This window comes from Caballeronia eucalypticola, assembly GCF_047608185.1.
Classification (GTDB): domain Bacteria; phylum Pseudomonadota; class Gammaproteobacteria; order Burkholderiales; family Burkholderiaceae; genus Caballeronia.
This window is the reverse complement of sequence record NZ_JBLKRU010000031.1, coordinates 1-57,019: the sequence shown is the minus strand read 5'-3', so window position 1 is coordinate 57,019 and position 57,019 is coordinate 1. Positions and strand designations below refer to the sequence as shown.

The following is a 57,019-nucleotide window of genomic DNA, read 5'->3' as shown; positions in this document are numbered from 1 at the left end:
CGACTGCAAGTTGCGGATTGACGCGCAGATCGATGACTTCGATCGAATACTGGCCGGCCAGGTGCGTGGCGCAGAGCGCACGCAGGTTGCGGATCGCGGCCATCGATTTCGGCGTTTCCCCCGCTACATACAAGCGCAGCGAATATGCGGCCGGGACAGCCGAAGCAGCCGAAACGGGCAGGTCGGCGGCGAGGGGCAATTCCGCCATGTCCGCTTCGTTTTGCGCTGGCGTGGACGAATCGTGTTCGATCATTCTTTGGATCGCCGCAGTTGCGCCATCCGGGTACGGTCGGCTTCATGAAGGCGCTTATGCTCTTCGCTTTGTTCGATGAGCGCATCGAGGTCCGACGCTTCAGCATCGAGCGCCGACTGTAGTTCGGCGACCTGCTGCTCGACCGCTTTGCGGCGCCGCGCGAGGTCGCGTTTCTTCTGCATCACGAGTTCGTTGCGCGCGGCGTATTCGTCGCGTTCCTGCGCCTCCTGCGCCAGCCGCGCGGTCCCGGTGAGCACGCCGCCTGCGCCTATGTACGCGGGCACCATGGCGATTCCTCCATTGCTGATCTGATATTCGCGGACCTGGTTCGAGTGATCCATGCCGCGCGATTTCAGCACGTAGACAAGCCGGTTGCGCTCGCCGTTCGTTTCAATATGCGAGAGCGAAATCCAGGTATCCATGAGTGACGAGATGCTGCGGTCATTTATGCTGGACGCCTGGTCGATGCTGCTAAGACTTGTAAAAACTGCCGTAATGCCGCGCGATTTGAGGAGGTCGACGAGCCGCAACAGCGTGGCGTGCACTTCGGACTCCACGCCGCGCAGTGAGGAGATTGGATCGATCACCACAGCGGTCGGCTTGAACAGGTCAATGTCGCGGACCATCCGCGCCAAGTGCATTTCCAGCCCGAAGAAACTGGGCCGTGCTGATTCGATACTGAGCACGCTCCCCAAATGGTGCGCAAGATCCACGCCCACTGAGCGCATGTTGCGCAAAATCTGCTCGGGCGACTCTTCGAAGGCGAACCACAGCGTGCGTTCGCCAAGGTTGCACCGGGCCTCAACAAATTTAGCGGCAAAGGTCGTTTTGCCCGTTCCCGCGAGGCCCGACACGAGCACGCTGGAGCCGACGAAATATCCGCCCACGCCCAACATGGCGTCGAGATCGGCAATGCCGGTGGAGATGACTTCGCTCGACGTCAGATGCGCCAGGCCCGCTGATGTAACGGGGAGGACGCTGATGCCGGTGGTATCGATGAGGAACGGGTATTCGTTGGTCCCATGCGCCGAGCCCCGATATTTAACGATCCTCATGCGGCGCGTCGTGACCTGGTTTTCGACCCGGTTGTCGAGGAGGATCACGCAGTCGGAGACGTATTCCTCAATGCCGTGCCGCGTCAGCTGGTTGCCGTCGCCGGTGCCGCGCTCCGCGGTCACGATGGCTGTTACGCCGCGCTCCTTCAGCCAGTCGAACAGGCGACGCAACTCGGCGCGCAGCAGGACGGCGTCGGGGAAACTGGCGAACAATGCCTCGAGCGTATCGAGCACGACGCGCTTTGCGTTCACGCTCTTGATGGCGTAATCGAGCCGCACGAACAGGCCTTCGAGGTCGTATTCGCCGGTGTCTTCCATTCCCGCCGGGTCGATCTTGACGTGATCGATGGCGAGCTTCTTCTGGTCGATCAGCGACATCACGTCGTAGCCGAGCGACGCCACGTTTGCCGCCAGGTCCTCCGCCGATTCCTCGAAGCTCAAGAGCACCCCGGGTTCACCGTACTTCAGTACGCCTTCCACGAGGAAGGTCATGGCGAACAAGGTCTTGCCGCATCCCGCCGCCCCGCACATCAGGGTCGGGCGGCCCGATGGCAAGCCGCCAAGGGTGACGTCGTCGAAGCCTGAAATGCCCGTTGGCGATTTTGAAAGCACTGCTCCAGTCATCGTTTTTCTTTGTAAGGTTTAACAGAAGACACCAGCGAGGAAGGCACCACGACCCCGGGCTCGATATCTGCGCCAGTTGGTCAATGGCGACAGTGTGCCAACAGCGAGGCGACAGCGCATCTTGGCATCGCGGTACGCTCTATGCAATCCAGAGGATCGGAATCAATTCGAATCGCCGATCTCCGGAAACAGGCCTCCATTTTTGAATCTTTGGCGCGAGCAATCTGACCCGTACAATTGAGCGCGGCATCGAACAAAAATATCGAGTACTGAGAGGTAGTATTTTGAACCCTGTTTCTGGCGCTTTGCAGGTCACCATGGACGACAGCGATGAAGCGATTGCGCGCGACGTGGCCACTATCGGCCGGATCGGCGCCGTTCCGTCCATGCTGCGCGTGATCTGCAAAAACACCGGCCTCGGCTTCGCGGCGGTGGCGCGCGTCACCGAGGGAACCTGGACCGCCTGTGCTGTGCAGGACGACATCCAGTTCGGACTGTTGCCCGGTGGCCGGCTCGATGTCCACACCACGCTGTGCAGCGAGGCTCGCGCCATGCGCCGGCCGGTTGTTATCGACCATGCGAGCACCGATCCGGTCTACCGCGAACACCATACGCCCCGTATTTACAATATCGAGAGTTATATCTCAGTGCCGATCATCCTGCCCAACGGCGAGTACTTCGGCAACCTGTGCGCCATCGATCCGCGTCCGGCAATGATCTCGGATGCGCGCACCCTCACCATGTTCACGCTCTTCTCGGAACTGATCGCACTGCAGCTGGAGAGCGAGAACGAGCGCTCGGAGACGGAAGCCGCGCTGCTCAACGAGCGGACGACCGCCGAGTTGCGCGAGCAGTTCATCGCCGTGCTCGGGCACGACCTGCGCAATCCGCTTGCCGCCGTGGGCGCCACCGCGGAATGGCTGACGCGACGTAGCACCGAGCCGGAACTGGTGACCATCGGCACGCGCTTGCGGGCGACCACGCGGCGCATGTCGCGGCTAATCGATGATGTCCTCGACTTCGCCCGCGGCCGGCTTGGCGCGGGCATGGGCGTGTCGCTGTCTCCAGTCGATGATCTCGCCGACTCGCTGCACCACGTGGTCACGGAATTGCGCGATGCGAATCCGGGGCGTGTTGTCCTGGAACAGATTGCGGTGGAAGGCCGCGTTCACTGCGACCGGGGGCGCATCCAGCAATTGCTGTCGAACCTGCTGGCTAACGCATTGACGCACGGCTCGCCGGATCAACCCGTGCGGGTCCAGATATCGGTGGACGCGGGTGAACTGGCGATCTCCGTCGTCAATCTGGGTAGACCGATCGCGCCCCAGGACCTGGATCAGGTGTTCGAACCGTATTGGCGGCCGGCAACCAGCCAGCCGGGCGGCGGGCTTGGACTGGGACTCTATATCTGCTCGCAGATCGTCGGAGCGCACGGCGGTACGTTGAGCGTGAGTTCATCGGCGGCGATGGGGACGTGTTTTGTGGCTCGGATCCCGTGTGGATAACGCAGCGCCACGCCGAGGCCTTCCACGTGAATACAGCCCGTCGTTGCCTCTTTGATTAGAGTGATATACTATATGTATATCATATATGGAGGGTGCCATGACGCGTATTCTTGTCGACGTACCCGATTCTCAACTTAGCGATTTGATGCTGATTGCCGACGCTGACAAGCGATCGCGGGCGGCCGTGATTCGCGACGCGCTTGACGGATATATAGCGCAGCGCAAACCTGTTCTTGGCGTCGACATATTCGGGTTGTGGAAAGACAAGGATATCGATGGTTTGGACTACCAAGATACGTTGCGCTCTGAATGGTAAGCGCGCTGTTTGACACCTGTATCCTCATCGACTATTTGACCAAGGTCGAAGCCGCAAAAGTCGAGATGACCCGTTACGAATCTTGTGCGATCAGCCTGATTACGTGGATGGAGATCATGGTGGGCGCGACGCCCGACGATGAGCAACTACTTCGCGCCTGGCTTGACACATTTCGCATTATTTCCATTGATGAATCGATTGCCGCCAGAGCGGTCGACATCCGTAAGCAGTATCGGATCAAGCTCCCTGACGCAATTGTTTGGGCATCGGCTCAAGCGCATTCGCTTTTGCTGGTCTCGCGCAACACCAAGGATTTTCCGGCTGATCAACCAGGGGTTCGTGTTCCTTACTTGCTCTGACGGAATGCGTAAGTACAGTGCCGCTGGCAGCGGCGCTTCGCGGTTGCGTGTTGCAATCGCCCCCGCCAAGACGTTCGCTGACCGACACGGCACTCGCCATAGTTGGAAGTGACTTGATTTAGCACCATCCAAAGTTGCGCGATTGGCGCGGCAACTCCTAGCCTTCCTTCCAAACCCTCTCCATACAAACCCGGATTGTCCGCGCCAATTCGGCGCTGCTATCGTTCGCAGGCATTTGTGGAAGCGCTTCCACTCCAACGCTAAACAGGAGTTTTCGTGGCACTCGACGCATCCGTTGTTTCCAGCGATCCGTTTTCCCCACCATCCGATTCAGCCCTCTGGCGCCGGGATTTTCTGCTCGGCGCAGCCACCGCGTCCTATCAGATAGAAGGCGCCGTCAACGAAGACGGCCGGCTCCCGTCCATCTGGGACACGTTCTCGGCCACGCCCGGCAAAGTGCTGGCCGGCGACACCGGCGAGGTCGCTTGCGATCATTATCATCGGTGGGAATCGGACCTTGACTTGCTGTCCGCGCTTAACGTGGATGGGTACCGGCTATCCATTGCATGGCCGCGCGTGATGGATGAAGCGGGGCGTCCGAACCAGAAAGGAATCGACTTTTACAAGCGCCTGATCGGGCGGTTGAAAGAGAAGGGGCTCAAGACCTTCGTCACGCTGTATCACTGGGACCTGCCGCAACATCTGGAAGATCGCGGCGGCTGGCTGAATCGCGACACAGCGTATCGGTTCGCCGATTACGCCGACCTGATGAGTCGCGAACTGAGCGGTCAGGTCGATGCCTGGGCCACGCTCAACGAACCCTGGTGCTCCGCGTACCTCGGTTACGGCAACGGCCATCATGCGCCGGGTCTGGCAAACGACCGCTTTGCGACGCAAGCCATGCATCACCTGCTGCTCGCGCACGGTACGGCCGTGCCGGTCTTGCGCGCGAACGATCCGGCGTCGCTCAAGGGCATTGTGGCGAATGTTGGCCGCGGTACCGCCGATACCAACAGCGAAGCCGACGTGCGCGCCGCGCATCTTTTTGAAGTCCAGCACAACGCGTGGATACTCGACCCATTGTTGAAAAAGGCCTATCCCAAGGACCTTTTTGAACTCTGGCCGGGCACCGAACCGTTGGTGCTCGACGGCGATATGGAAACCATCGGCACGCCGCTCGACTTCCTCGGGATCAACTATTATTTCCGTACCAACGTGAAAAGCGACGGCGCGCATGGCTTTACCGAGGTGCCGCTGCCGGACGTCGAGCGCACGCAGATGGGCTGGGAGATTCATCCCGATGGCTTGCGCGACTTGCTGATCGGATTCAACAAGACCTATGCATCGCTGCCGCCGATCTATATCACTGAAAACGGCATGGCGTCGGATGACAAGGTGGTCGACGGACGCGTCGACGATGCACAGCGCATCTCGTTCCTCAAGCGCCATCTTGCCGCCGTGGACAGCGCGATCAACGCCGGTGTCGACATACGCGGATATTTCATCTGGTCACTGATGGATAACTTCGAATGGGCGTTTGGTTATGAACGTCGCTTCGGCGTGTTTCATGTCGACTACAAGACGCAGAAACGCACCATGAAACACAGTGCTGAACTGGTCGCGAAATTCCTTGAGGAACGCAACGCAAACGCCTGACCCGCAGTTCGATTTTCAATGCCGAAGTCGTTGGCCCTGTGTTTGAGTGTGTCAATTGCAGGGCCAAATAGAAGATATAGCCCGGAGGAGACTCAATGAACAGCATGAAAAAACTGGTGGTCAGTGTCGTTGCAGCCGTCGCGGCGATGAGCGCAGCACACGCGGATCCGCTGAAGGCGACCGTGATCCACTGGTGGACATCGGGTGGCGAATCAGCGGCCATCAAGCAGTTCGCCGATGCCTATAACAAGGCCGGTGGCTTGTGGATCGACCAGGCCGTGGCCGGCGCTGACCAGGCGCGTTCCACGGCGATCAACCGCATCATGGGCGGAGATCCGCCGACCGCTGCGCAGTTCAATACGTCGAAGCAATTCCACGACATCATTGATCAGGGACTCCTGAACAATGTGGATGATGTCGCGGCCAAGGAGAACTGGGACAAGATATTCCCGGCGTCGATCATTGAAAGCATCAAGTCGGGCGGGCATTACTACGCGGCGCCCGTGGACATCCACATGCCGGCGTGGTTCTTCTACTCGAAGCCGGCGTTTCAGAAAGCCGGCATCACGAAAGAGCCGGCCAGCTACGATGAATTCATCGCGGATCTCGACAAGTTGAAAGCGGCGGGCGTGATTCCGCTGGCGCTCGGCGGTCAGGCCTGGCAGGAAAAGATTACGTTCGACGCCGTGTTCGCCGATGTTGGCGGCCCGGACCTTTATTTGAAGGTCTATCGCGATCGCGATGTGAACGCGGTCAAGTCCGACGCGTTCAAGAAGGTGCTGACGCAGTTCAAGCGCCTGCATAACTATATTGATCCGGGCTCACCGGGCCGAAACTGGAACGACGCTACCGCGCTGGTGATCTCCGGCAAGGCCGGCGTGCAGATCATGGGCGACTGGGCAAAGGGCGAGTTCGTCGCGGCCAATCAATCGGCGGGCAAGGACTTTGGCTGCTTCCCGGGCTTCGGTCCGCATTCGCCGTATCTGGTGGCAGGCGACGCGTTCGTCTTCCCGAAGACCGACGATGCCAACGCGGTCAAGGCGCAAAAACTGTTGGCGACGGTCATGACATCGCCGACTGCGCAGGTTGCGTTCAGCGCGAAGAAAGGTTCGATTCCGATTCGCTCGGACATCGATGATTCGAGTCTCGACATGTGCGCGAAGGAGGGCATCGCGATCATGAAAGACAAGTCGCGGCAGTTGCCGAATCCGGAGATGCTGACGCCGCCTGATATCAATGGCGCGTTGCAAGATGTGATCACCAACTTCTGGAACAAGAACCAGTCGGTGGAGGATGCACAAAAGGCCTTCGCCAGCGGGCTCAAGAGCTGATGGTGACGACGCCCGCCGGCAAAACCCTGCGCGCTCCGGCCGGTCACGCGAAGCGCAAACCGCTGAGGAAGCGGTTTGCGCTGGCAGCTTACATTGCGTTGCTGCCGATGGCGCTCACAGTAGTGTTTGCTTATCTCGGCACAATGTTATGGAGCTTGCGCACGTCGTTCACGAACTCGCGCACATTCGCGTCGAATAGTTTTGCGGGCGTGTCGCAATACGTGCGTCTTTTCAATAACGACCGGTGGATGCTGTCGCTGCAAAACATCGTGATCTACGGGGTTTTGTTCATCGTCATATGCCTCGCGATTGGATTGCTGCTGGCGGTGTTCATCGACCAGAAGGTGATGGCGGAGGGCGCGCTGCGCACGGTCTTCTTGTACCCGTACGCGATGTCATTCGTCGCAACAGGTCTCGTGTGGCAGTGGATCCTGAATCCGGAACTGGGCATTCAGGAGGTGCTGCACCGGATCGGTTTCACGCATGCACGCTTCGACTGGATCGTCGATCAGGATCGCGTGATCTACACACTGGTGATAGCAACGGTCTGGCAGGCGTCGGGGCTCGTGATGGCGCTGTTGCTTGCGGGGTTGCGTGGCATTGATGAAGAGATCTGGAAGGCGGCGCGCATAGACGGCATTCCGCGCTGGCGTGTGTATGTCAGCATTGTCGTCCCCATGCTCGGCGCGTCTATTTCAACGGCTTTTATCCTGCTGTTCGTGATGGTCATCAAACTCTACGATGCGGTGGTCGCCATGACGCAAGGCGGTCCCGGCACGGCGAGCGAAGTGCCCGCGAAGTTCATCATGGATTATCTGTTCGGACGCGCGAATCTTGGACTGGCGTCGGCGGCATCCATTGTTCTTCTCATTACCGTGCTCGCGATCCTTGCGCCGGTCTTTTATATTCGCAGCCGAGCCCTGCGGCTCAGGGATTCCCGATGAACGCGCCACGTCCTCCGTTAAAACGCAGGTCGCGCGTAACGCCCGCGCGCCTGGGCGTGTACGCGTTCTTACTGACCTCGGCGCTGTTCTTCCTGCTGCCGTTGTACGTGATGATCGTCACGTCGCTGAAGCCGATGACGGAAATTCGTCTCGGCAATATCCTGTCGCTGCCGATGCATTTCACGCTCGACGCATGGAAGATTGCGTGGCATTCGGCATGTACGGGACTGGATTGCCAGGGCATTCAGGTTGGCTTCTGGAACTCGGTGCGCATTGTGGTGCCGAGTACGGTCCTCTCCATTCTGGTCGGCGCGGTCAACGGCTACGCCTTGTCGTTCTGGAAGCCGCGCGGCGCCACTACGCTGTTTGCAATCTTGCTCGTGGGCGCGTTCATCCCCGTGCAGGTGATGGTCTATCCGCTCGTGCGGGTACTTGCAACGGTGCATTTGTTCAGCTCGTTGCCGGGCATTGTGGTGATCCACACCATTTTCGGCATGCCGGTGATGACCCTGTTGTTCCGCAATTATTATGCAGCGCTGCCGCATGAACTTTTTCAGGCGGCGCGCGTGGATGGCGGCGGATTCTGGCGCATCTTCTTGCAACTGATGGTGCCCATGTCCACGCCGATCATTGTGGTCGCGATCATCATGCAGGTCACCGGTATCTGGAACGACTTCATTTTGGGGCTTGTTTTCGCGGGCACGAATAATCTGCCGATGACAGTACAACTGAACAATATTATCAATACGACAACGGGTGAGCGTCTCTATAACGTTAACATGGCGGCGACTATTCTTACGTCCATGGTGCCGCTTGCCATCTATTTCGTTTCGGGTCGCTGGTTCGTCCGCGGCATTGCTTCCGGTGCGGTCAAAGGTTAGTCCAGGGCTCTTTCATGTCTACAGTCATGTCGAACGTTTCAATCCGCGACCTGGAGATCCAGCTTGGCTCGAATACGATTATCGAGTCGCTGGACCTTGAAGTTGAACCGGGGGAGTTCCTTGTCTTGCTGGGCCCCTCGGGGTGCGGCAAATCCACCTTGCTGCATAGCATTGCGGGGCTGATCGATGTGAGCGGCGGCAGCATCGAAATTGGTGGTCAGGACATGACATGGGCCGATCCGAAAGATCGCGGTATCGCGCTTGTATTTCAGTCTTACGCGTTGTATCCGACCATGAATGTGGAGCGAAATCTCTCGTTCGGTTTGCGCATTGCGGGCACGCCCAAGGCCGAGATTGAGCGGCGCGTTTCGCGCGCGGCCGAGATGTTGCAGCTTGGGCCTTTGCTCAAACGCAGGCCTGCGCAGTTGTCGGGCGGGCAGCGCCAGCGCGTGGCAATCGGGCGGGCGATTGTGCGGGAAGCGGACGTGTTTCTCTTTGATGAACCGCTGTCGAACCTCGATGCAAAGTTGCGTACGGAGCTTAGGCGTGAGTTGAAGCAACTGCATAAGCGTCTGGGCGCCACGATGATCTATGTGACCCACGACCAGGTGGAAGCGATGACGCTGGCGACCCGCATGGCGGTCATGCGTGGCGGGGTGATTCAGCAGATCGGCACGCCGGCGGAGGTTTATGCGCATCCGAACAATTTGTTTGTTGCCACGTTCCTTGGTTCGCCGGGTATGAACTTGTTGAAGGGGGCGTTGCATCGCGAGGGTGGGGAAATGCGGTTTCGCAATGAGCACGTTGACATTGATGTGTCGGAGTATCCGTTTCTTCGGTCACCGTCGGAGAATCAGTCATGCGTGTTGGGTGTGCGTCCTGAGGACGTGTCGATCGATCCGGGGTTTGGGCATCGGGGGACGGTATCGCTGGTTGAGCCGATGGGAAATCATCGGGTAATTTGGCTCGATTATCATGGTGTCCAGATTGCGTCGATTGCGCAGGATACTGCGTTGGCGGCGGTGGATGAGGTGACTGGGTTTTCTATTAATAGCGAGCGTATTTCGTTGTTCGATGAGGTTGGTGGCGATCGGATGTGAGGGTCGCTGGCGCTTGGGGTTAGCGGGAGGTTTTGGTCTGGGTGTTTGTGGGCGGGGGTATGTTGGGGGTGGTCGGTTCCTGGGTTAGCGGTCTGAGTCAATGCCGGGTTGCTGCTTTCCAGGTCTTCGCGGGTTTAGTGTTGGATGTTTTCTTTATCACTATTAGCCACTGTGCGTGGCGGCACGTCATTTCTTGGTCCTTAGCGACAAAGAAACGAAGCAAAGAAAACGCTTTCACCGCTCTACCCTAAGTGTCCACAGCGTGCAGTTTCTATTCATGGGCGCCCCAAAAGCACGGTGCTCGCAAGAGCACCGGATGTTTGAAACCCTCCTTCTCGCGAATCCTGACAGTAAAACGCTTCGCCCCGTACGCTCTCGGGCAAGCACAATTGCCAAGGAAACCCGCACGGCTTGACGAGCTTTCGAGGCTTCGTTTCTTAGTAGCGTGGCTGAGAGGTACGCGTTACGGACGCGCGCCCAACTTCGCAATCAAAGGCTGACGTGTACTTACTGCTCGAAATTTTGGTGACTCTGTTGGCTGGTCGTATGGGCGTTTTGTTGAGTACGGCCCCACGCATTTCGGAGGCCTCGTTTTAAGGTGGGTTGGCGACGTGGTTCGAAGTGCGTACAAATTCGGTGGTGGGTTCTAGGCGGATAGCGCGGGGTGTGCCTTGGGCAGGTTCAAACACTGGTGGCGAAGCGTGGGGTATCCGTGTTCGGAGAAAGAGGGGTTCACACATCCGTGGCTCTTGCGAGCACCGTTCTTTTGGGGCACCCATGAAATGGAACTGCACGCTGTGGACACTTAGGGTAGAGCGGTGAAAGCGTTTTCTTTGCTTCGTTTCTTTGTCGCTAAGGACCAAGAAATGACGTGCCGCCACGCACAGTGGCTAATAGTGATAAAGAAAACATCCAACACTAAACCCGCGAAGACCTGGAAAGCAGCAACCCGGCAATGAACCCGACCGCTAACGCAGGAACCTAGCAACCCGGCAATGAACCCGACCGCTAACGCAGAACCCGTGCAACCCGGCATCAACCCCGACCACGCACCCCAGAACCGACCAACCCCCACCAAGCGCGAGCGAACAAAAAAAGTGCACCTCAAAACCCCGGAGCAACACCAGTGGCGACCCTGAAGGACGTTGCGGCCCTAGCCGGCGTTGGCATGTCCACCGCATCGCGTGCCATCTCCGGCCGCGGACCTGTCTCCGCCGATGCACTCGCACGCGTGCAAGCCGCCATCGCCGAGCTGAACTTCCGGCCATCCTCAATCGGCCGCGCGTTGTCAACGCAATCCCTCGGCATGATCGGCATCTTCGTGCCAACGTTCTTCGGCCCGTACTACGGCACCATCCTCAAACAGACCGACACGGAGCTGCGCAAGGTCCATCGCCACGTGGTCGTGGCAACAGGCTGCGGCGACGACTCCCCCCGCGACCAGGCAATCGAAGCCGTGCAATTCCTGATCGGCCGCGACTGCGATGGCGTAGTCGTGACCAGCCACGACCTCCACGACGACGACCTCATCAAGCTCCACCACATGCATCCGAAAATGGTGTTCCTCAATCGAGACTTCGCACAGATGCCGGAAGCATCGTTTTGTGCAGATCATCATCGCGGCGGGGTGCTGGCAGCGCAGACGCTGCTTGCGCACAAACACAAGAAAATAGCCGTGATTTCAGGGCCTTTTCAAGCGTCCGACAATCACGCACGGATCACCGGTTTCTTCGACGAACTCGCGCGCAACGGCATCGACCGGGCCGAGGTTCAGTTGATCGAATCGGACTTTTCACCAGACGGCGGATTTGACTCGGTGAAGGACCTGCTGGCGTCGAAGAAAAAATTCACCGGACTGTTCTGCGCCAACGACACCATGGCCATCGGCGCGTTGTCGTGCTTGCAGCAAGCAGGCATCTCGGTGCCGGACGAGATGTCGGTAGTAGGCTACGACGACGATTACTCCGCCGCGTTCTCCGCACCAGGCCTGACATCGGTCCACATCCCGACCGCCGACCTCACGCAAAACGCCGTTCGATGGCTGCTCAACGCGTGCTACGGGACTGCATACACGATCTATCGCGAGTTTCCCGTGACGGTCACGAACCGCGCTTCCGTGGCCGCTCCACGCAAAACAAATGCGCTGCTGAAGTAGCGTGAGGTGACGTCGGCGCCGCGCTCAAACGCCTTCTTGCGCGCGTCGCAGACGTTCGCGGCTATTGATCAAATGCAGCCGCATGGCGGTACGCGCCGAGTCCGCGTCGCCTCGCTCGATGGCATCGCAGATCTGTTCATGCTCGCGGTTCACGCGCGTCAAATAATCCGCGTACTGGTCGGGCGGAATCTGCGTGGCGGTGAGGCGGGTACGCGGGATCATGTGGGTACCAAGGTGCGTCATGATGTCCACGAAATAGCGGTTGCCGGTTGCCTGCGCAATCTCGAGGTGAAAGCGGATATCGGGCGATATGGTCCCGTTCGCTTCGCCCACGTTGCGCTCGAAGTCGCTCAGCGCGCGCCGCATGGCCGCTATACGCGCGGTATCGCATCGCGCCGCGGCCAGCCCGGCGCTCTCGGTCTCCAGGCTGATGCGTAGCTCGAGCACGGCGAGGGCGTCGATGGAACCTGCCACGTCCGCAGGGTCGAGCTGGAAGAGCCCCTTGCCCGGCGCCTCGCAGACGAAGGTGCCAATGCCATGCCGCGTCTCCACGAGTCCGGCAGCCTGCAGCTTCGACAATGCCTCACGGACAACCGTGCGGCTCACGTTGAAGCGCTGCACCATCTCCGCTTCGGTCGCGAGCCGGGCACCCACCTTGAGTTCGGCAGTCTCGATCTGCTGACGCAGCGCATCGACGAGTTCAGTCGTCAGGCTACGCCGCACATGAGGGTAGGCCGGGGTTTCGAAGACGGCACGAGTCGGTCTCTGCACGGCTACCTCGGTTGGGATAATGTTTCACCAAAGTTGACAAACGGATTTGCGAATGATTATATGCACGCTGTAGTCATATGACAACGTACAATAAAAGATGAAATCAAGCGGTGATCCGACCGAAAGGGGCACGAAAGCTCCCGGTAGCCGCGCTTATTGGAGACAGGCTGACATGGCCACTCAAGATCACGTAGTTCCGTTCAAGCGTTTGTTGCTGACCGGCGCAGCCGGCGGCGTAGGCAAAGCCATTCGTTCGCGCTTGAGCGCATTCGCGGACAGGATCAGGGTCTCGGATCTGCCGGCTGCGCTGCCATCGGACGCGGCGCCGCACGAAGAAGTCATCCCTTGCGATCTCTCGGACAAGCAGGCAGTCGACGCCCTGGTTGCGGGTTGTGACGCGGTCATCCATCTCGGCGGCGTATCGGTGGAACGGCCCTTCGAAGAAGTGCTGGAAGCCAATATCAAGGGGGTTTACAACCTCTACGAAGGCGCCCGCCGGCATGGCCTCAAGCGTGTCATCTTCGCCAGTTCCAATCACGTCACCGGGTTCTATCGGCAGGACGAGAAGATCGACGCGCATGCGCTGCGTCGTCCCGACGGTTACTACGGCTTGTCCAAATCGTTCGGTGAAGACGTGGCCCAGTTCTACTTCGATCGCTACGGAATCGAGACGGTGAGCATCCGGATCGGCTCGGCGTTTCCGGAGCCGAAGGATCGCCGGATGATGGCGAGCTGGCTCAGCTACGACGACCTGCTCGAGCTCCTGCAACGCAGCCTCTTTACACCGGATGTCGGCCATACCGTGGTCTACGGGATGTCAGACAACAAGTTCACATGGTGGGATAACCGGTTTGCATCGAAGCTCGGTTTCGTGCCGCGCGACTCATCGGAGCCCTTCCGGGCGAAGATCGACGCGCAGCCGGCGCCTGAGCCCGGCAGTGCCGTTGCGGTGCTGCAGGGCGGGGCGTTCACCACCACCGGACCGTTCGAATGAAGTGGGAAATTAAGTTGAAGAAGAAGTTGAAATAAGGCCGCCAGCCCGGTAACGGGCGGCGCCGCGCGCGGGCGGGTGGGGACGAACGACTGCGCCATGCATGTACAACCTAGACCTTGCTGCGATGACTTTTTCTCTCGACTTCAGCCCGCTGCTTCCGTACTGGCCCGTCTTCCTGAAAGGCGCCTGGCTGACGTTGAAGATGACGACCGTGGCGGTGTTTTTCGGTGTGATCCTGGGTACGCTGGTCGCCTTTGCGAAGCGCGGCAAGAACCGGCTTTTATCGTGGCTCTGCTCGATCTATATCGAGGCCGTGCGCAACACGCCGTTTCTCGTGCAGATATTCCTGCTCTACTTCGGGCTTGCCGGCTTCGGCGTGCGCATGCCGACGTTCACGGCCGCTGCGCTCGCGATGGTGATCAACATCGGCGCCTATGCAGCCGAGATCATTCGTGCAGGCCTTGAATCGGTGCCGCGCGGGCAGATCGAGGCGGCTGAATGCCTGGGGCTGTCGCGCTGGCGGATCGGCTGGCATGTGATGCTTCAACCGTCCATCGAAAAGGTCTATCCCGCGCTGACCAGCCAGTTCCTGTTGATGATGCAGGCCTCGGCGATCGCGTCGCAAATCTCCGCGGAAGAGCTCACTGCAACGGCCAATACCGTGCAATCCGATACCTTTCGTTCGCTCGAAACCTACATTGTCGTGGCGCTGTTGTATCTCGCGTTATCGCTGCTGATCAAGCTGATTGCGTGGGCCGTCGGCGAGGTCGCGTTCAAGCGTCGGCGGGTCATGCGCCAAGCTGCGGAACGGGCTGGCAAGCCGGTGCCGGATAAAGGACAGATCGATACGGTGATCCCCGGAGGTGCGGCATGACCGGCGGCTTCACGACGGCACATCTGTTTTATCTCGTGCACTCGATCTGGTGGACGCTCGTGCTCTCGGCGCTCGCGTTCGCGCTGGGCAGCATCGGCGGCTTCGGCGTGATGCTCGCGCGCATCTCGCCACGCCGCTGGCTTAGCCGCTCGGCGATGGTTTATATCGAAGCCATTCAAGGCATTCCGCTGCTGATCCTGCTGTTCATCGTCTACTTCGGTTTGTCCGTGTACGGCTTCCAGGTGCCGGCGCTGGTCGCGGCCGGCCTCGCGCTGATGGTCTACACCAGCGCGTATCTGGGCGACATCTGGCGCGGCTGTATTGACGCCATGCCCAAGCCTCAATGGGAAGCCGCCGAATGCCTGTCATTGACGCGCTGGCAGACCTTGCGCCTCGTGATCATTCCGCAGGCGCTGCGTCTCGCGCTGCCGCCAACGGTGGGTTTCCTGGTGCAGGTCATCAAGATGACATCGCTTGCTTCGGTGATCGGTTTTGTTGAATTGACCCGTGCCGGCCAGATCATCAACAACTCGATATTTCAGCCGTTCCTCGTGTTCGGGCTGGTCGGGGCCTTCTATTTCGTACTGTGTTATCCGCTCTCGCGCTGGAGCCAATCGATGGAGAAAAAGCTCAATGTCGGCAATCGTTAAGCTCGGGGACGTCTATAAGAGCTTCGGCTCGAATCAGGTGCTCAAGGGCGTGTCACTGGAAGTGGCCAAAGGCGAAATGATCGCCGTGATCGGCGCAAGCGGTTCGGGAAAGAGCACAGCGCTTCGTTGTATTGACCGTCTGGAAACCATCGACCGGGGCACGATCGAGGTATGCGGCATTCGTGTCGATGACCCGAAGGTGGACCTGCACCAGTTGCGCCGCGAAGTGGGCATCGTATTCCAAAGCTACAACCTGTTCGCGCATCTGACCGTTGAAGAAAACATCATGCTGGCGCTGCGCCACGTGAAAAAACTCGGACGCGATGAAGCGCGCCGCGTCGCCATGAAGGTACTCGACCAGGTCGGCCTCGCGCAAAAAGCCGATGCCTACCCGGAGCAGCTTTCAGGTGGACAGCAACAGCGTGTGGCAATAGCGCGTTCGCTCGCGATGTCGCCGAAGGTCATGTTGTTCGACGAAGTGACATCCGCGCTCGATCCGCAACTGACGGGCGAAGTGCTGCGCGTGATGGAGGATCTGGCGAAGGACGGCATGACCATGTTGCTGGTCACGCACGAGATGGCGTTCGCCAAGCGCATGGCGGACCGGATCATTTATATGCACCAGGGCAAGGTCTGGGAAGTGGGCAGCGGCGACATGCTTGACGCACCGCAGACACTCGAGTTGCGAACGTTCCTGAATAACGGCCTGTAGCTTTTAACTAGCAGCACAAGTCTGAATAAATTTTGAACCGACCAGAAAAATGGAGACTGCTTTGAAGACAAACCGATTCATCATGCGCGGCTGCGTGGCCGCTTTATTGCTCGCAGGCGTAGCGCACAGCGCGATGGCCGACCAGCTCGACGACATCAAGAAAGCAGGCAAGATCCGTGTGGCGATTGCAATGGGCACGCCGCTCTTCAGCTACGCCGATGCCAACCTTCAGCCGGCCGGTTCCGATGTGGACACGGCCGTGGCGTTAGCGAAAGACTTGGGCGTGAAACTCGAACTCGTTCAGATCACGAATGCAGCGCGCGTACCGACCTTGCAAGCCAAGCGCGCGGATCTGGTGATCGCGGATTTGTCGATCACGCCTGAGCGCGCGAAGGTCGTGGACTTCTCGATTCCCTATGCGGTCATCACGATCATCGTAGGCGGCACGAAAAACGTGAGCGTCAAGAATTACGATGACCTGAACGGCAAGACAATCGGCTTGACGCGTGCCACCGTCAACGACACCATCACGACGCAGTTGGCAAAGGGCGCACAAATTCAGCGCTATGAGGACGACGCGACGCTGATTACGTCGGTGGTGACGGGGCAGGTCGACATCTTCTCCAGCACACCGTCGAACCTCGCCGAAATGGTCAAGCGCGCGCCTAACCGCAATCTGGAACTGAAGTTCCCGCAGAAGGATTTCGACTTGGGCATTGCGATGAACAAGGACGAGCCGAAGCTCAAGGAATGGGTCAATAACTGGGTGAGCACGAACCAGAAAAGTGGCGCGCTCAACACGATCTACAAGAAGTATCACGGCCGCGATTTGCCGGCGAGCGTGACGAAGGGATAAGCGAAAGAATAAGGTTTGATGGCATGAAAAAAGGGCATCGCGATGTTGACTGCGATGCCCTTTTTATTTGGTCAATCTCAGATCGTCAGCCAGCCGGCGTCTGACCGATTTCGTGGTTGGCCAGAACCTCCAGCGCGCGAACCATGCCTGAGTGATCCCAGGCTTTGCCGCCATGCGCCACGCAAGCATTGAAAAGCGCCTGACATGTCGCGGTGTTGGGCAGCGACACGCCAAGCGACTGCGCCGTCGAGAGCGCGAGGTTCAAATCCTTCTGATGCAATTCAATGCGGAAGCCCGGATTGAACGTGCGTTTGGTCATGCGTTCGCCGTGCACTTCCAGAATGCGCGATGACGCAAAACCGCCCATCAATGCAGTACGCACTTTCTCTGCATCGACCCCGGCTTTGGACGCCAGCAACAACGCTTCGCCGACCGCTTCGATCGTCGCCGCGACGATCACCTGATTTGCCAGCTTGCAGACTTGCCCCGCACCAACTTCGCCGATCAGCGAGACGTTTTTTCCCATCATGTCGAAGAGCGGTTTCACGCTGTCGAAGGTGGCTTGCGAGCCGCCGACCATGATCGTGAGCGACGCGGCTTTAGCGCCGACTTCTCCACCTGATACGGGCGCGTCTAGATACTCCGCGCCACGTTCGCGCACCTTCGCCGCGAACTCGCGGGTCGCGATGGGCGAGATCGAGCTCATGTCCACCACGACCTGACCCGCGCGCAACGCGGCGACTACGCCGTTTTCGCCGAACAGGACACGCTCGACGTCCGGCGTATCCGGCACCATGATGAAGATCACATCCGATTGCGCCGCGATCGCGGCCGGGCTGTCACATGCAACCGCGCCAGCCTGGGTCAGCGTGTCTGGCACGCCGCTGCGCGTGAACGCCGCCAGCGCCACGCCGTTCTTGATGAGGTTCTCGGCCATGGGTTTGCCCATGATGCCAAGACCGATGAAGCCTGCTTTTTGCATGTCTATCTCCACAAGTTGTCTGGGTGCTTTTGCTTGCGTCCTGCTTGCATCAAGCTACGTCTGCATGAAATGTTTCTGCACGGCTTGCGCCGCATTCCTGAGAAGGCCCATGTCGGCACAAACGGCGATCACCTGGCAGCCCATCGAAAGATACCGTTCTGCTTCGGCCTGCACGGGCGCCAGTGTGCCGCTTGCCTTGCCTGCGGCGCGGGCTCGATCGAAGACGTGCGCGATGGCCTGCTGCACGTCCGGGTGATTCGCATTGCCGAGGTGTCCATATGATGCCGCCAGATCCGACGGGCCAAGGAACACGGCGTCAACGCCGTCGACGGCAAGGATCTCGTCGATTGCTTCAACCGCCTTCCGGCTTTCGATCTGCACCACGACGCAAATATTGTCGTTCGCGGTGTTCAGATAGTCGCTTACAGTCCCGTAACGGTTTCCTCGATGACCCACCGATACCCCGCGAATTCCCTGCGGCGGATAACGCGTCGCGGCGACGGCGCGAGCCGCATCGGCGGCGCCGTCGACAAAAGGGATCAGGAAGTTGAAGAAGCCGCTGTCAAGCAGCCGTTTGATTATCACGCTGTCATTAGCTGGCGGCCTCACCACGGGGGCGCTGCGGCTGTCCTTAAGCGCCATGAGTTGCGGAATGAGCGTAAGGACATCGTTAGGCGCGTGCTCGGCGTCGAGCAGGATCCAGTCGAAGCCCAGCATGCCGAGCAGTTCGGTCGTAATAGGGCTGCCGAGCGAGGCCCAGCATCCAATTTGCGTTTCGCTCTTCAGGACCGATTGGCGAAACGTGTTGGGCAAGGGCTGGTAGAGCTGGTGCGGCAAAGACGGTGTCATGGCTGGGCTTCCTCTGGCTTGACGCCTTGAGTTGGACGCCGAAATATCCCGGCAATATCATACGATATCAGACGTCATATTACATCGTGGCTTTTCGGAACTGCAAGTGCGTTGGCGATGAAAAGGCCGGTGACGCAGATTCGCCTACGATACGCGCGAAGTTGTTGTAGTGATCGACGCGAGGCTGAAGGCATGCATGCCAGCATCGGAATGACGAGCCTTCTGCCATCAAAAGTCAAAACCGTGTTGCCACGCGTATAACCGGTATTTGCAAAATCTCCGTCCAGTCCAGCATCACGCCCGCCAGAGCCTTATACAACAGGGCTTTGCGACGCCTGGTTGCAACCTGCATCGCCCACTCGCCCGCCTAAACTTATCCATTCCTACGCCGTAAGGAAAGGGTCGGCACGGGCCGATGTCATCGCGCGAATCGGCGCATCGTATGGAGATTCGATGAAAACAGCGGTAAGCATCAAGGCATGGCTCAGTATCCTGGTGGCGGCTTTCGCCATCATGTTGGCTACCACGGGCGGCTACAGCATCTATGCGGCGAGAACGGCGGACGCGTCCATGCGAGCGCTCTACATGCAGGACACCGGTGGTCTTGACCTGCTCGCCAAGGACACGATCCGCTTGCTGATCGCGCGCACGGCGTTGCAGGACTACGATCCGCGTGCGGGCAGTGCAGCGTCGTTCGCGTTGCTGCGGGATGCTCGCGGCGCCATCGAAAGCGCGGATGCGGCATGGAAAGCGTTTGCAGTATTGGCGAGCGGACACGAAGAGCAAACGCTCATGCAGACCGCGGACATCGCGCGCAAGCAACTCGTGCAGCAGACGTTGCTGCCGGCAGTGGAGGCGCTGGAATCGAAGCGCGCGAGCGATGTCCGCGAGTTCAACGAGAACCAGATCAAGGACGCATTCAGCGCCTACGATGCCGCGCTGCAGCCGCTTGTCGCCATGGAATTCGAGCACGGCAAGACGCGCTTTGAATCATCGCAACAACGCACCCGCACGGTTACGTGGATCGCTTCAACGCTGCTCGCGGCCGGTCTTGTACTGGCGTTCTTCTCCCGTGTTGCGTTGGAGCGGATCGTGATCGTGCCGCTGCGTGCAGCAGTCGATGCATGCACGGAGATTGCCGGCGGCAACCTGGCAACCCGGCTAAACGCGCGCAGGCACGATGAAATCGGGCTCTTGATAGAAGGCCTGTCGACAATGCAACGCGGCTTGAGCACGATAGTCGGCGGCGTTCGCAACGGCACGGAACAGATGGCCGTGGGAACGCGCGAGATAGCGTCGGGGAATATCGACCTGTCGCAACGAACCGAGGAACAAGCGGCATCGTTGCAAGAAACTTCAGCGAGCATCGGCCAACTGACGAGCACGGTACGCCAGAACGCCGACAGCGCCCGGCAAGCAAGCGGCCTCGCACAAACCGCATCGGCAACTGCCGGTCACGGCGGTCAGGTCGTAGCCGACGTGGTGTCGACCATGGACGGTATCAATAGCAGTTCAAAGCAAATTTCGGAGATCATCGGCGTGATTGAAGGGATCGCGTTCCAGACTAATATCCTTGCGCTCAACGCAGCAGTTGAAGCGGCGCGTGCGGGCGAACAAGGGCGCGGGTTCGCGGTTGTTGCGAGCGAAGTGCGCGCGTTGGCTCAGCGTTCGGCCGGGGCCGCGAAGGAGATTCGCGAACTGATCACCACGTCGGTGGAGCGTGTTGGCAACGGCTCGGTGCTGGTTCGGAACGCGGGCAGCGCGATGAGCGACATCATTATCGCGGTAGGCAGAGTGACGGACATCATGCGGGAGATCACGGTGGCGTCAGAGGAGCAGACCACCGGTATCGAGCAGGTCAACGTGGCGATCGCGCAGATGGACCAGGTGACGCAGCAAAACGCGGCGCTGGTTGAGCAGGCGGCCGCAGCGGCAGCGTCGCTGGAAACGCAGGCAGCGCAGATGAACGCGGCCGTCGCGCTTTTCAAACTGGCAGAAGTTTATCGAGACGCGTAGCGGCGTCAGGCATCCGCACGGGTCTCGGGCCAGCGGTTCTCTTCAACGCAACTCGATGTCGGCACACGTCTGGCCCAACCTTCTGCCTGCAACATGGGTTCGTCGTAGAAATGCTCCACATGCCCGATGCACAGGATGGCAACCGGCTTGGCGTTCGCAGGCATATGCAGCAGCCGTTGGACTGCCTCCACGTCGAACAGCGACACCCAGCCCATGCCGAGCCCTTCGGCGCGTGCGGCCAGCCACATGTTCTGGATCGCGCACGCGACCGATGCCAGGTCCATTTCCGGCAGCGTCCTGCGCCCGAAAATATGACGCTCGCGATTTTCCATCAAGCCGACGACCACGACCTCGCCGCAGTCCAGGATGCCCTGGACCTTCAGCCGCATGAATTCGTCGCTGCGTTCGTTGAGCGCTTCGGCGGTGGCGCGCCGCTCGGTTTCCACGACGTCATGCAGCGCGGTGCGCAGGGTCCGGTCAGTCACTCGCACGAAACGCCAGGGCTGCATGAAACCGACGCTTGGCGCATGGTGCGCGGCCTCGATCAAGCGCGCCATTTGATCGCCGTCGACGGGGGCGTTGGTGAAATGCCGCATGTCGCGGCGTTCGTGGATCGCGCGGTAGACCGCGGCGATCTCGGGTTCGGAAAAGCGCTTGAAGGTCGAATCAGTCATACATCCATGCTTAAAAAAGTGCCGTAGGGGCGAACAACCGGTGGAGGACGGGACCACGCACCACGAACGCGCATCGATGTCGCTATACGCCATATCGGCGTCGCCTTCCGATAAATCCTCAGACCTCGCGCTGCCGTTATCTGATCAATCGACGCTTGATCCCAGTGGTTCCCTTTACGGTTCGCCCCAGATATCCGGAGGATACAGACCTGTTGCGCCGCGTACTACAGCGACGCAGTGGGGACTAGCCCTTATGCGCAAACACATGACCATTCGCGGCGGCCTGGTCGCGACGATCTCCATTTACACCGTCTTGCTCATTGCGGTCATCGCGGCGGGCATCCTGGGTTTGTACGGCAGCAATTCAGCGCTCAGGGAGATGTATCGAGACGATACCGCTTCCGTGCTGCACCTTAAAACCAGCTCGGAGCGCTTGCTGTTGCTGCGCGCCGGATTCGGCGAAGTCGAGCAACTGATCAGCGCCGGCAAGCCCGCCCAGCGCGAAATTGCCCGGCAGCACGCGCTTCTTGAAGAGAGCAACAAGGAACTGGACGCTTTCCGGGAGCTTCACGCGCCGTTGCCGGCGGAGAAGGCGCTTATCGATGCAATGCAGGCGCGGCGCGACCAACTGCTCGCCCAGGTGTTCCAGAAGGCGCTGACCGAACTCGATCAGGACAATCTGGTCGATTTCCTCACGACTCAGCGGGAAGCGCCGCCCGCGCTGTTCGCCGATTATCAAAGCGCGCTGACCGCGCTGGAAAATTTCCAGGTCGAGCGCCAGAAAGCCCGCTTCGACACCACCGATGCACGTTTCGAAGCCATGCTCTGGACCCTCGGCGCCGCCGCGGTTGTCGCCCTCGTCATCGGCTTTTTCGCGCAGCGGATCTTGACCCGGGCGATCGTGCGGCCGATCGATATGGCCGTCGATTATTTCGGGCGGATTTCGGCCGGTGACCTGACCAGCACCGTGACGGTCCAGCGCAACAACGAGATGGGCTACATGCTCAACGCATTGAAGGGCATGCAGGAAGGGCTTGCACAGACGGTGCGCAAAGTGCGTTCGAGCGCGGAGACCATCGTGCGGGACGCGCATGCGATCTCGGGTGGCAATCTTGATCTGTCAGCGCGGACGGAGCAGCAGGCTGCGTCGCTTCAGGAGGCGGCATCGAGCATGGAGCAGTTGACCGCTACCGTCAGGCAGAACGCCGACAACGCGCGCAACGCCAGCGAACTTGCAGCGGGTGCATCGGACATTGCGCTGCGTGGCGGCGATGTAGTGAACCGCGTGGTCGCGACCATGGACGCGATCTCGGGCAGCTCGGACAAGATCGTCGGTATTGTCGGCGTGATCGAAGGGATCGCGTTCCAGACCAACATCCTCGCTTTGAATGCGGCCGTGGAAGCCGCGCGGGCAGGCGAGCAGGGCCGGGGTTTCGCAGTCGTGGCAAGCGAGGTGCGAAGCCTGGCGCAACGTTCGGCATCGGCGGCGAAGGAGATCAAGGAGTTGATCGGTACGTCGACGTCGAGCGTGAAGGACGGCAGCCAACTCGTGGCTCATGCCGGCGCGACGATGGTCGAGGTCGTCGAAGCGGTCAGGCGCGTCAGCGCGATCATGGCGGAGATCAGCCTTGCTTCCGGCGAGCAGACCACGGGAATCGAGCAGGTCAACGTGACGGTGGCGCAAATGGAAGAGATGACGCAGCAGAACTCGGCGCTGGTGGAAGAGGCTTCTGCGGCGGCGGTGTCGCTCGAAGAGCAGAGCAGGCAGTTGAACGATGCAGTGGCGTTGTTCCGTCTGACGGCCATTGCTTGACGATGCGGTTTTGGCCGTAGGCACACGCCGCGCTCGCACATTTGATTCTGCCCGCCCAGCCGACGTCTCCCGCGAAGTAGCGGAGGGCGGCGTTCGGCAGTCCCTCGCGCGCTTACAGAGGAACGTCCTGGATCAAGGCCGAATTCACCGCGCGGATACGACGGTCAACGAAGTAACCTCCGCCTTCGGTGTATCGAAGATAAACGCGGCTGCATTGCGTGCATTGCCATACGGTGCAGCGGTTATACGGAAAAAAACGCGGAGCGATGGGCGCCTCGGGGGACCAATAATCGATATTGCCCGGCAAGTGCTCCTGATAACTCGGCTCAAGATCGTCATCCACAATCAGCGTACCGATTTCCTCGAGGCGCTCTTCGTCGAGAGAAACCGGCTGGGAGTTCCATCCGTCAAGCGGCGTGCGTGTGCAATTGCAAGGCCCTGCGGCTAGCGACTCTGCGTGCAATGCGATTTTAACGAGGGCTGAAGCATCGAGATAATTTGGCATCGGGGATCAGGCGGGCGCGGCGGCGTTCATGTTGTGTGGTCGCCATAGAATGCCAGATTTTCTCGATCGGCCTGCAGTTGACACTCGTTAAGGCGCCTTCCACCTTATCGCTCATGACCAGTGCGCCGGTACCCAGATGTTGCCGACCCAATGAGCCGGTACCCATACGGCAGGGCGCGGCGCAGGCGTCATGTACACAACGCGCGGCGCAACGTACACGCGCGGCGGCGGGGGCGGTGCATAGACGACCGGAGGCGGCGGCACATAGACGACAGGCGCAGGCGGCACATACACAACCGGAGGCGGCGGTACATACACGGGCGGAGGAGCAACCACCACCGGCTTGGGCGCGACGACGACCGTCGTGCCGCCCGTGGTGACGACGCCCGTGGTGGTCACCACTCCGCTTGTTGTTACGGTGTGGCCGTAGGTACCTGTTGCGCTGGCCGAGGTCGTGACAACGCCCGGCGCAACCCGCGTTGCCGAACCAGAGTGATAGACGCTTCCACCATCCGAACCAGTCACTGTGCCCGAACGGGAGCACGTAGCGCCCGCACAATTCGTCGATGCCGAATGATCGATCGTGTTGCCGTTCGATCCGGTGATCGACCCGGACGATGAATACTGGCCCGGAGCGTTTCTCGTCACGTCGCCGGATGTGGAGGCCGTCTTGCCGTCCGGTCCGGTGAGGGTGCTCGTGTGCGAGCAGGTGCCGCCCGCGCAGTTGGTGTCGCCGGCGTGTTGCACGGAGTTGCCATAGCGTCCGGTCGCGGTGCCCGAATTCGAAAACTCGCCCGGTGCATTGCGAGTGACCGTACCCGTGTTGGACGCGAAGCCACCATAAGGGCCAGCGACGCCGCCTGCATGCGAACAGCTGCCACCGCTGCATGAGCCGTAGTGGGCGCTGTTATAGGTGCCACGCGATGTGTAAGCGGTGCCGTGCTGCGACCAGGCGAAAGCTGACGCGCTGCTGAGGGCCAGCATGGCGACGGTTGCGGCAAGCACGAGTTTGCGCAGGGCGCCGCGTACGGATGCGGTGGTCGGGGGGACGAACGAACGAGTATTCACACAATCTCCTATTGGGTTCGGGGCCACTTCGATCACTGCGGCGTGGCGATGAACGGACTATAGGAGTGCGCGTAATTTTTATCATCAACGAAGATATGTCACGCGGTGTCACCGGGCCGGAGGCCCGCCAGACGGGGGTTTCCGAGCGGACGATACCCACCGTGACATATTTCGACATGTATTGTTGCGACTGGAAACCTCACGCCGATGCGCGTGGCGTCGAGGCATTTTTCTCACGATGAATATGGCAAACATGCCAAGCTTGATCTCAGTAGTTTTTAGCAAAGAGCGCAACGGTGCTTCTGGGTTTGCCGCAGACGACGCATCCTGAGCCGGCGTCTTCGTGCGGCTGATCGAAGGGAAGACATCGGATAGTCACGTTCAAAGCCTCTTTTGCCCAGCTCTCGCAAACTTTGTCGCCGCACCATGCTGCTAACGCGAAACCGCCGCGAGCATCGGTTTGTTGTCCGGCTTGCGGTTTAAAGAAATTCTCGAAGTCGCACTTATTTGAAATCGTGCGCGTGTTTTCAGAGCGAAACTCTCGCGCGCGCTCGAAGCATCCGCGCTGGATTTCGTCGAGCAATGACATGACGGTTTCAGGAAGCTCTGCGAGCGGAACCGATATTTTTTCAGATGATTCACGATCACGGCGCGACAACATGACAGAACCGTTTTCCTTATCCCTAAGACCGATTTCGAGCCGGATAGGAACCCCTTTTTTAATCCACTCCCATTGCTTCTGACCGCCCCGTGATTCGCGGCGATCGATCTCAACGCGAACTCTTCTGTCGACGAAATGCATGGAGTGCAATCGGCTGGCGACGCTATCGATGTATTCATCCACCAAGGCTTTCGTGTCTTCCGAACGATGGATCGGCAAGATAACGACTTGAGCGGGCGCGATGCGCGGCGGCAAGACAATGCCGTCGTCGTCACCATGCACCATGATCAGCGCACCGATCAACCGCGTGGACGTACCCCACGATGTGGTCCAGGCAAACTGCCTGCTGCCTCGTTCACGTCCCTGAAATTCGATGCCCGCCGCCTTGGCGAAATTCTGTCCAAGGAAATGCGATGTCCCTGCCTGCAGGGCTTTGCGATCCCCCATCATCGCTTCAATGGCGTATGTATCGACGGCGCCAGGAAAGCGCTCACTGTCGCTTTTTACGCCCCGGATGACCGGTATTGCCAGATAGTCTTCAACAAAGCGCGTGTAGATATCGAGCATGCGGGTGGCCTCTTCGCGCGCTTCGGATTCCGTCTCGTGCGCGGTATGTCCTTCCTGCCACAGGAATTCGCTAGTGCGCAGAAACAGGCGCGTGCGCATTTCCCAGCGGACTACATTGGCCCATTGATTGATCAGCAAAGGCAGATCGCGATAACTCTGGATCCATTTGGCGAACATGACCCCAACGATCGTTTCGGACGTGGGGCGAATGATCAGCGGCTCCTCAAGTTCGGCTGCGGGATCAGGAATCAGCGACCCGTCTTCCGCGTGGATAAGCCTATGGTGCGTAACGACGGCACATTCCTTCGCGAAGCCGTCGACATGTTCCGCCTCTTTCTCAAGCAGCGACTTAGGAATAAGCAGCGGAAAATAGGCATTGCGATGCCCCGTTTCCTTGAACATATCGTCAAGCTCGCGCTGCATGTTTTCCCAGAGCGCATGCCCCCACGGCTTGATGACCATGCAGCCCCGAACAGGGGAGTTTTCCGCCAGCTCTGCTGCATCGACTACTTGCTGATACCACTCTGCGTAGTTCTCCGCTCTCGTCGGAGAAATGGCGTTTCTCTTCAGTGTGTTCATCATTCACCTCACTATGGGAAAGAGAAAGAAGGCCTGAAAAATGGCAAAAAAAAACCGCCTCAGAAGGCGGTTTGTTTGAGCAGCATACGGACGCGCGCTAACCCACCGCTGGTGAACCGGTGTAGAAAGCTGGCGGGAGCTGTACGTTGATCTGTTTCATGACTTTATGATCTTTGTTTTTTAAGGCGATGTCAACGGTCAAGGGCCGCAAAAGCGCACAGTGATCCTGATGATCAATCGACCGGACACCATCTGCCAGAATCCGGGCACACGTTGGCCTTTGCGCTGTTCACCCAGATTTGTTCTTGGTCGAGTTGCATCGAGGTCGACGGGTCGACGTCGAAGGCAACCTTAAGCGCGTTCCCAACACGAGTATCTTCAATTGGAAGCTCCCAGGTCAGGAATATCTGCGTGCAATCCCGGTCAGGCGTGAAGTCAGCCACGTTAAAACCGCTGCCGCCGCGTTGGATAACGCCATGAGGCTGGCCGGTGTCGAATATCACGACAGTCCCCCGGGTCAGGGGAATTCGATGGCCCGCGGAGGGGAAATGCAAGTCCAGGCCCTTGTCTTCGCTCATGAAGAGATTGCAAAAGGCCGCGCCGCCATATTGCGCACCGTCATGATGGTACTTGGCTCCGCGGCACGCCATGAGCGCTACGTCGCTTTCTGCAAGCACGTCGCGCAGTCCGAGCGCGCACGTCCAGTCCGACACCGCCTCAACGCAACGCTTGTAGTCCGGCCAGCGCATGAGCGATCTAGCCAGAGGCATTGCTTCGACTTCCCCGGCTTCGAGATCCATGCGCGACGATGTCTCCCGTTCCCAATCTGCAAGCAGACGTGCCGCGGGCACAGGCACGTCGACGGCGCCTGTTAGCACGATGTCGCTTACGCGCCGGCTACGGATGACATCGCCACTCCAGAAATAGGAAGTGAGCAGGTCTCGCACCCGATGCTGTAGAGGAGGGGAATTCATCCAGGGCATTGTAATTGGACTGCGATGCGGAGCGGCGCGCGATGTTCCGTCGTTCGGCGTTGGGCATCTACGGAGGTGGTGCGCTATTGCCCGCGCTTAGGGGGTTGCGGATTGTTCGCCGTATTAGTGTCAATCTTGACTACTCGCTCGATCCCGGTGGCCGCTGCCAGCGCTGACAATTCAGTTTGCAGCAGATCTGCTATCTCTCCGGGATACACCTCTTCGCCCTCTGAATAAACAGTGAAGGACCGAAGATATTTAGCTTTTTTCTCAGGATTTTCGATTGTCTCCTTGGTCCATTCATAAAGCAGATATTTTTCTGGGCCAAGTCTTTTTGCTTCATTGACATAGTCGAAAAATGCGTCGAACTGGCATTTCAACGAGGCGCCATGCCGATGTAGTAAATCACGTAGCGCAGGGGGCATCCGCTGTGGATCTCCACGCAAAATGGCAGCGGTCTCGGGTGAGACCGTGATCCTGATCTGGAATAGCCACGCATCATTCGTCGTCATCGCACTTTCGCCTTTACTCCGCCTTTATTCCGTCATCACTCTGCCGTCGGCCACGCCAAGTGCGGCGACGTCCAGTCAAGTTCACTCCCGACAACCATCACTCGCTCGTCGCACATGAACGCCATGGTCACACCTACCGACGCGCGCCCGCTGGTCAGCGATAAATACGGTTGGCAGAACACAGCCTTTCCCATGTTAGCCACCGCCTTCCAATAATACGGCCGATGATCCCATCGTCCCGATTGCGCCGCGAACAACGGCCCGAGCCGGAAGTCCACGCCCGATTCCGCGTGGCCGGTAATTTCCTGCCCCAAAAGGCGCCCGGTATCGTCGAGGACAAAGCATCGTTTGCACAGGTCCATCTTCGCCATGGGCGCGATGGCGTCTTCCACCGTGGCGCCGTCCGTCAACGCCGCCGCTGCGGGGGTGAGCATGCCGAGATACGGCGCCAACTGCGTTTCGAAGCGCGCGGAGCGCACGGCGCGGCCTTCGGCAATGACATCGAATGCGTGATCGATGCGCCGCGTGACCGCTGCCGCAGAGGGCAGCGTGGCGCTCGGTCTGCCCAGCAAGAACCCTTGAGCAAAATCGACGTTCGATTCCACCGCCAGGATGAGCTCCTCGGTCGTCTCGATCCCTTCCACTACGACCAGCATGTCTGCCCGATGCAGCAGCGAAACAATGGTGGGAAGCAGCGGCTGATCCGAGGCACGGCTCTTCGCGCGAATCAACGCGCCGTCGAGCTTGACGAAGTCGGGCTGGATGCGCAGCAGGCGGTCGAGGTTGGAGTGGCCCGCGCCGAAGTCATCGACTGCAATGAGAAACCCGCAGCCGCGATACCGCCACGCGGCGAGCGCAAGCTCCTCGACGCACACTCCTTCGGACTCGAGAATCTCAAGCACTACTCTGCGAGGATCGAGTCCTGCTTCGAATACGATAGCGGCCAGCGTCTGCTCATAACCCGGCTGGATGAAAGTGGACGGCGCGACGTTCAGGAAGAGCCAGCAGTCATCCGGCAGACGCTTGCGGGCGTTCGCGAGATGGAGATGGTGAGTCAGCGAATCCAGGTCGTTGATACCGGAATTCGATTGCGGAGCAAATAATTTATCGGGCTGCAGCGGCGTGCCATGCTGGTCAAAGCCGCGAAGCAGCGCTTCGAATCCCACCTGCTTCTGATGCGACAAGCTGTACACCGGCTGGTAGTGGGTGAACAAATCGAACGCACCCCAGCGGGTGACAACGACCGGCTCCTCGTCGACCGGAGTCTCAGTGTCTTCATCCAGCGCCGTGGCGCGTACGCGCTCGACCCGCCGCGCTTGCTCGACGAACACCCGGTTATGGCCCGCGTGTTTCGCGCGCAATAGCGCTTCATCGGCACGATCGAGCAGCTCGGTGGCGCTCTCGTTCGGACGGCGATGCGCAACGCCAAAGCTGGCGGTGAGAAAACCATCGGGCCGGAGTATCGATGCAATGAGGATACGAAGCGTGTCGGCCAGCGTGGTCGCGCGATCGGCAGCGTTTGCCTTGATAAGGATCGCGAACTCTTCTCCACCCAGCCTGCCGACCACCGCGTGGGCGGGCACAGCATCGTTCAGGACTTTGGTGACATCCAGCAGCGCTTCGTCGCCTCGCACATGGCCGTACTGGTCATTCAGAGACTTGAAGCGATCGATGTCCAGGAAGATCGCGCTGACGACTTCGTCGTCACCTTTCGTCTCGCTCAGCAGTTGTCCCGCCTGCTCGAGAAAAGCGCGCCGGTTCAGGAGCTGGGTCAAGGGATCGGTTGCGGCGAGCGCCCGCAGTTTCTCTTCGAGCAGGAAATGGTTAAGCCGGAACCAATAAAAGCCGAAATGGAACGCGGTCGCTGTCGGGACGCCAATAGCCACCCACATTGCGCATAAGACATAGTCGTCGTGCGTGAAGGGCGCGGCCATGACGAAGGGCAGCCCGGCGAGGTAGAACGCAATCGTTCCCAGGAGGAAATGCCGCGGCGTCAGCCACAGCGGCGCCGCACAAATAGGGATGACCATGCCGGCGGGCAGCATCCAGAAGAGCGGCTTCTCCACGCCTTCGACATTGATCACAATCCCAATCTGCAGGATTACCACATAGAGCACGCCGATCAGGCCGAACAGGAACGTGGACGGCGCCTTGGGGATCGCCGCGACCAGCAGCAGCAGGGCGACTGCGCATGTCAGGCGCGGCCAGAGCGGTAAGCCGATACCTGTTACGTGGGCGCGGGCGATGACGAAAATCAGGAACGCCACCACGGTAAAAGCCATGGTGACCGTCGATAACGGCCGTTGCTGATCCATTGAACGGCGGTGGAAACATAGCCGAAGCGCAGGCGTGATGGTTGGCGGGAGCAGGGCGTTGAGCATGTTCTCGGGTTAGTTTTAGCAGCCTTATTCGTTGACGATGGCTGTCGGCTGTGTCGGGCCGAATTGTTTGAACTACCGTAGATATTTGAATCGCATGATCCGATTATCGTCGGATGAAACGGATTGTCTTACTAGCCGCGACCTGGCTCAAGCGAATATTTATTCAACCGTATTGTTTTGCCAAATAAAACCATGCGTGCCATTGGACTGGGCTGTCCGGTATCCCAGACAACTCGAAATTGGATTGAATCGGCAATTAAGACCGCATGGTCTGGCCGCAGGGTGTGCGCCGCACAACATGAAGCTCCCAGAAGACTAATCGCGCGGCGATTCCCGCCGCGCCCGAAAAGATTCATACTTTTAATTTGGATTAATCCTGGCAGCTGGTTGCGAGCTGTCAGCGAGCACACGGCCCCGTGTCTCGAACGGGGCAAATTCGTGTATTCATCTAGACGTCTTGCAAGCGTCACCGCGACGTCATGTTGTGTTCCTAGAATCGCTCTCGACGCTGAAAAGCTTTGACACGCGAACGCGAGGACACCATGGATGCAATTCATATTGAACGTCTCTGCAAGACGTTCAATAACGGCCGCAAGGCACTCGACTCCATCGACCTGAAGGTTGCTGAAGGCGAAATGATCGCGCTGATTGGTGCATCCGGTTCAGGGAAGTCCACGCTTTTGCGGCACATCGCCGGCTTTACGGCATCGGACCCGGCGCCCTCGCATGTCACGCTGCTCGGCCGGCCGATCCAGCAAAACGGCAAGGTCGCCCGCGAAGTTCGTCGAATCCGCCGGGATGTCGCGTTTGTCTTTCAGCAGTTCAATCTCGTGGGACGTCTCACCGTGCGCACCAATGTGCTGCTTGGCGCGTTGTCGCGGGTGCCGTTGTGGCGACGTCTTATCGGCCGGTTTCCGCGCGTGGAGCATGAGCTTGCGATGGCGTCGCTCAGCGCGATGGGCATTGGAGATCACATCAACGAGCGCGCCAGCACGCTGTCCGGCGGTCAGCAACAGCGCGCCGCGCTCGCGCGTGCGCTGGTGCAGCGAGCGCGCATTGTGCTCGCCGATGAACCTATCGCGTCGCTCGACCCTGAGTCGTCGCGGCGTGTGATGGAGCTGCTTCAGTCGCTGAACGAGGATCACGGTTTGACCGTGGTGGTGTCCTTGCACCAGATCGACGTAGCGATGAAATATTGCGCGCGTACCGTCGCGCTGCGCGACGGCCGCGTGGTGTACGACGGCCCGTCCGCCAGCCTTACGCCCTCCCTTTTGCGCGACCTTTATGGCGCGGCGGCCGAAGAGCTGCTGACCGACTCGGAGAGCTCGGTGCGCGACGTCGAGAAGCTTGCCGAACGTGCCGTGGATCGGGCGTCTGCGCGCCCGGAAGGTGCGTCGGCCCGCTCAGCCGCGTTCGCGTCGGCGTCGGCCACGAGCTCCTGAACTGCCGCTCTCATTGTGCCTTTGAATCTCCCGCTTTGAACACTCCTAAACCTGGACTTATTCGATGAAATCAGCCCGTTTTCTTCTGGCCGGTGTGGCCCTTGCTGCCTGTTTTGTCACGCAGGCGGTACGCGCTGAAACGCTTAACCTGGGCATTATTTCGACCGACAATTCGTCCGCGCTCAAGCAGCGCTGGCAGCCGCTGATCGACGACCTCAACAAACAGACCGGTCTCGACGTCAAGCCGTTCTTCGCAACCGACTATGCCGGCATTATCGAAGGCATGCGCTTTAATAAAGTGCAGATCGGCTACTTTGGCAACGCCTCCGCGATCGAAGCGGTGGATCGCGGCAATGGCGAAGTGTTCGCGAAGGTGAAGTACAAGAGCGGCGAAGCGGGTTATTACTCGCTGCTGATCACGAACGTGAACAGCAAGTGGAAGACCGTCGACCAGGTGCTAAAAAATACGCACGACATCAACCTCGGTTTCGGCGATCCGAACTCAACCTCGGGCACGCTGGTGCCGTCGTACTACCTGTTCGCGAAGAACGGCATCTCGGTGCGCAGGGACTTCAAGAGCGTGCTGCCGTCGAGCCATGAAGCGAACATGCTTGCTGTGGTGAACAACCGTGTCGACGTGGCGACCAACAACACCGACATGGTCGAGACGCTCAGGCAAAATCACCCTGATCTGCTCAAGCAGGTGCGGATATTGTGGAAGTCGCCGCTGATTCCGTCGGACCCGCTGGTATGGCGTCGTGACCTGCCGCAAGCGACCAAGGACAAGCTGCGTAACTTCTTCGATCACTACGCGCAAAGCGATCCGCGCGAACAAGCGATCATGGCGGGTATCACGGGCCTGTCGGGCTTCACGGATTCCACCGATGCGCAGCTCATCTCGATCCGTCAAATGGCCTTGTTCCAAAAGAAGCAGCAGGTTCAGAACGACGAACATATGTCCGACTCGGACAAGAAATCGCAGATCGCGGCGCTCGATCAGAAGCTCGCGCAACTGGATAGCGTGGCGGCGAAGTGAAACACAACGCCAACGCCTTTTCTCTCGACAGCGCGCGAGAGGGTTCGCTGCCGCTGAAGCTCGAACTAGGGCAGCCCAAGCGAAGCTGGTTGTCCATGTTCGGATGGTTAGTGGTAGTGGCGGTTCTCGGCCTGTCCTGGCGCAGCGCCGACATGCGGCCACTCGATCTCTTCAGCGACTCCGGCAACATGCTGCAGTTCGGCAAGGACTTCTTCCCGCCGGACTTCGCCGACTGGCGCACCTACGTTCACGAGATGATCGTCACGCTGGCGGTGGCTGTATGGGGCACGGCGCTCGCGCTGGTGTGTGCGGTACCGTGCGGCCTGCTGTCGGCATCGAACATTGCACCGATGTGGATCGTCCAGCCCGTGCGTCGCGTGATGGATTCATGCCGCGCGATCAATGAAATGGTCTTCGCGATGCTCTTCATTGTCGCGGTCGGTCTCGGCCCGTTCGCCGGTGTGCTCGCGCTGTGGGTGCATACAACCGGCGTGCTGGCGAAGCTGTTCGCCGAAGCGGTTGAAGCCATTGACGCACGGCCGGCGGAAGGCGTGCGCGCAACGGGGGCAAGCAGTCTTGATGAAGTGCTGTACGGGGTTCTGCCGCAGGTTTTGCCGCTATGGATCTCCTACGCGCTGTACCGTTTCGAATCGAACGTACGCTCGGCGATGGTGGTCGGCATGGTCGGTGCAGGCGGGATTGGCGTTGTGCTATACGAAGCGATTCGCTCGTTTAATTATGCGCAAACGTCGGCCGTGCTGCTGATGGTGATCGTGATCGTCACGCTGATCGACCTGGGGTCCGCGTGGCTTCGTGAGCGTGTGATCTGAGTGTGTTGGCGGGCTCATGCCGGCCAGTTCTTTTTTTACTGCGGTTGACTGATCGTCGCCAGTAGTTGCTGACCCGCTTCGGACAGCAAACCCGAATTATCGATGCTGACAAGACGCGCCTGCTTAGGAAGCGACATGACGGGCTGGCGCGCAAGCCGTGCTTCCATCTGTCGCGAATCTTCGCGGCCGCGCCGCTTGAGCCGCGCTGCCAGAACCGTAGGACTTGCGTGGATGTGGACAAACTGCGTGAACGGATAACGTTCGTGCGCAGCCAATGCATGTTGGCGCGATCCGTTCACCACCACCGGCAACCCGCGCGCGAGCCAGGCATCGATCTCAACGCCAATGCCGTAGTGCAGTCCGAGACTCTCCCAATGCATCGAAAAAACGCCGCTGGCCAGACGCGCGGCGAATTCCTCGTGGCTTAGCGCGACATGATTTTCGCCATCGGAAACGGGACGCGTGATGTAGCGATGCGCGAACATAACCTGCGCGCCGATGCGCTCACGAACGAAGCCGAGCAAGGAGTCCTTGCCGGCACCCGACGGTCCCATTACGTAGATCAGCCGACCGGTTTCGATGCTCATTCAAAGGCCTCGGAGCGGGCATTCCCGAAGGGCAGGCGCTGCCATAATGTGAACGGCGCACCCGGTTGCGGTTGAACAAAGAGCGCCGCCCCATAGAAAGGAAGAGCCCCAAGTGTTTCAGCGCGGGTTTGCCACAGCGAGACAATGGCTGCACGCACGGACGCTGAATCAAGTGCATCGGAAAGCGTCATGTGGAAGCGGAATTCATCGAGCACATAGGGGTAGCCCCATTCATGCAAGAGGGTCTGCTGCCGCTCGCTCAAGTCTGAAGCGAGGCGTCGTTCGGCATCTTCTGCCGAAGCACGTGCACGCAGCGAGTTGAGTGCGTACAGCGCGCTTGCAGCAACGCGGCGGATGGATTCGTCGTCATCTGTACGCGTGGCCCGCAACGCGACGAAGCGGCCCATCTCGACGGCGGAGAGAGGTGCATCGAACCGGGTAACGTGGCTGGCCCACTCGCGCGCCTCCGACAACACCTGCTGCGGCGTAACACCCTCGGCAGTATGAAAAGGCGCGACGAGCGTTCCGTGCCAGCCATATCGGCGTGGTGAGCCGGTCAGCGCGGCAACGGTCTGCCCGAGTGCGGCAATGGCGGCTTCCTCGGGCGTCTCAATCGAACGCCCTGTCTCGGCATCACGGCCAAGCCATTCGCAGCCTGCACGCCACCACGCGGAAGATGCCGCGGGTGCATAGTAAAGCGCGATGCGCGAAGCAGGCGTCCAGGCATCCAGGACGGTGTCGTTCGCTTCGCCGCTCATATACCGTCCTCGACCAGCAATTGCACCCGGTCGGCGGCGAAGTGCGTGATGCCGTACTTGATGGGCACGCCGGCTTCATCGACGTCCACGCTTTCAACCCACATCACCGGTTGCGCGCGATTGATCTGCAAGCGCCGCGCGACGTCCGAGCTGGGCAGGATGCAGCCGATACGGCTCCACTTACGCGTGTAATCGACCACGCCGAATTCCACCAGCGCGGCGCTGACACCTTCCACGCCAGCCAGAATGGCGGGCAGGTCGGTGAAACGCATGGCGGGAAACCAGCTGCGTGCATAGGTCAGCGGCACGTCGTCGGAATCATGCCGCGTCTCGATCTCGTACACGAAAGTCCCTGCGCGAAGGGAGAGCGCTTTCGCGGTCACCGGATCAGCCTTTACTTTCGCGCTGGACAGGACCACGCCCACGGACGCCTGGTTGTTGCGCCGGAGGTTTTCGGTGAAGCGCGTGCGGCGCCCGATCTGATAGTCGATCGCACCGGGCTGCACGAACGTGCCGCGCCCTTGTTCGACGCTGACCAGTCCGGTGGCCGCCAGGCGCAGCATTGCCCGGCGGACCGTGTGCCGGTTGACGTCGAAACGCCGGGCCAGCTCGGCCTCGCTCGGCAGGCGGCCATCTTCGCCGAAACTCTTCGCCGTAATCTCCGCCGAAAGAATCTGTTCGATCTGACGCCATACCGCGACGCCCGCGCCGCGTTCCACGGCCAGGCCCGGCGTGCCAGTTTCGTTAGATGTCATGTCGCTGTCATTCCTGTCGGTTTGAATATCGTTTTCGGCATTGTAGTGCGCCGCCGATGGCGAAAATGTGAAAGCAGGGCGCTTGCGAACAATATTTATCCGGTTGCACAAACGTCTAGACGACCGGATGACTATTCTAGTAGCGTTGAGGCTGGACAGAATGATGAAATCACGGACGCGGCTTGAAGCAAGCGCCCTTTATTGACGAGGTAAGACCATGAGTACATCTGCGCAGACGCCCGCGCCTTCCGGTCCCGCCACGCGGCGGGAGTGGCTGGCCATCCTGGCGCGCACGCCACGGGCCTGCATGAAAGACGCGCTTGATGCGGCGCTGGACGGTGCGTCGCCGCCTGAATTCGACTGGCTGCGCGCACCCGATATCGGTCTCGCGATGGTGCGCGGACGGGTTGGCGGCAGCGGCGACGCGTTCAATCTGGGCGAAGTGACGGTGACGCGTGCCACGCTTCGGCTGCGGGCAGGCGAGGGCCATTCTGCGATACCCGCGGTCGGCATGGCGGTTCATATGGGGCGCGACAAGGAGCGAGCGACGCTCGCCGCGCTGGCGGACGCGCTGCTTCAAACACCTGCATTCGAAGCCCGGATGCAAGAGCACTTGCTGGCGCCGCTCGCGGCGCGCATCGCTGAAAACCGGGCGCAAAAACAGGCTCGCGCCGCAGGTACCAAGGTGGAATTCTTTACGATGGTAAGGGGCGATTGATGTTACCTGACAAGCTTTCAAACAACTTGCGCGGGCCGGACGTCACGAGCATGGACCTCGCGACCCTGACTCCCGGTTTCAACGACACCGTCCATGATTCGCAAGGCGTGTTCCGTGCGTTGCTCGACGCGCTGTCGCGGCCCGGGAAGATTGTTTCGATCGACGCCGTGTTACCCAGCCTCGAGCAGGACGGCGGCGCGGCCGCGGCCCACGTGCCCATGGCCGCGTTCGCTGCGCTGCTCGCATTGGCCGACTATTCGACGCCCGTGCTGCTGCAACATGAGCATCGGGGCTTGAGCGACGCGCTGCGTTTTCATACCGGTGCGCCGCTGACGAACGATCACGCGCAAGCGGTCTTCGCCTATCTGCACGATGCGCAGTCGTTACCGCCGCTGGATGCATTTTCGCTGGGTGATCCGGAGACACCGGAGAGCGCGGCCATGTTGTTCATCCGCGTGGACTCGCTTAACGAGGGCCCGCGAATGACATGGCGCGGCCCCGGCATTCGCGATTCTCAGGCGGTCCATATCGCCGGCGTAGCACCTTCTTTCTGGCATGAGCGCACGTTACTGGCGAGCCAGTTTCCTTGCGGTATCGACTGTTATTTCGTGCACGGCGGATCGGTCATCGGGCTGCCGCGCACCACTCGCGTGGAGGTGGCCTGATGTACGTTGCAGTCAAAGGCGGTCAACGCGCGATCGAACGTTCATGGGACTTACTCGCAGCCAACCGGCGCGGCGATGAAGCTATCGCGGAACTCACTGTCGACCAGATTCGCGAGCAGCTTGGGCTGGCGGTTGCCCGGGTGATGACCGAAGGGTCAGTCTACGACGAAGAGCTTGCTGCACTGGCGATCAAGCAGGCAGCCGGAGATCTGGTGGAAGCCATTTTCCTGCTGCGGGCGTATCGCACGACGCTGCCGCGCTTCGGTTATACGGTGCCGCTCGACACGGAAAACATGCTGGCGGAGCGGCGCATTTCAGCTGCGTTCAAGGACATTCCGGGCGGACAGATGCTCGGCGGCACGTACGACTATACGCAGCGTCTGCTTGATTTCAGCTTACTTGCGGAAGGCGGTCCGCGCGCGTCCAACGTCGGCAGCTCAAAGAAGATTGCACCTGAGCAGGAAGCCATGCCGCGTGTGCTTGCCCTCCTCGACAAGGAAGGGTTGATCGAGCAGGAAAAGATCCACGCGGACGCGCCCGAACCCGGCGATCTCTCGCGTGAGCCGTTGATGTTCCCAGTCGCGCGGCCGGTTCGTTTGCAGAACCTTGCCCGCGCCGATGAAGGTTTCCTGCTCGCCGTCGGCTATGCAACGCAGCGCGGATATGCAAACTCGCATCCGTTCGCCGGCGAGATTCGCTACGGCGAAGTCGCCGTCGAACTGGAGCTTGAAGAGTTGGGATTCGCGGTGGAGATTGGCGATATCGACATCACCGAGTGCCAGATGATCAATCAGTTCGCGGGCAGCGGCGACGTGCCGCCCACCTTCACGCAAGGGTATGGCCTCGCCTTTGGTCACTCGGAGCGTAAGGCCATGGCGATGGCGCTGGTCGACCGTGCATTGCGCGCGCAAGAACTTGGCGAGACCGTTTCATCGCCGACGCAAGACGCGGAATTCGTGCTCTATCACAGCGACAACGTGGAGGCATCGGGCTTCGTGCAGCATCTGAAATTGCCGCACTATGTGGACTTCCAGTCCGAACTCGAATTGCTGCGACGCCTGCGTGCGGGCATCGAGAAACAAGCGCAACGTGAACAGGCTGCTCAGGAAAAACATCAAGCGCATGAACCGCAACCCGAGCCCAGCGAGGAGAACGCCGCATGAACGCGCGTACTGAAGAAAGTGCCATGGCTGAAGGCTATAACTTCGCCTACCTCGATGAACAAACCAAACGCATGATCCGTCGCGCGCTGCTGAAGGCCGTGGCCGTGCCGGGTCACCAGGTGCCGTTTGCATCGCGGGAAATGCCCTTGCCGTATGGCTGGGGAACGGGTGGCTTGCAGGTTACGTCGGCGATCATCGGACGCAGCGACACGCTGAAGGTGATCGACCAGGGATCGGACGAAACCACTAACGCCGTGAATATTCGCCGCTTCTTTGCGCGCACGGCGGGTGTTGCGACCACCACGCGCACGGTGGATGCATCGATTATCCAGACGCGTCACCGGATTCCGGAAACGCCGCTGACAGAAGCGCAGATCCTGGTGTATCAAGTGCCAATGCCCGAGCCGCTATTCAGGCTCGAACCGCGCGTCACCGAGAGCCGCAAGCTCCACGCGCTGGCGGACTATGGGCTGATCAACGTGAAGTATTACGAGGACATCGTGCAGCACGGCAGCATTGCGACCACCTACGACTACCCGGTGCTCGTGAACGATCGATATCTCACGTCGCCATCGCCCATCCCGAAGTTCGATAACCCGAAGATGCACATGAACCCTGCGCTGCAACTTTTCGGCGCGGGGCGCGAACGCCGCATCTACGCGATTCCGCCTTATACGAAGGTACGGAGTCTCGATTTCGAGGATCATCCGTTCACCATCCAGCAATGGAATCACGATTGCGCGTTGTGCGGTTCGCGTGAGAGTTTCCTCGACGAGATGATTGTGGACGACGCGGGTGCACGCATGTTCGTGTGTTCGGACAGCGACTACTGCCAAGAACGCCGCGCAGGTCAGGAGAAAGCATGAACTTATCCACACCCGCACTCCCTCTGCTCACCGGCCGCGGACTGACGAAGCGCTACGACGGCAGCGGCGGCTGTGTCGACGTGGACATCGACATCTATCCGGGCGAAGTGCTTTGCATTGTCGGCGAATCCGGTTCCGGAAAATCCACGCTGTTGAATGCGCTGGCGCTGCGAACTCCCGTGAACGATGGCGCGTTGCACTATCGCACCGTCGAAAATGACGTGCTCGATCTGTTCACGTTGCCCATGGCGCGCAGCCGGATGCTGGCGCGTGCCGACTGGGGTTTTGTCCACCAGAACGCACGGGACGGACTGCGTCACGGCGTGTCGGCGGGGGCGAATATCGGCGAGCCGTTGATGGCGAACGGGGCACGCCACTATGGACGTCTGCGTGAAACAGCCTCGGACTGGATGAATCAGGTTGAACTGGACGCCACACGTATTGACGAATTGCCGTCCGCGTTTTCAGGCGGCATGCAGCAGCGGCTTCAGATAGCGCGCAACCTTGTCACGAAGCCGCGCCTTGTATTCATGGACGAGCCCACAGCGGGGCTGGATGTGTCAGTGCAGGCGCGGCTGCTGGACCTGCTTCGCACGCTGACCGCCAAGCTTCATCTTGCTGCCCTGATTGTCACGCATGATATTGGTGTGGCGCGTTTGCTCGCGCATCGTCTGATGGTGATGAAGGACGGGCGAGTGGTCGAGAGCGGACTGACCGACCAGGTGCTCGATGACCCGCAACATCCCTATACACAGACGTTGGTTGCGTCCGTGCTGCCCGTTTGAGGTACGAGAATGAATGCCAAGGCTGATCTTTCCAATGAACTTGCGTTTGCCGAACGCGCGACGCTGATGCTGCGCGCACGGGGCGTCGAGAAGACCTTTACGCTGCATCAGCAGGGTGGCGTGCGTATTGCTGCGTTGAGCGGTGTGTCGCTCGATGTGGAACGCGGCGAGTGTGTCGTGTTGTCGGGGCCTTCGGGTGCCGGCAAGAGCACGTTGCTGCGCTGCACGTACGGTAACTATCTGCTCACGCGTGGCACGGTTGCCATCCGCGACGAAAGCCAGTCATCGCAATACCTTTCGCTATCCGATGCATTGCCACACGATGTAATCCGTTTGCGCCGCACTACCATGGGTTATGTGAGCCAGTTTTTGCGCGCTATCCCGCGGGTGTCGTCGCTCGATCTCGTGAGCGAACCACTGATCTCACGCGGCATGGATGAAGAACAAGCGCGGGCACGTGCGGGCGCTTTGCTTGAACGCCTCAACGTGGCGCGGCGGTTGTGGACGCTTGCCCCCGCCACGTTCTCTGGCGGTGAACAACAACGTATCAACATCGCGCGCGGTCTGATTGTCGAACAGCCTCTTCTGCTGCTCGACGAACCCACGGCGTCGCTCGATGCCGAGAACCGGCAGGTGGTCGCTGACCTGATCGTGGAAGCACGCGAGCGGGGCGCGGCAATTGTCGGTATTTTCCATGATGAGGACACGCGTGAACGTGTGGCGACTCGTCTGATCCAACTCAACGCTCCCGCCGGGCAAGTGGACCCGGCGACAACAGCGACCACGGCATCATCGATTACGGAAACCTTGCAGACATGCTGATCAAAAACGCGCGCATTGTCACTCGCGATGAAGAGTTCACAGGCGTAGTACGAGCCGCCGGCGGCCGCATTACTGAAGTAGCGCCCGGCACGACATCGGTTGCGGAAGCGGAAGACTGGGGCGGTGATTATCTGTTGCCCGGACTCGTTGAACTGCATACCGACAACATCGAAAAGCATATTGCGCCGCGACCCGGCGTGGTATGGAATCACGACGCCGCCATCCTCGTGCACGATGCCCAGGTTGCAACGGCCGGTATCACGACGGTCTTCGATGCACTCGGCATTGGCTCGCGCGGGGGCGTGGGCGTACGCGGCAAGGAAATACAGACCAACTGCGCACGCTCGATCGAGCGGCTGACAGCCAGCGGCATGCTGCGCGTCGATCACTTCCTGCATCTGCGATGCGAAATTGCGGCAGCAGATGTACTCGATGTATTCGACGGACTGGTTTCGCATTCGTTGCTACGTCTCGTCTCCGTGATGGACCATACGCCGGGCCAGCGCCAGTGGCACGATCCGGTGCAATGGCGCAAATATCAGGAGCGCCACGGCAAGTGGAGCGATGAACACGCGAGCACCGTGTTGAGCGAATTGACTAGCGACCAGGAGCGATACGCGCGGGTTCATCGCAACGAGATCGTGGCGCGTTGCAAGGCGCTTGGCCTGCCGCTCGCGAGTCACGACGACACTTCTGTCGAGCACGTGCTGGAAGCCGTGGAAGACGGTATTGTCCTTGCCGAATTTCCCACGACTCTGGCGGCTGCCCAGGCGGCAAGGGACCACGGCATTGCGACGATCATGGGTGCGCCGAACGTCGTGCGGGGCGGCTCGCACTCGGGCAACGTATCCGCGCTCGAGATGGCACGCGCGGGGCTGCTCGACATCTTGTCGTCGGACTACGTGCCATCGAGTTTGCTGACCGCCACGTTCGAACTCGTCGACAAGGCCGGCTGGTCGCTGCCTCAGGCTATTCGCACGATATCGTCGGCGCCGGCCAAAGCAGCGGGTCTGACGGATCGCGGCGCGGTTGCGCTGGGTCTCAGGGCTGATTTCGTACGGGTCGCCATGGCAGATCGCTTGCCGGTTCCGCGGTCTACGTTCCTGGAAGGGCAACGGGTGGCGTAACTGTCGGCAGGGGGCGCGTCGTCCCTGAACGACGACGCGTGCTCGACGCATAACAACGCCAAGGCGCGCCTAAACCACGCTTGATTGAAAAGCAATTGTTGACCCCGCACGCCTGGACCACACGGCATTCTGTCGAGCCGGCGTTTTGTTCCGGGTATGGGGCACAGCACCCCGTCAAATAGCCTCGTACTTGTGCGAGTGACCATCACTGCGCGTTAAGTAAAACAAAATCCCCGCTTCAGAAATCACGACTTCGCGAAACGGGCAGACGGGTTCATAGTTGCATTCACTGCAACGCTGCTGATCGACCCTGCTGCCACGTACAACGAGAGACGCCATCGTGCCCGAAGTGCCCGACTCAACTAATCCGACTGCTCCAACCGAAGATTTCAACGACTGGCTGGACAAAACGCAAGTTGTCCACGACGTCATCACTGCGTTCCCGCTCGCGGCAATGGCCGCTACGCTGAATCGCAAACCAGAGACGAAAAATGTGCCGCCGTTATGGCACTGGCTCTATTTTTTACCGATTTCGCCCCTGTCTGAGACCGGTCCCGACGGTCACCCGAAGCGCGGCGGCTTCTTGCCGCCCGTGCCGCTGCCGCGCCGCATGTGGGCGGGCGGACGCCTGACATTTCACGCACCGCTGATGGTTGGCGAACAGGCGACACGCACGTCGACCATTGTGGATATCGAAGACAAGACGGGTCGTACCGGCCGGCTCGTGTTCGTGACGGTGCAGCATGAAATTGAAGTGGACGGTGCGCTCAAAATTGAAGAGGAGCACGATATTGTCTATCGCGACGAACCCGCTCCCGATGCTTCCAATGCACCGAAAAAAGAGCCGGCCAAAGCACCCGTCGATGAATCCTTCAGCCGGGAAATTCCGACTGACCCGGTGTTGCTGTTCCGCTACTCGGCGCTGACTTTCAACGGTCACCGGATTCATTACGATCACCCATACATTACGCAGGAAGAAGGGTATCCGGGCCTGATCGTCCATGGTCCGTTGATCGCGACATTGCTCGTGGAACTCGTGCGCCGCGAGTTGCCCGATGCGAACATCGCGAGCTTCGCGTTCCGGGCGCTGCGCCCGACCTTCGCGCCCAATCCGTTCACCGTGTGCGGCAAACCGTCGGAGGATGGCCGAACGATCGAGTTATGGGCCAAAGACCATGATGGTTGCCTGACGATGCGCGCTACCGCTACGCTCGCCTGAAACTGAAAATCAAATCTAAAAAGCCCTTATGCAGACCACTCACTCCGATCAGTTCCAGGACATTCGGGAAGCCGTTCGCGATCTGTGCCAGCAATTTTCCGGCGGCTACTTTCGCAAGATAGATGAAGCGCGTGGTTATCCGGAAACCTTCGTCGATGCGCTGACAAAGGCCGGCTGGCTTGCCGCATTGATTCCGCAGGAATATGGCGGTTCGGGACTGGGCTTGACGGAAGCGTCGGTGATCATGGAGGAGATCAATCGGGCCGGCGGCAACTCCGGTGCGTGCCATGGTCAGATGTACAACATGGGCACGTTGCTGCGGCATGGCTCGGCGCAACAGAAAGAGCGCTATTTGCCGCAGATTGCGAGCGGTGACTTGCGTCTCCAGTCGATGGGCGTCACCGAGCCGACCACCGGCTCGGACACGACGAAAATCAAGACCACTGCGGAGCGCCGCGGCGACCGCTATGTCATCAACGGCCAGAAAGTATGGATCTCGCGAGTGCAGCATTCCGACCTGATGATCCTGCTGGCCCGAACAACCCCGCTCGCCGATGTCAAACGCAAGTCCGAAGGCATGTCCATTTTCATCGTCGACTTGCGCGAGGCGATCGGACACGGCATGACCGTGCAGCCGATCCTGAACATGGTCAATCACGAGACCAATGAGCTCTTCTTCGACAACCTGGAAATTCCCGCAGAAAACCTGATCGGCGAAGAAGGTCAAGGGTTCAAATATATCCTCGACGGCCTCAACGCGGAACGTACCCTGATTGCGGCGGAATGTATTGGCGACGGCTACTGGTTCGTCGACAAGGTGACCGCTTATGCGAAGGAGCGCATCGTGTTCGGACGGCCTATCGGGCAGAACCAGGGCGTGCAGTTTCCGATCGCGCGCTCGTTCGTCAACGTGGAAGCGGCGAGCCTGATGCGCTTTGAAGCGGCGCGTCGCTTCGACGCCCACGAACCTTGCGGCGCGCAAGCCAACATGGCGAAGTTGCTGGCGGCCGATGCATCGTGGGAGGCAGCAAACGCATGCCTTCAATTCCACGGCGGCTTCGGGTTCGCCTGCGAATACGATGTCGAACGCAAGTTCCGCGAGACGCGCCTGTATCAGGTGGCGCCTATTTCCACGAACCTGATCCTCTCGTATGTCGCTGAACATATCCTCGGTTTGCCACGCTCGTTCTAAATCATGAGACCACTCGACGGCATCAAAGTCATTACACTGGAACACGCGATTGCCGCGCCGTTCTGCACGCGCCAGCTTGCCGATCTGGGCGCACGCGTGATCAAGATCGAGCGGCCGGGAACCGGCGATTTCGCACGCGGTTATGACGAACGTGTCGATGGGCTTGCGTCGCATTTCGTCTGGACGAACCGCTCGAAGGAAAGCCTGTCACTCGATGTCAAGCAACCCGAAGCGGCGAAGATTCTCGATACCCTTGTCGCCGATGCCGACGTGCTCGTGCAAAACCTTGCACCCGGCGCGGCGGACCGGCTCGGGCTTGGCTACGACACATTGAGCGTGAAATACCCGAAGCTGATTGTCTGCGATATCTCGGGCTACGGCGCTGACGGTCCGTATCGGGACAAGAAGGCGTATGACTTGCTGATCCAGAGTGAATCCGGATTCCTGTCGATTACCGGTTCACCCGGCGAGCCGGCAAAAGCAGGTTGCTCGATCGCCGATATCGCTGCCGGCATGTACGCCTACTCGAACATCCTGAGCGCATTGATTTTGCGCGGACGCACCGGCAAGGGCTGCCGGATCGATGTTTCGATGCTCGAAAGCATGGTCGAGTGGATGGGTTATCCGTTGTACTACGCAATCGGTGACCAAAGTCCGCCGGCTTTATCCGGCGCATCGCACGCGACCATCTATCCGTACGGCCCGTTTCTGGCGGGAGATGGAAAGACGATCATGCTGGGTTTGCAGAACGAACGTGAATGGAAAGTGTTCTGCGAGCGCGTGCTTGAACAGCCGTCGCTTGCCGCCGATCCGCGCTTCGACGCGAACTCGAAACGATCAGCATCACGCGATGCCTTGCGAGCGCTGATCGTCGCGGCGTTCAGCAAATTGACCGCAGCCGAGGTTTTGCAGCGGCTCGACGCCGCCGGCATTGCCAACGCGCAGATGAACACGCTGGCTGATGTCTGGGCGCACCCGCAACTCGAGTCGCGTGGCCGCTGGCGTGAGGTGGGGACATCGGCGGGACCGATTCCCGCGTTGTTGCCGCCGGGCACGCCGAACGGTTTCGAACCGCGCATGGACGCGGTTCCGGCGCTGGGCGAACATACCGACGCCATCCTGCGAGAGCTCGGCTATGAAGCCTCGCAGATCCAGGCGTTGCGCGTAACGGGCACCATCTAAACTCTTCAGGCAATCACAACGATGACCGATCATTCCAGCCGGACGCTCGCGACGTTCGCGGCATCACTTCACTTCGACGATATTCCGCAGCACGTCGTGGAGCGCGCGGTGAACTTGTACGTCGACTGGCTTGGGTCGGCGCTCGGAGGCAAGGGCGCGCGGCCGGTCGAAAGCATTGCGTTATTTGCGAGCATGGCGGGTGCCGCGAACGGCAACGGGCAAGCCGAAGTGCTGATCGACCGCACCCGCGCAACACCGTATTTCGCCGCGATGGTGAACGCCGCCGCCTCGCATTTCGTGGAACAGGACGACGTGCACAACGGCTCCGTCTTTCATCCGGCAACCGTGGTGTTTCCTGTCGCGCTGGCATTGGCGCAGGCGGCGCATGCGTCGGGCCGAGACTTTATCGCCGCCGTGGTAGCAGGATACGAAGTGGGGATACGCATCGGCGAATTTCTCGGGCGTTCCCACTACAAGGTCTTTCATACGACGGGTACAGCAGGGACCGTGGCGGCGGCTGCCGCGGCGGGACGGATGCTCGGGTTGTCGCCGGTGCAGATGCTTGACGCGTTTGGTTCGGCTGGTACGCAGGCGAGCGGCCTGTGGGAATTCTTGCGTGACGCCGCCGATTCCAAACAGCTTCATACGGCCATGGCGGCTGCCAACGGTTTGATGGCGGCAACGCTGGCCGCCGATGGCTTCAAGGGCGCCACGCGCATCCTGGAGGGCGAGAAGGGCATGGCGGCAGGCATGTCCACCGACGCCGACCCGTCCCGCCTCACCGACCGCCTGGTCGAACGTTGGGCGCTCACCGAAACCTCATTCAAGTATCACGCTGCGTGTCGCCACACTCATCCCGCCGCCGACGCGCTGCTCGCGGTAATGGCGGAGCATGGCCTCAAGCCGCAAGACATCGAGCGCGTGACGGCGCGCGTGCATCAAGGTGCAATCGACGTGCTCGGCGCGGTGACCGTGCCCACGACGGTTCATCAGGCCAAGTTCAACATGGGTACCGTGCTGGCGCTGGTCGCGTATCACGGTTATGCGGGGGTGACCGAGTTCGAAGAAAACTATGCCGCTACGCGCATTATCGATTTTCGCAGCCAGGTGGAGATGGTCTTCGACGAAGAAGTTGACCGCGCTTATCCCGCGCGCTGGATCGGCAAGGTGACGGTGCACACGCGCGATGGCCGCGAACTGACCGGGCGTGTCGATGAACCAAAGGGAGACCCCGGTAACACGCTCTCGCGCGATGAGATTGCCATGAAGTTTCGCCGGCTTGCCGAATTTTCAGGCGCTGCGTCAGATGAGGAAGCATCGCGTTTGCTCGATGCGGCGTGGGGCATTGCGTCGGAGACACGCATTGGTTCGCTGTTTGAAGTGGATGTGCGGGCATGAGCGAGCGTTCTTATTTGTTCGTGCCGGGGAATCGTCCCGAGCGCTTCGAGAAGGCTCGCGCGAGCGGTGCCGACGCAGTGATCTTCGATCTGGAAGACGCGGTTCAGCCGCAAGAAAAATCGGTCGCCCGCGAGACGGTGCGCGCGCATCTGGATGCAGACCGTCCTGCGTTCGTGCGCATCAATGCAGCAGATACCGAGTGGTTCGCCAACGATGCAGTGGCGATCGCCAATCATCCGGGCGTGGCGGGCATCGTATTGCCAAAGGCTGAAACGCGTGAGCAGATAGAGACGGTGCTGGCGCATGCGCATCCGTCGCTGACCATCCTGCCGATCGTGGAAACCGCACGCGGATTCGCTAACCTTGCGCTGTTATGCGCGACGCCGCGCGTGAAGCGCATTGTGTTCGGCACGCTGGATTTTCAGATCGACCTGAACATCGAGGGCGACGCCGAGGAACTCGATATGTTTCGCTCGCAGATCGTGCTCGCGTCAAGATTGGCCGGCCTGGCCACGCCGGTCGATGGCGTCTCGACCGTGCTGGACGATTCCGCATTCATCGAGTCTGAAGCACGGCGCGCCCGTCGTTTCGGTTTCGGCGCGAAGCTCTGCATTCATCCGAAGCAGGTCGACGCCGTGCATCGCGCGTATGCGTGGACGGACGCGGAGCTGGCGTGGGCGAAACGTGTGCTGCAAGCGGTGGAGGCAAGCGGCGGCGCTGCGGTGGCCGTCGATGGAAAGATGGTCGACATGCCGGTGATCCTGAAAGCACGGCGAATAATGGACGCGCACCCGTAGCAAATTTTGCTTTGTTGGAGATGCGCTTCGTGGTCCGTTAAGATTGCAGTCCCGGTTCATTTCCGCGACCGCTATGCGGACTTCCGCCCGCCGCCAATATGCATTTCGATTTCGTCGATCTGACGCTCATTGTCAATCTGGCCGACACCAGGAACCTCGCACGCGCTGCCGAGCGCTGCCATATCTCGCCGCCCGCGGCGAGCAACCGTATCAAGAACCTTGAAGAGCAACTCGGTTTCAAGCTGCTGTACCGCACAAGTCACGGTATGACGCTGACCCCGGCGGGTGAGGCGTTTGTGCATCATGCGCGCCTGGTGCAGGAGCGCGTGGAGCATCTGGCCGGCGACATGCAAGAGTACGGCGAGGGCATCAAGGGCCATGTGCGGATCTGGGCCAACACCACCGCGATCAGCGAATTCCTCCCTTCGGTGCTGAGCGCTTTTCTGCGTGACCACCCGGATATCAATATCGACTTGCGTGAAGTGCTAAGCGGAGAGATCGTCAAAGGCGTAGCGGAGAGTGCGACGGATATTGGCATCGTGGCGGGTAACGTGCATGCCGATCATCTTGAAATGCTGCCTTATCGCGATGACCGGCTTGTGCTGGTGACGTCGCTGGATCATCCGTTAGCGGGCGAAAAATCAGTCGATTTCGCTCAGACGCTGAACGACAATTTCGTCGGATTGCCAACGACCAGCGCGATCCATGCGTTCATTGTCACCGCTGCAAACGCGCTGGGCGCGCGCCTGAAACTGCGTATCCAGGTAGGCAATTTTGAAGCCGCATGCCGGATGATCGAACTGGGTGTTGGCATCGGCATCGTTCCTGAGTCGGTGGCAATACGCCACGGCAAGACCTTGAAAATCCACATGATTCGATTGAACGATCCCTGGGCCGAACGCAAGCTCAAGATCTGCGTGCGCAGTATGAAAGACCTGCCGCCGCTCGCACGCGCGTTGGTTGACCGGCTGACGAGCACGGTGTGAGCGCTGTGTGATCGCGAACCAGCCTTCATGCAGCGCCGGTCAATGCAGCAGCGAGCGCTGCCGGAACGCCTGCGCCGGCTGCTAGCTGCGGTGTTTTATGCCAGTCCGCGCAACGTTGCAAAGCCTTGCGCAGATCAGCCGTCAAGCCTGTTCCCACCCGCACCCCCGGCTCGATATACAACGACTTGAGTTCGAAAATACCTTGCGTACGATGGGCCTTCGCGTCCACCCGTCCGATCAGGCGCCCGCGATGCAAGATTGGGAGTACGAAGTAACCGTACTTCCGTTTTGCGGCAGGGGTATAACACTCGATCACGTAATCGAATCCGAACAACGTGCTCGCCCGCTTGCGGTCCCAGACCACCGGATCGAATGGTGACAGTACCGTGGTCACCGTGGAAGCAAGGCGGCCGGCGACCACGTCGTCCAGCTTGTCCGCCAGATCGCGATGCACGAACGCGTCGGCCTTCCAGTCCTCGACGCGCACGGGTATCAACTCACCAGCATCGGCCAGCTCATGTAAGGCCGAGGTGTACGGACGGCGCGGCATGCGGTAATAGTCGGCTACCCAGTCGGCCAGGCTAATGCCCAGCGCCCGACAAGCGCGCTTGAGCAGTTCCTGAGAAACGGTTTCGACAGGTGGCAGGTCGCGCGAATCATTCCACTGCGGCAGCACGCGTTCGGTTACATCGTAGATCCGTTGAAAATTGCGTCGCTCGGCGACCATCAACTCGCCGGTTGCGAACAGCACTTCCAGGTGCCGTTTCTCTGGTTTCCAATCCCACCAGCCCGCGCCGTTGCCGCCTTCCCGAGCGAAATCGGCTGAGCGGATAGGGCCGTTCTCACGGATTTGCTCAAGCAGGCGCTCGATGTCGTCACGATATTTCTCATGCCACTCCGCCGCGTATTTCCAGCCCATCCCTACGGGATCGAGCATTCGGTGACGCAACAGACCGTAGTCCTCTATGGGCACCAGGCAGGCCTCGTGCGACCAGTATTCGAACAGGTAACCCTCGGCCAGATGCTCGTCGAGCCATTGCGGTTGATAGTCGCCAACACGGCTGAACAACACAAGATAAGGACTGCGAGCAACCACGTGGATGGTGTCGATCTGCAACTGCGCCATGCGGCGAATAGCGTCCAGCACGTCTGGTTTTGTCGCCTTGCGGCGCGGCGGCGCAAGCAGTCCTTGGGCGATCAGATGCAGGGTACGGGCGGCCGAAAGGGGGATTGTTTCCATGCGGTGGGTTCGTGAGCGGGAGCACGTTGGCCGACTACGTTACCAGAGGACCGGCCAGGACGCGCGACGGCCAAGCACCATTGCAGGATTCGTCGAACATGCCGATGGCCGGGCTTACCTTTCAGTCCCGCATCAGCGCCCGGCGCCCGGTTCGGCGCCGGAGGAACGGGCAGGGAGCACGCCGTGCCCCCTCACGTACCCTTATTCTCGCCGTCATCTAGGCATTTTCCCCTACGTTCAAATCGCTTGACTGCCAAGAAATGGCACCCTACATTTTGATCCTGTTCATACATGTACTTTTTTGAGCGGATAGGTAGGTAACTTGTTCACTGCCGTGGCACTTCCGATATTTTTATCACCGGGGGGGTTATGAAGCTGGGTCGATACGCTGCATGTGCAGCGTTGTTGTCGTGTAGTTATGCCCACGCAGATTCTGGCGTGACGCTCTACGGTATCGTGGACGAATTCTTTCAATACGTGAACACGGGCAATCATTACACCGCAGCCATTGGATCGAGTTCCGAATGGGCCAGCCGTTTTGGACTAAAGGGCTCCGAGGATATCGGCGGCGGCAACAAGGTTAATTTCCAGCTCGAGAATGGCTTTAATCCGAACGACGGCTCATTCGCTTCTACCGGCCAGATGTTCAACCGGCAGGCGTGGGTCGGGTTATCGGGTAATTGGGGTGAGGTGAGACTGGGCCGCCAGAACTCGCCGGTCTTTTACGATCAGGGTTATCTGGACGCATTTGGAGCCGCGACTCAAGCGTCCGGATTCAGCAACATGATGACCTACGTTGTGCGCACGAGTAATACCGTCTCGTACCAATCGCCGGTCATCGGAGGCTTGCAGGCAGGCGTCTACGCCGGTTTTGGCGACGCGGGAGGATTGCGCTCGGCAGGATCGGGCTATCAGGCCGACCTTCAATACAACAGTGGGCAGATCGCCGCTACTGTGGCATGGCAGGCTGTGAAAAACGCCAGTAATTCCTCAACCGATACCGCCATGGAAGTGGGCGCTTCTTACACCATCCAGAAGGCCACGATTTACGCCGGTTGGGCCGCGAGCAGATGGACGGATATCAATCTGAACGTGGACGTTTACGGCGTTTCCGGCAAATATCAATTCACGCCGAGTGTATTCGTGGCATTAGGCTATACCGCGTTGCATGATAAAACCGCCGCTGGCAACAATGCGAATCAGATTGCCGCGCTGGCTCAGTATGATCTCTCTAAAAATACCAGCGTATACAGCACGATTTCTTATCTGACCAACCACAATCAGGCGTCTTATACGCTGGCCGGATCGGCGAATTCAGGCTTGCCGCTGGCCTATGCCGGCGCCAATCCGCACGGCATCTCAATCGGCATGTTTCATAAATTCTAGGTGACGTTATCGGTATGACATGTGCAAAACATGTCCATGCATGTCTGCTTCACGAAGAGTCTCCGCAATCGACTGCGCCGCAGTGAAAAACGTTTGAACAATACAGGCGCGTCGAAAGCGGACCTGGTCGCAGCAGGGCAAAAGGCCGATGACCTGATAACCCTCACCGGGTAGTGCTGGATGGGTTTTCAGAAGTAAAATGCGCGCTTACGACTCGTGGAAGCTGGTGTAAATCCAGCGCGGTCGCGCCACTGAGACCGGTTTCATCGCAAACCGGAAGTCAGACCTCGGCGTCGTATCCCTCTTTCCGACTTTGGGGCGCGCACTCCCCGGGAGATAAGCATATGACCGATACTGCCCGCCATCCGGGCATCCAGCCGAGGCGGCATTGCCTTGATTCCCCAGCTTGGTACGCGTTGGCGAGCCACCCTCGCGTCGATAACCCTGTTGCCTGCTTGCCGCGTCTGGCAAGGTCAACGACTCAGGCATGAGCCGGTATTAGCCTCGCGATAAAACCCATTGGTTGCTTCGAGAATATGCCTGACCGCTGTACATGCTCGCAGGATGATCCCTGTCGAAGCGGACTTGTAGCATCGGGTCGTGGCGTCCGCGGCCGGGCAGTGACCCCCTAAAGACCATGGGTCTTGTCATGCCGGCATCCAAAACCGGCATGCTGCATTTTCGTTCGCAGCATGCCTACAGTATTCCCCATAACAAGGTTTTCGCCGTATGAAGTTCCGTCATTTCATCCTCACCTCTGCGCTGACGGTTTCGGCATGGCAGGTTGCACAAGCCGCGGACGATTCGTCGTTGCCGCAACCGGAACAGCTCCCGTCCACTGCCACATTGCCGAACATTGTCGTCACCGGTGACACGCAGCATTTGCCGCAATCGTTCGATCAGCGCTATGCATCTACACAAGTTCTCACCCGCGCGGATCTCGACCGCCTGTCGCCAAGTGACCCGAGCATCACGCAAGCCCTCGCAACACTGCCGGGCGTGACCATTTCACAAAACGGCGGCCCCGGCTCGCTTTCCTCCGTCAGCATCCGTGGTTCATCAGGCAGTCAGGTCGCGGTGTTCATCGATGGTATCCGCGTTGGTTCGTCGACTACGGGACAAGCCGCATGGGCCGATCTGCCGACCTCCGCCTTTGATCGCGTTGAAGTGATTTCAGGGCCGGCGGCCGCTTCATTCGGCGCGGATGCGGTGGGTGGCGTCGTGCAACTCTTCACGAACCACGCAGCCAACCAGCCCAACCAGACCACGATCTCAACAGGCGGCGGGTCGAACAAAACATTCGATACGCAGATCCGCACCTCAGGCAGTATTCCGTCCACGGGACCGCTCTCGGTACTGTCCGGGCTGACTTATTCGCTGGGCCTGCACGACTACAATACTGCGGGAATCGATGCAACCCAGCCTGGCGCTTACGGTCATGAGGATGGCCGCAATCCGTACCATGCTCAGGACGTTGATGCGCGTCTCGGCTATGCGCGCGACAACTGGTCGATCTCCACATTCGCGCTGTATCACCGGTCCGATCTGTCCTACGACAATGCCGGCGGCGACAACCGTCAGCTTGATCATCAACTGACGACTGGCGCTGCATTTCATCTGGACATCACGCCGTACACGCAGTTTGACCAGTCTGTCGGTTACGCCACGGACCGTCAGTTCCTCTACGCGAACGACCCGGCCATTCCGACCGATGAGATCGACTCGACGCGCCTCAGCACATCGACTTCGCTGACCCATCAGGAACGCGGAATCACGCTCTTCAGTCTGCCGGTATCCGGCGAGACCAAGCTCGCGTACGACTTCACCCGTGAACAAGCTTTCCTCCCAGTCGATATTCCCACGGGCCTGCCGACACGCAACGATTCGGCCTTTTCACTCCATCAATCGATGACGCTCGGTGCGTTTTCTTTGTTCCTGGCCGGGCGCCACGAGATCATTCAGGGCCGGTCGGTCAATACCGGCAATGTCGCGCTGGCTTATGCGATCACCCCTGTTTATACGGCGCGCGTTTCGTATGGCAACGCATTCCGGCTTCCGACTTTCAACGACCTCTACTACCCGGGTTTCGGGAATCCGAACCTGCTGCCTGAGCGCAGTGACACGGTCGAAGCAGCACTAGATGCGGCCACGTCATGCGGTACCTTTACGGCCGCTATTTATGACACTCGCGTGCATGACCTCATCACTTATGACTCGGTGACTTTTCTCCCGGTGAACGTAGGGCGCGCGCATATTCAGGGCATCGACCTGTCGTACAAGGGCACGCTTGGCAACTCGACATTTGTCAGTCTCGCAATTGGAATCTTGAATCCGCAGGACGTTACCGACCAGACGTGGCTTAACCGTCGTCCGCGCCAGACCGTCAGCCTGAACGTCGATCACACGTGGGATGAGTTTCATCTGCATGCGCTTAGCACTGGCGTATCCTTGCTTTACGGCGGGTCGACCTACGACGACCAGTTCAACGCAACCTACCTGCCTTCGTACACAATCGTTGGCCTGCGTGCCGCTTACAAGGTCAATTCGCGCCTCACCGTGTCCGCCAATTTGTCCAACCTTTTTAATCGTCAGTACGTGACGGCATACGGCTACAACACGTTGGGGCGGACCGCATTCGGCAAGGTCGCATACACGTTCTAAATGTTTCTATCGTTCCGACTACTTATCATCATCACTTGATCGAGACATGTTCATGAAGCGAATCCTGATCATTGGTATTGGCGCCGGCAACCCCGACTATGTGACGATGCAGGCAGTCAACGCGCTCAACGAAGTCGACGTCTTTTTCGTAATGGACAAGGGCGTTGCCAAGGAAAAGCTGATCGCGTTGCGCAAGGAAATTTGCCGTCGATTCATCAAGGGCAATGACTACCGTTTCGCCGAAGCAACCAGTCCCGAGCGCGCACGGGACGTTGCGAATTATCAGGCGAGCGTCGAGACGCTCAACGATGACAAGGCAGCCGTCTTCGAACAATTGATCTCGGACGCGATGTCCGATGGAGAGTGTGGCGCGTTCCTGACATGGGGCGAACCGGCGTTTTATGACAGCACGATCCGGATCATGGAGTCGATCATCGGGAAGGGCGGTCACGGTCTCGAGTACGAAGTGATACCGGGGATAAGCAGCATCCAGGCGTTGGCAGCACAGCACAAGATACCGTTGAATAGCATTGGAGGGTCGATCGAGATCACAACCGGGAGGCGGATAGCCGAAGGTTTTCCGGACAACGTCGACAGCGTCGTGGTGATGCTGGACGCCGAAAACGCTTACAAGCATTTCGTGGATCAGGACATCGACATTTACTGGGGGGCTTATATCGGCACACCGGATGAAATTCTGGTGTCGGGAAAACTCAAGGACGTAGCCGGGGATATCGAACGGATTCGAGCGGAAGCGCGCCGGGCAAACGGCTGGATCATGGATACGTATCTGATGCGAAGAAACAGGCGTCGCGAGGATAACTAACGATGCTTGCCTTTCTTACTGACTGCTTGGACTTGGCGGGCACCTGCGTCATGTCGATATTGATGAACTCACCGAGGTCCTGGGTCTTGCCGTCCGGCAGGAACTTCTGGCTGGGCGGGAAGGGGTTCGGATCTGCCTGACATGGCCCCCCGATGAAGCGATGGACCGGTGAGCGCAGGATCGCGACACATCTGGGCAGAAACCGGAAAGAATCGCGTACGGGCTCATGGCTACACTGGGCCAGGAGCGGGATGCTGTCGAGGTTGTAACATCGACGCTTCGAAGCGTCCCTGGCAGTACTTTTCGAGCGCAGTTAAAAAGCAAGGAGCAACGTTATGCCTGATACGGATATAGCGCCGGGGGAGGCCGGGCAGCACGACGAGCAAATTCCACCGCGCAAGCTGTTCGAACCCGTAAAGGTGGGATCGTACAACCTTCGTCATCGTGTCGTAATGGCGCCGCTGACGCGTTCGCGCGCGAGCCAGCCAGGCAACATACCGTCCCAGCTCAACGCCTGCTATTACGCGCAGCGCGCAGCGGCCGCGCTCATCATCAGCGAGGCGACGCAGGTGTCGATGCAAGTGCAGGGCTACGCATGGACGCCTGGGATTCATAGCCGCGAGCAGGTCCAGGGCTGGCGGCTCGTGGCGGACACCGTGCACGAGGCGGGCGGGTTGATGTTCATGCAGCTATGGCACGTCGGACGCATATCGCACCCCTCCTTGCAGCCCGATAAAATGCTGCCCGTTGCTCCGTCCGCGGTCGAGCCGAAAGCGGAGGCGTTCATCGAGAACGAGCGCGGCGAAGGCGTCCTCGCGCGCTGCATCACGCCTCGCGCGCTGCAGGGCGAGGAGATGCCGTATCTCGTGCGCCAGTACTCCAGGGGAGCGCGCAACGCCAAGGCTGCCGGTATGGACGGCGTCGAAGTGCACGGAGCAAACGGGTATCTGCTCGATCAGTTTTTGTTGTCCGGCACAAACCGCCGCACGGACGAATACGGCGGGTCGAGCGAGAGTCGGGCAAAGCTGCTGATCGAGGTGATCGAAACGGTTTGCGAAGTGTGGGGGCCGGAAAAGGTCGGCGTACGGCTCTCTCCTCTCGGCACCTTCAACGACATGCAGGACGACGATCCCGAGGCGACCTTTTCTGGTTCTGTCGCAATAAGGATGGAGGGGCAAGCAAAGGCGATATGATATGCAGTGCTTATTTGGCCAACGAGTAAAACTGCTCGGCAGCAGTTTGGCCAGAGCCTGTCATCTGGCCTTTCTTAATCATATGCATGAGTTCGATGCCGCCCAGCAGAATGCGTGCACACCGGAATGTCTTGAAGCCGAGCATGGAGCGAGTGCGCCGTTTGATTGCCCGGTGATCCTGTTCGATCATGTTATTCAAATACTTGTTCTGGCGGATCTTGATCGGCGTGCCGCGCTGGGCGTTCAGCGCTTCAAGCGCGGCCAGGTTTGAGCCACTTTTATCGATCGTTATCGTCTCAGGCTCGCCGTTCTGATCAATCGATTTCTCAAAGTAACGCTGTGCTGCAGTCTTGTCGCGATGGGCTCGTAGCAGGAAATCAACCGTGTGACCCGCCTTGTCTACTGCTCGATACAGATACTTCCACGCTCCCTTGACCTTGATGTACGTCTCATCAACGCGCCAGCTCTTGCCCACCGGGCGCTTGCGGCGACCGAACGCTTTTCCAAGCACTGGCAGCAATTTGATTGCCCAACGATGCACCGTCGAATGGTCGACCTCGATGCCTCGCTCACCCATCATCTCTTCCAGGTTTCGTACACTCAGTCCGTAGGCAACATACCAGCGCACACACATCAGCATCACATCAAACGGATAATGAAAGTGTTTAAACACGTGCGATAAGGCTGGCGTCAGGCTCTGTTTCATCGGGGCAAAGACTTCGTTTTGGCGCCGAACATAATACCGCACCGCCTTATTGCGACAGAACC

At 59.6% G+C, this 57,019-nt stretch carries 52 protein-coding genes, 1 pseudogene and 1 riboswitch (1 of these 54 cut by a window edge); of the genes and pseudogenes, 36 read left to right on the top strand and 17 right to left on the bottom strand.

Features of this window, described 5'->3' with window-relative positions; translation table 11 throughout:
• Together ACMX25_RS28285 and kaiC are read right to left on the bottom strand one after the other, a co-directional pair.
• Window positions 1–253, bottom strand: the 5' portion of a protein-coding gene (locus tag ACMX25_RS28285; protein ID WP_414953295.1) for a circadian clock KaiB family protein. It extends 131 nt beyond the left edge of the window; only the first 253 of its 384 coding nucleotides appear in the window; its start codon is at window positions 251–253; its stop codon lies off the left edge, out of view.
• A complete protein-coding gene (kaiC, locus tag ACMX25_RS28280; protein ID WP_414953294.1) occupies window positions 250–1,932 on the bottom strand; it encodes a circadian clock protein KaiC in 1,683 nt (560 codons plus the stop codon). Before kaiC ends, ACMX25_RS28285 begins: the two co-directional genes overlap by 4 nt.
• A gap of 317 nt (window positions 1,933–2,249) precedes the next feature.
• On the opposite strand from kaiC, the gene ACMX25_RS28275 reads away from it, so the two are divergent.
• The 9 genes from ACMX25_RS28275 to ACMX25_RS28235 all read left to right on the top strand — a co-directional run bounded on the left by ACMX25_RS28275 (window position 2,250) and on the right by ACMX25_RS28235 (window position 12,179).
• The gene (locus tag ACMX25_RS28275) at window positions 2,250–3,437 is read left to right on the top strand and encodes a GAF domain-containing sensor histidine kinase (RefSeq protein ID WP_414953293.1); all 1,188 of its coding nucleotides are present in this window, start codon (window positions 2,250–2,252) and stop codon (window positions 3,435–3,437) included.
• Between the two features lie 97 nt (window positions 3,438–3,534).
• Window positions 3,535–3,753 carry a CopG family transcriptional regulator gene (locus ACMX25_RS28270; protein WP_414953292.1) on the top strand — a complete coding sequence of 73 codons (219 nt, stop codon included), beginning with the start codon at window positions 3,535–3,537 and terminating at the stop codon, window positions 3,751–3,753.
• Window positions 3,747–4,112, top strand: coding sequence for a type II toxin-antitoxin system VapC family toxin (locus ACMX25_RS28265; RefSeq protein WP_414953291.1), 366 nt, complete (start codon window positions 3,747–3,749; stop codon window positions 4,110–4,112). The genes ACMX25_RS28270 and ACMX25_RS28265 overlap by 7 nt, the downstream gene beginning before the upstream one ends.
• Window positions 4,113–4,388: 276 nt before the next feature.
• On the top strand, window positions 4,389–5,768 hold the full coding sequence (locus ACMX25_RS28260) for a GH1 family beta-glucosidase (protein ID WP_414953290.1): 1,380 nt from the start codon (window positions 4,389–4,391) through the stop codon (window positions 5,766–5,768).
• Between the two features lie 95 nt (window positions 5,769–5,863).
• Window positions 5,864–7,099, top strand: a complete 1,236-nt coding sequence (locus ACMX25_RS28255; protein WP_414953289.1) for an ABC transporter substrate-binding protein — start codon at window positions 5,864–5,866, stop codon at window positions 7,097–7,099.
• Window positions 7,099–8,043, top strand: coding sequence for a carbohydrate ABC transporter permease (locus tag ACMX25_RS28250; RefSeq protein ID WP_414953288.1), 945 nt, complete (start codon window positions 7,099–7,101; stop codon window positions 8,041–8,043). Before ACMX25_RS28255 ends, ACMX25_RS28250 begins: the two co-directional genes overlap by 1 nt.
• Entirely contained in the window at window positions 8,040–8,924 is an 885-nt protein-coding gene (locus ACMX25_RS28245; protein WP_414953287.1) for a carbohydrate ABC transporter permease, read from the top strand. Before ACMX25_RS28250 ends, ACMX25_RS28245 begins: the two co-directional genes overlap by 4 nt.
• Window positions 8,925–8,938: 14 nt before the next feature.
• Window positions 8,939–10,024, top strand: coding sequence for an ABC transporter ATP-binding protein (locus ACMX25_RS28240; protein WP_414953286.1), 1,086 nt, complete (start codon window positions 8,939–8,941; stop codon window positions 10,022–10,024).
• Window positions 10,025–11,150: 1,126 nt separating this feature from the next.
• The gene (locus ACMX25_RS28235; RefSeq protein WP_414953285.1) at window positions 11,151–12,179 is read left to right on the top strand and encodes a LacI family DNA-binding transcriptional regulator; all 1,029 of its coding nucleotides are present in this window, start codon (window positions 11,151–11,153) and stop codon (window positions 12,177–12,179) included.
• Between the two features lie 24 nt (window positions 12,180–12,203).
• On the opposite strand, the gene ACMX25_RS28230 is transcribed toward ACMX25_RS28235, so the two are convergent.
• Window positions 12,204–12,950, bottom strand: a complete 747-nt coding sequence (locus ACMX25_RS28230; RefSeq protein ID WP_414953284.1) for a FadR/GntR family transcriptional regulator — start codon at window positions 12,948–12,950, stop codon at window positions 12,204–12,206.
• A gap of 172 nt (window positions 12,951–13,122) precedes the next feature.
• Between ACMX25_RS28230 and ACMX25_RS28225 the strand changes: the two genes are divergently transcribed.
• The 5 genes from ACMX25_RS28225 to ACMX25_RS28205 all read left to right on the top strand — a co-directional run bounded on the left by ACMX25_RS28225 (window position 13,123) and on the right by ACMX25_RS28205 (window position 17,036).
• Window positions 13,123–13,944 (top strand): NAD-dependent epimerase/dehydratase family protein, encoded by an 822-nt coding sequence (locus ACMX25_RS28225; RefSeq protein WP_414953283.1) that lies wholly within the window; start codon window positions 13,123–13,125, stop codon window positions 13,942–13,944.
• A 124-nt stretch (window positions 13,945–14,068) separates the two neighbouring features.
• A complete protein-coding gene (locus ACMX25_RS28220; RefSeq protein WP_414953327.1) occupies window positions 14,069–14,818 on the top strand; it encodes an amino acid ABC transporter permease in 750 nt (249 codons plus the stop codon).
• Window positions 14,815–15,468 carry an amino acid ABC transporter permease gene (locus ACMX25_RS28215; RefSeq protein WP_414953282.1) on the top strand — a complete coding sequence of 218 codons (654 nt, stop codon included), beginning with the start codon at window positions 14,815–14,817 and terminating at the stop codon, window positions 15,466–15,468. The genes ACMX25_RS28220 and ACMX25_RS28215 overlap by 4 nt, the downstream gene beginning before the upstream one ends.
• On the top strand, window positions 15,452–16,180 hold the full coding sequence (locus ACMX25_RS28210) for an amino acid ABC transporter ATP-binding protein (protein WP_414953281.1): 729 nt from the start codon (window positions 15,452–15,454) through the stop codon (window positions 16,178–16,180). The genes ACMX25_RS28215 and ACMX25_RS28210 overlap by 17 nt, the downstream gene beginning before the upstream one ends.
• A gap of 82 nt (window positions 16,181–16,262) precedes the next feature.
• Entirely contained in the window at window positions 16,263–17,036 is a 774-nt protein-coding gene (locus ACMX25_RS28205) for a transporter substrate-binding domain-containing protein (RefSeq protein WP_414953326.1), read from the top strand.
• A gap of 85 nt (window positions 17,037–17,121) precedes the next feature.
• On the opposite strand, the pseudogene ACMX25_RS28200 reads toward ACMX25_RS28205, so the two are convergent.
• Both ACMX25_RS28200 and garL read right to left on the bottom strand, forming a co-directional pair.
• Window positions 17,122–18,036: pseudogene (locus tag ACMX25_RS28200) on the bottom strand (2-hydroxy-3-oxopropionate reductase); the annotation flags it as partial.
• A gap of 36 nt (window positions 18,037–18,072) precedes the next feature.
• On the bottom strand, window positions 18,073–18,867 hold the full coding sequence (garL, locus tag ACMX25_RS28195) for a 2-dehydro-3-deoxyglucarate aldolase (RefSeq protein WP_414953280.1): 795 nt from the start codon (window positions 18,865–18,867) through the stop codon (window positions 18,073–18,075).
• Between the two features lie 453 nt (window positions 18,868–19,320).
• On the opposite strand from garL, the gene ACMX25_RS28190 reads away from it, so the two are divergent.
• The gene (locus tag ACMX25_RS28190) at window positions 19,321–20,883 is read left to right on the top strand and encodes a methyl-accepting chemotaxis protein (protein WP_414953279.1); all 1,563 of its coding nucleotides are present in this window, start codon (window positions 19,321–19,323) and stop codon (window positions 20,881–20,883) included.
• 5 nt (window positions 20,884–20,888) lie between these two features.
• Here the strand turns inward: ACMX25_RS28190 and bluB are convergent, their stop codons facing one another.
• A complete protein-coding gene (bluB, locus tag ACMX25_RS28185; RefSeq protein ID WP_414953278.1) occupies window positions 20,889–21,557 on the bottom strand; it encodes a 5,6-dimethylbenzimidazole synthase in 669 nt (222 codons plus the stop codon).
• A 253-nt stretch (window positions 21,558–21,810) separates the two neighbouring features.
• On the opposite strand from bluB, the gene ACMX25_RS28180 reads away from it, so the two are divergent.
• A complete protein-coding gene (locus ACMX25_RS28180) occupies window positions 21,811–23,370 on the top strand; it encodes a methyl-accepting chemotaxis protein (RefSeq protein ID WP_414953277.1) in 1,560 nt (519 codons plus the stop codon).
• Window positions 23,371–23,482: 112 nt separating this feature from the next.
• On the opposite strand, the gene ACMX25_RS28175 is transcribed toward ACMX25_RS28180, so the two are convergent.
• The 6 genes from ACMX25_RS28175 to ACMX25_RS28150 all read right to left on the bottom strand — a co-directional run bounded on the left by ACMX25_RS28175 (window position 23,483) and on the right by ACMX25_RS28150 (window position 30,617).
• Complete coding sequence (locus ACMX25_RS28175; RefSeq protein ID WP_414953276.1) at window positions 23,483–23,875, bottom strand: hypothetical protein; 393 nt, start codon at window positions 23,873–23,875, stop codon at window positions 23,483–23,485.
• Between the two features lie 111 nt (window positions 23,876–23,986).
• Window positions 23,987–24,859: a hypothetical protein gene (locus ACMX25_RS28170; RefSeq protein WP_462686300.1), complete on the bottom strand. Its 873-nt coding sequence runs from the start codon at window positions 24,857–24,859 to the stop codon at window positions 23,987–23,989.
• A 352-nt stretch (window positions 24,860–25,211) separates the two neighbouring features.
• Window positions 25,212–26,750 carry a proline--tRNA ligase gene (gene proS, locus ACMX25_RS28165; protein WP_414953325.1) on the bottom strand — a complete coding sequence of 513 codons (1,539 nt, stop codon included), beginning with the start codon at window positions 26,748–26,750 and terminating at the stop codon, window positions 25,212–25,214.
• 233 nt (window positions 26,751–26,983) lie between these two features.
• On the bottom strand, window positions 26,984–27,724 hold the full coding sequence (locus ACMX25_RS28160) for a hypothetical protein (protein WP_414953274.1): 741 nt from the start codon (window positions 27,722–27,724) through the stop codon (window positions 26,984–26,986).
• 83 nt (window positions 27,725–27,807) lie between these two features.
• On the bottom strand, window positions 27,808–28,236 hold the full coding sequence (locus ACMX25_RS28155; protein WP_414953273.1) for a hypothetical protein: 429 nt from the start codon (window positions 28,234–28,236) through the stop codon (window positions 27,808–27,810).
• A gap of 35 nt (window positions 28,237–28,271) precedes the next feature.
• Window positions 28,272–30,617, bottom strand: coding sequence for an EAL domain-containing protein (locus ACMX25_RS28150; RefSeq protein ID WP_414953272.1), 2,346 nt, complete (start codon window positions 30,615–30,617; stop codon window positions 28,272–28,274).
• A gap of 542 nt (window positions 30,618–31,159) precedes the next feature.
• On the opposite strand from ACMX25_RS28150, the gene phnC reads away from it, so the two are divergent.
• From phnC to phnE, 3 genes are all read left to right on the top strand, one after another.
• Complete coding sequence (gene phnC / locus ACMX25_RS28145; RefSeq protein WP_414953271.1) at window positions 31,160–32,059, top strand: phosphonate ABC transporter ATP-binding protein; 900 nt, start codon at window positions 31,160–31,162, stop codon at window positions 32,057–32,059.
• Between the two features lie 64 nt (window positions 32,060–32,123).
• A complete protein-coding gene (gene phnD, locus ACMX25_RS28140; RefSeq protein ID WP_414953270.1) occupies window positions 32,124–33,095 on the top strand; it encodes a phosphonate ABC transporter substrate-binding protein in 972 nt (323 codons plus the stop codon).
• Window positions 33,096–33,190: 95 nt separating this feature from the next.
• Window positions 33,191–33,925 (top strand): phosphonate ABC transporter, permease protein PhnE, encoded by a 735-nt coding sequence (gene phnE / locus ACMX25_RS28135; protein WP_414953324.1) that lies wholly within the window; start codon window positions 33,191–33,193, stop codon window positions 33,923–33,925.
• A 35-nt stretch (window positions 33,926–33,960) separates the two neighbouring features.
• Here the strand turns inward: phnE and phnN are convergent, their stop codons facing one another.
• Genes phnN through phnF form a run of 3 tightly spaced genes read right to left on the bottom strand, consistent with a single transcriptional unit; the run spans window position 33,961 to window position 36,025 of the window.
• Window positions 33,961–34,512, bottom strand: coding sequence for a phosphonate metabolism protein/1,5-bisphosphokinase (PRPP-forming) PhnN (gene phnN, locus ACMX25_RS28130; protein WP_414953269.1), 552 nt, complete (start codon window positions 34,510–34,512; stop codon window positions 33,961–33,963).
• On the bottom strand, window positions 34,509–35,270 hold the full coding sequence (locus tag ACMX25_RS28125) for a DUF1045 domain-containing protein (RefSeq protein WP_414953268.1): 762 nt from the start codon (window positions 35,268–35,270) through the stop codon (window positions 34,509–34,511). The genes phnN and ACMX25_RS28125 overlap by 4 nt, the downstream gene beginning before the upstream one ends.
• Complete coding sequence (phnF, locus tag ACMX25_RS28120; protein WP_414953267.1) at window positions 35,267–36,025, bottom strand: phosphonate metabolism transcriptional regulator PhnF; 759 nt, start codon at window positions 36,023–36,025, stop codon at window positions 35,267–35,269. Before phnF ends, ACMX25_RS28125 begins: the two co-directional genes overlap by 4 nt.
• Before the next feature lie 217 nt (window positions 36,026–36,242).
• Here phnF and phnG point away from each other — a divergent pair, with 217 nt between their 5' ends.
• The 13 genes from phnG to ACMX25_RS28055 all read left to right on the top strand — a co-directional run bounded on the left by phnG (window position 36,243) and on the right by ACMX25_RS28055 (window position 48,945).
• Window positions 36,243–36,743: a phosphonate C-P lyase system protein PhnG gene (gene phnG, locus ACMX25_RS28115; RefSeq protein WP_414953266.1), complete on the top strand. Its 501-nt coding sequence runs from the start codon at window positions 36,243–36,245 to the stop codon at window positions 36,741–36,743.
• Window positions 36,743–37,408 carry a phosphonate C-P lyase system protein PhnH gene (phnH, locus tag ACMX25_RS28110; protein WP_414953265.1) on the top strand — a complete coding sequence of 222 codons (666 nt, stop codon included), beginning with the start codon at window positions 36,743–36,745 and terminating at the stop codon, window positions 37,406–37,408. The genes phnG and phnH overlap by 1 nt, the downstream gene beginning before the upstream one ends.
• Window positions 37,408–38,571, top strand: coding sequence for a carbon-phosphorus lyase complex subunit (locus tag ACMX25_RS28105; protein WP_414953264.1), 1,164 nt, complete (start codon window positions 37,408–37,410; stop codon window positions 38,569–38,571). Before phnH ends, ACMX25_RS28105 begins: the two co-directional genes overlap by 1 nt.
• Entirely contained in the window at window positions 38,568–39,437 is an 870-nt protein-coding gene (locus ACMX25_RS28100; protein WP_414953263.1) for an alpha-D-ribose 1-methylphosphonate 5-phosphate C-P-lyase PhnJ, read from the top strand. Before ACMX25_RS28105 ends, ACMX25_RS28100 begins: the two co-directional genes overlap by 4 nt.
• A complete protein-coding gene (gene phnK / locus ACMX25_RS28095; RefSeq protein WP_414953262.1) occupies window positions 39,434–40,222 on the top strand; it encodes a phosphonate C-P lyase system protein PhnK in 789 nt (262 codons plus the stop codon). The genes ACMX25_RS28100 and phnK overlap by 4 nt, the downstream gene beginning before the upstream one ends.
• A gap of 9 nt (window positions 40,223–40,231) precedes the next feature.
• A complete protein-coding gene (gene phnL, locus ACMX25_RS28090) occupies window positions 40,232–41,044 on the top strand; it encodes a phosphonate C-P lyase system protein PhnL (protein WP_414953261.1) in 813 nt (270 codons plus the stop codon).
• Window positions 41,038–42,171: an alpha-D-ribose 1-methylphosphonate 5-triphosphate diphosphatase gene (locus tag ACMX25_RS28085; protein WP_414953260.1), complete on the top strand. Its 1,134-nt coding sequence runs from the start codon at window positions 41,038–41,040 to the stop codon at window positions 42,169–42,171. The genes phnL and ACMX25_RS28085 overlap by 7 nt, the downstream gene beginning before the upstream one ends.
• 349 nt (window positions 42,172–42,520) lie before the next feature.
• The gene (locus ACMX25_RS28080; RefSeq protein ID WP_414953323.1) at window positions 42,521–43,390 is read left to right on the top strand and encodes an HTD2 family dehydratase; all 870 of its coding nucleotides are present in this window, start codon (window positions 42,521–42,523) and stop codon (window positions 43,388–43,390) included.
• A 28-nt stretch (window positions 43,391–43,418) separates the two neighbouring features.
• Window positions 43,419–44,582 (top strand): acyl-CoA dehydrogenase family protein, encoded by a 1,164-nt coding sequence (locus tag ACMX25_RS28075; RefSeq protein WP_414953259.1) that lies wholly within the window; start codon window positions 43,419–43,421, stop codon window positions 44,580–44,582.
• A 3-nt stretch (window positions 44,583–44,585) separates the two neighbouring features.
• The gene (locus tag ACMX25_RS28070; RefSeq protein WP_414953258.1) at window positions 44,586–45,764 is read left to right on the top strand and encodes a CaiB/BaiF CoA transferase family protein; all 1,179 of its coding nucleotides are present in this window, start codon (window positions 44,586–44,588) and stop codon (window positions 45,762–45,764) included.
• A 21-nt stretch (window positions 45,765–45,785) separates the two neighbouring features.
• The gene (locus ACMX25_RS28065; RefSeq protein ID WP_414953257.1) at window positions 45,786–47,162 is read left to right on the top strand and encodes an MmgE/PrpD family protein; all 1,377 of its coding nucleotides are present in this window, start codon (window positions 45,786–45,788) and stop codon (window positions 47,160–47,162) included.
• Window positions 47,159–47,959 carry an HpcH/HpaI aldolase/citrate lyase family protein gene (locus tag ACMX25_RS28060; protein ID WP_414953256.1) on the top strand — a complete coding sequence of 267 codons (801 nt, stop codon included), beginning with the start codon at window positions 47,159–47,161 and terminating at the stop codon, window positions 47,957–47,959. The genes ACMX25_RS28065 and ACMX25_RS28060 overlap by 4 nt, the downstream gene beginning before the upstream one ends.
• Window positions 47,960–48,057: 98 nt before the next feature.
• A complete protein-coding gene (locus ACMX25_RS28055) occupies window positions 48,058–48,945 on the top strand; it encodes a LysR family transcriptional regulator (RefSeq protein ID WP_414953255.1) in 888 nt (295 codons plus the stop codon).
• A gap of 25 nt (window positions 48,946–48,970) precedes the next feature.
• On the opposite strand, the gene ACMX25_RS28050 is transcribed toward ACMX25_RS28055, so the two are convergent.
• Window positions 48,971–50,185: a winged helix-turn-helix domain-containing protein gene (locus tag ACMX25_RS28050; RefSeq protein ID WP_414953254.1), complete on the bottom strand. Its 1,215-nt coding sequence runs from the start codon at window positions 50,183–50,185 to the stop codon at window positions 48,971–48,973.
• A gap of 369 nt (window positions 50,186–50,554) precedes the next feature.
• Here ACMX25_RS28050 and ACMX25_RS28045 point away from each other — a divergent pair, with 369 nt between their 5' ends.
• From ACMX25_RS28045 to ACMX25_RS28030, 4 genes are all read left to right on the top strand, one after another.
• Window positions 50,555–51,571: a porin gene (locus tag ACMX25_RS28045; RefSeq protein WP_414953253.1), complete on the top strand. Its 1,017-nt coding sequence runs from the start codon at window positions 50,555–50,557 to the stop codon at window positions 51,569–51,571.
• 208 nt (window positions 51,572–51,779) lie between these two features.
• Window positions 51,780–51,869: riboswitch (adenosylcobalamin (AdoCbl) riboswitch) on the top strand.
• A 431-nt stretch (window positions 51,870–52,300) separates the two neighbouring features.
• On the top strand, window positions 52,301–54,232 hold the full coding sequence (locus ACMX25_RS28040) for a TonB-dependent receptor domain-containing protein (RefSeq protein ID WP_414953252.1): 1,932 nt from the start codon (window positions 52,301–52,303) through the stop codon (window positions 54,230–54,232).
• Window positions 54,233–54,284: 52 nt separating this feature from the next.
• Entirely contained in the window at window positions 54,285–55,058 is a 774-nt protein-coding gene (gene cobF, locus ACMX25_RS28035) for a precorrin-6A synthase (deacetylating) (protein WP_414953251.1), read from the top strand.
• Window positions 55,059–55,393: 335 nt separating this feature from the next.
• Complete coding sequence (locus tag ACMX25_RS28030; RefSeq protein ID WP_414953250.1) at window positions 55,394–56,251, top strand: alkene reductase; 858 nt, start codon at window positions 55,394–55,396, stop codon at window positions 56,249–56,251.
• A 10-nt stretch (window positions 56,252–56,261) separates the two neighbouring features.
• On the opposite strand, the gene ACMX25_RS28025 is transcribed toward ACMX25_RS28030, so the two are convergent.
• Entirely contained in the window at window positions 56,262–56,957 is a 696-nt protein-coding gene (locus ACMX25_RS28025; RefSeq protein ID WP_414953322.1) for an IS6 family transposase, read from the bottom strand.
• Window positions 56,958–57,019: the final 62 nt, after the last annotated feature.

Coding starts and splice junctions, on each gene's coding strand:
- kaiC (WP_414953294.1), bottom strand. CDS start 1,932: ATGACTGGAGCAGTGCTTTCAAAATCGCCAACGGGCATTTCAGGCTTC.
- ACMX25_RS28275 (WP_414953293.1), top strand. CDS start 2,250: ATGGACGACAGCGATGAAGCGATTGCGCGCGACGTGGCCACTATCGGC.
- ACMX25_RS28270 (WP_414953292.1), top strand. CDS start 3,535: ATGACGCGTATTCTTGTCGACGTACCCGATTCTCAACTTAGCGATTTG.
- ACMX25_RS28265 (WP_414953291.1), top strand. CDS start 3,747: ATGGTAAGCGCGCTGTTTGACACCTGTATCCTCATCGACTATTTGACC.
- ACMX25_RS28255 (WP_414953289.1), top strand. CDS start 5,864: ATGAACAGCATGAAAAAACTGGTGGTCAGTGTCGTTGCAGCCGTCGCG.
- ACMX25_RS28250 (WP_414953288.1), top strand. CDS start 7,099: ATGGTGACGACGCCCGCCGGCAAAACCCTGCGCGCTCCGGCCGGTCAC.
- ACMX25_RS28245 (WP_414953287.1), top strand. CDS start 8,040: ATGAACGCGCCACGTCCTCCGTTAAAACGCAGGTCGCGCGTAACGCCC.
- ACMX25_RS28240 (WP_414953286.1), top strand. CDS start 8,939: ATGTCTACAGTCATGTCGAACGTTTCAATCCGCGACCTGGAGATCCAG.
- ACMX25_RS28225 (WP_414953283.1), top strand. CDS start 13,123: ATGGCCACTCAAGATCACGTAGTTCCGTTCAAGCGTTTGTTGCTGACC.
- ACMX25_RS28220 (WP_414953327.1), top strand. CDS start 14,069: ATGACTTTTTCTCTCGACTTCAGCCCGCTGCTTCCGTACTGGCCCGTC.
- ACMX25_RS28215 (WP_414953282.1), top strand. CDS start 14,815: ATGACCGGCGGCTTCACGACGGCACATCTGTTTTATCTCGTGCACTCG.
- ACMX25_RS28210 (WP_414953281.1), top strand. CDS start 15,452: ATGTCGGCAATCGTTAAGCTCGGGGACGTCTATAAGAGCTTCGGCTCG.
- ACMX25_RS28205 (WP_414953326.1), top strand. CDS start 16,263: ATGCGCGGCTGCGTGGCCGCTTTATTGCTCGCAGGCGTAGCGCACAGC.
- garL (WP_414953280.1), bottom strand. CDS start 18,867: ATGACACCGTCTTTGCCGCACCAGCTCTACCAGCCCTTGCCCAACACG.
- ACMX25_RS28190 (WP_414953279.1), top strand. CDS start 19,321: ATGAAAACAGCGGTAAGCATCAAGGCATGGCTCAGTATCCTGGTGGCG.
- bluB (WP_414953278.1), bottom strand. CDS start 21,557: ATGACTGATTCGACCTTCAAGCGCTTTTCCGAACCCGAGATCGCCGCG.
- ACMX25_RS28180 (WP_414953277.1), top strand. CDS start 21,811: ATGCGCAAACACATGACCATTCGCGGCGGCCTGGTCGCGACGATCTCC.
- ACMX25_RS28175 (WP_414953276.1), bottom strand. CDS start 23,875: ATGCCAAATTATCTCGATGCTTCAGCCCTCGTTAAAATCGCATTGCAC.
- ACMX25_RS28170 (WP_462686300.1), bottom strand. CDS start 24,859: ATGCTGGCCCTCAGCAGCGCGTCAGCTTTCGCCTGGTCGCAGCACGGC.
- proS (WP_414953325.1), bottom strand. CDS start 26,750: ATGAACACACTGAAGAGAAACGCCATTTCTCCGACGAGAGCGGAGAAC.
- ACMX25_RS28160 (WP_414953274.1), bottom strand. CDS start 27,724: ATGAATTCCCCTCCTCTACAGCATCGGGTGCGAGACCTGCTCACTTCC.
- ACMX25_RS28155 (WP_414953273.1), bottom strand. CDS start 28,236: ATGACGACGAATGATGCGTGGCTATTCCAGATCAGGATCACGGTCTCA.
- ACMX25_RS28150 (WP_414953272.1), bottom strand. CDS start 30,617: ATGCTCAACGCCCTGCTCCCGCCAACCATCACGCCTGCGCTTCGGCTA.
- phnC (WP_414953271.1), top strand. CDS start 31,160: ATGGATGCAATTCATATTGAACGTCTCTGCAAGACGTTCAATAACGGC.
- phnD (WP_414953270.1), top strand. CDS start 32,124: ATGAAATCAGCCCGTTTTCTTCTGGCCGGTGTGGCCCTTGCTGCCTGT.
- phnE (WP_414953324.1), top strand. CDS start 33,191: ATGTTCGGATGGTTAGTGGTAGTGGCGGTTCTCGGCCTGTCCTGGCGC.
- phnN (WP_414953269.1), bottom strand. CDS start 34,512: ATGAGCATCGAAACCGGTCGGCTGATCTACGTAATGGGACCGTCGGGT.
- ACMX25_RS28125 (WP_414953268.1), bottom strand. CDS start 35,270: ATGAGCGGCGAAGCGAACGACACCGTCCTGGATGCCTGGACGCCTGCT.
- phnF (WP_414953267.1), bottom strand. CDS start 36,025: ATGACATCTAACGAAACTGGCACGCCGGGCCTGGCCGTGGAACGCGGC.
- phnG (WP_414953266.1), top strand. CDS start 36,243: ATGAGTACATCTGCGCAGACGCCCGCGCCTTCCGGTCCCGCCACGCGG.
- phnH (WP_414953265.1), top strand. CDS start 36,743: ATGTTACCTGACAAGCTTTCAAACAACTTGCGCGGGCCGGACGTCACG.
- ACMX25_RS28105 (WP_414953264.1), top strand. CDS start 37,408: ATGTACGTTGCAGTCAAAGGCGGTCAACGCGCGATCGAACGTTCATGG.
- ACMX25_RS28100 (WP_414953263.1), top strand. CDS start 38,568: ATGAACGCGCGTACTGAAGAAAGTGCCATGGCTGAAGGCTATAACTTC.
- phnK (WP_414953262.1), top strand. CDS start 39,434: ATGAACTTATCCACACCCGCACTCCCTCTGCTCACCGGCCGCGGACTG.
- phnL (WP_414953261.1), top strand. CDS start 40,232: ATGAATGCCAAGGCTGATCTTTCCAATGAACTTGCGTTTGCCGAACGC.
- ACMX25_RS28085 (WP_414953260.1), top strand. CDS start 41,038: ATGCTGATCAAAAACGCGCGCATTGTCACTCGCGATGAAGAGTTCACA.
- ACMX25_RS28075 (WP_414953259.1), top strand. CDS start 43,419: ATGCAGACCACTCACTCCGATCAGTTCCAGGACATTCGGGAAGCCGTT.
- ACMX25_RS28070 (WP_414953258.1), top strand. CDS start 44,586: ATGAGACCACTCGACGGCATCAAAGTCATTACACTGGAACACGCGATT.
- ACMX25_RS28065 (WP_414953257.1), top strand. CDS start 45,786: ATGACCGATCATTCCAGCCGGACGCTCGCGACGTTCGCGGCATCACTT.
- ACMX25_RS28060 (WP_414953256.1), top strand. CDS start 47,159: ATGAGCGAGCGTTCTTATTTGTTCGTGCCGGGGAATCGTCCCGAGCGC.
- ACMX25_RS28055 (WP_414953255.1), top strand. CDS start 48,058: ATGCATTTCGATTTCGTCGATCTGACGCTCATTGTCAATCTGGCCGAC.
- ACMX25_RS28050 (WP_414953254.1), bottom strand. CDS start 50,185: ATGGAAACAATCCCCCTTTCGGCCGCCCGTACCCTGCATCTGATCGCC.
- ACMX25_RS28045 (WP_414953253.1), top strand. CDS start 50,555: ATGAAGCTGGGTCGATACGCTGCATGTGCAGCGTTGTTGTCGTGTAGT.
- ACMX25_RS28040 (WP_414953252.1), top strand. CDS start 52,301: ATGAAGTTCCGTCATTTCATCCTCACCTCTGCGCTGACGGTTTCGGCA.
- cobF (WP_414953251.1), top strand. CDS start 54,285: ATGAAGCGAATCCTGATCATTGGTATTGGCGCCGGCAACCCCGACTAT.
- ACMX25_RS28030 (WP_414953250.1), top strand. CDS start 55,394: ATGCCTGATACGGATATAGCGCCGGGGGAGGCCGGGCAGCACGACGAG.
- ACMX25_RS28025 (WP_414953322.1), bottom strand. CDS start 56,957: ATGAAACAGAGCCTGACGCCAGCCTTATCGCACGTGTTTAAACACTTT.